The organism is Candidatus Parakkermansia intestinigallinarum, from assembly GCF_944389695.1.
Taxonomy (GTDB): domain Bacteria; phylum Verrucomicrobiota; class Verrucomicrobiia; order Verrucomicrobiales; family Akkermansiaceae; genus Akkermansia; species Akkermansia intestinigallinarum.
The window spans coordinates 1-57,671 of the sequence record NZ_CALXNG010000003.1 but is presented as its reverse complement, the minus strand read 5'-3'; the positions used below and the strand labels follow the sequence as shown (position 1 = coordinate 57,671).

Sequence of the window (57,671 nt, the reverse complement as noted above, 5' to 3'; positions counted from 1 at the left end):
ATCCTCGGGCCCTACGACCTTCACGATTTCTTCCTGTATCATTTCATCAAGTACGGAGCCGAGCCCGACAAAATGCTGGCTCTGGCGAGGCGAGCCTTTGCCGGAGAGTACCCGAAGGAGCTCATCGAGAAAACGCTTCACACCTTCGTGCGCCGCTTCTTCACCCAGCAATTCAAGCGCAGCTGCATCCCCGACGGGCCGAAAGTGGGCACCATTGCCCTCTCGCCGCGCGGCGATTGGCGCATGCCCAGCGATGCCTGCGGCACCGTCTGGCAGCAGTGGCGTTGAGAACTCCGTTGCTCGGCGCAAATGCAAATCGCTTGCCAAGGGCAGAAAGCTGCGCTACAATATGCTCGCACCCCGCTCTCCCGAGGGCACCGCTGATTCACCAAACCCCGTATCGAAGATGTCACATCCCACGGATCTCTACCGACCCAATGCCGCCATTATTTACCAGCGCTCGGATGGCACGGTACTCGTGTGCGAGCGCGTCAAACCGGCCGGAGCATGGCAGTTTCCGCAGGGCGGTATCAAAAAAGGCGAGGCGCCGGTAGAGGCCGCCTGCCGAGAGGGGATGGAAGAGACGGGCTTTCGCCCCAACGAGTACGACGTAATCGCCGAGCACGGGCCCTACCGCTACGACTACCCGCCCAAGGAGCGCGAGCGCGTGCTGCGAAAGCGCGGTATCCCCTACGCCGGGCAGGAGCAGCACTACTTCCTGTGCCGCATGCTCAACGATCAGGCCGAGCCGTGGCTCGACAACCGAGAGTTCTGCGCCTATCGTTGGATTCAACCGGCGGACTTCGACCTCGACAAACTGCCGAACTTCAAGCGCGGTGTCTACCAAGCGGTGCTCCGCGACTTCTTCGGCCTCTGAGCCCATGGAGCCCGTCGCGCACATCCGCTCGCCGTATCCCGAGAAATTCGGCGTGCCGCGTCAGGGCAACCTCGCCCCGCATGTGCTGAGCGACATCGTCTTGGCGCCCCCTTTTCGCGATGAAGCCTGCGTGCGCGGGTTGGAAGAGTTCTCGCACATCTGGCTCATCTGGGGCTTTGATCGCAACGGGAGCGAGTGGCATCCCACCGTGCGCCCGCCCCGGCTGGGCGGCAACGAGCGCTTGGGCGTCTTTGCCACCCGTTCCCCCTTTCGGCCGAACGGGCTCGGCCTCTCGGTCGTGAAGCTCGAAGCCGTACTGCCCGGCCCGGTGCTGCGCGTCTCCGGCGCCGACCTCGTCGACGGCAGCCCGATTTACGACATCAAACCCTACGTGCCCTACGCCGACGCCATCCCCGACGCCGCCGCAGGCTTTACCCGGCGCGAACGCCCGACCCTCCGCGTCGACCTGCCCGAAGAGCTCCTGCCGCCCGGGCTTCCGCCCCATTGGCGCGAGGGACTGGCGGAGACCCTGGCCCAAGACCCGCGCCCTGCCTACCAGCGCGACCCCGAGCGCGTCTACCACCTCCTGTTCGAGCCCTGTGAAGTGCACTTCAGCGTCGACGACGGCATCGCGCACGTCCATGCCGTCGAGCCCCTGAGCCGATGACGCCCGAACACGAACCACCCGCCGGCATGCGCACCTCCTCTCGCACCCCCTCTCATGGCTGATTCCGCACCATTCCCCCGTCTGCGCGCCGCCTTTGCCCAAAACTTTGCCGAGGGGCTGGAGCGCGGCGCTGCTCTCTGCGTGCAGCAAAACGGGCGAGAAGGCCTGCACCTCTGCGGCGGAGAAGCCCGCGAAGGCAAAGCGTGGACGCCCGAGACCCTCGTGCCCGTCTACTCGGCCACGAAAGCGGCCTCGGCCGCCTGCCTGCTGCTGGCTCTCTACGACTGCTGCCGCGGGCCCGAGCTCGAAGTCGGCGAAATCTGGCCGCGCTTTCCCGCGCCGCATCTGAGCATCGCCGAGCTGCTCTCTCACCAGTCCGGGCTTGCCGCTCTCCACCTCAGCGCCGTCATCTTCGACCTCGATGCCTGCCGCTACGCCATCGAGCACAGCCGACCGCGATGGGGCCCGCCCGTGCACGGCTACCACCCGCACACCATCGGCCCGATGATCGACATCCTCTTGCTCGAGCTGACCGGCAAGAGACTCGGCGCCTTCTGGGAAGAGCGCGTGCGGGCTCCGCTGGGGCTCGACTTCTACATCGGCCTGCCCGTCAGCGAACGCACCCGCGTCGCCGAGCTGCGGGCGCCGCGCCTGCACAGCGGCATGCCGCACGGCCCCTTCTACGACGCCTACTTTGACCCGAGCTCCGAAGTCTACGCCGCCTTCCACAGCATCACCGGGCTCAGCAGCGCCCGAGAGATGAACAGCCCGGCCGCGTGGGAGTGCGCCTCACCCGCCAAAGGCGGCGTCGCATCGGCTCGCGGCTTGGCGTCTTTTTACCAAGCCCTGCTCGGGCAGCTGCCCGGCAGCCCCTTTCCGCCCGAGATACTCGAACAGATGAGCGAGCCGCAGAGCAGGGGCCTCGACCGCATCCTCATGCGCCCGACGAGCTTCACCTGCGGCTGCATGTGCGAACCGGCCGAACTCTTCGGCGAAGGCGGCTTCGGGCACGCCGGAGCCGGGGGCTGCCACGCCTTCTGCGAACCGAGCTGCGGTTGCTCCTTCGCCTACGTCATGAACGCCATGGAGATGGGCATCCTGCCGGGAAGGCGTGTTCAGCGCCTCATCGACGCCCTGCTCGAAGATCGCCGCTGCGGCGACGCTTGAAACAGCCGCACCTTGACGCCGCAGCGCGGCGCCTCGATCTCCCCCTTGCGGAAGACCTGCCCCCTTGCGGAGAGCCTGTAGGTCCTGCGGAGCGCCTCCCCCCGTCGGCCTCAGCTGCTCCGGCGGCCGACGATGGGGCAGGGGGTAGCCGTCACCCCTCAGCGCTCGTTGAGGAAGCGCACAATACCCTCGCCGATAGCCTGCGCGTAGCGCTTCGCATTCTCCTCTTTGCTGAGGAAGCGCGCGTGCTCGGGATTCGAGAGGAAAGCCACCTCCGTAATGACCGCCGGCACATACGACTCATTGCAGGCATTGAGCCAGTCGCCGCCGCCCTTGCGGCCATCATCCCGCAGAATCACGCCGCACTTCTCCCCGCGGTTCGGCATCCCCTTATCGAGAATGCGCTCATTCATCACATCGGCCATCGTCTCGGCCATCTCCATCCCCTCCTCATTGCAGTAAAACGCACCCTTCGTCCAGACCATCCAGTCGTCCGAATGACTGTTGTGGTGGAGGAACACCACACAAGCCGGCTTGCGGTAGAGCGCATAGTTCACACTGAGCATACCGACAGCCATGCGATTCGGGTGTTGTGCCGAGCGATAAATACCGCCCACCTCGGGCGAATTCACCTGATGCACGCCTGCCTTGCGCCCAGCCTCGGCGAGCTGAGGATCCGTCGGAGCGGCGCCTCGGTTGCAGATGAGGCAAGTGTAGCCCGCCTCCTCGACAACCCGCTTCACCTCACCGGCGTAGCGATACCAGAACTCGCACTCCTCAATATTGCCGTAGCGCCCGTCGGGAGTCCGCGCCCCCTGACCGCCGCGTTCGGGGTGATAATAATGCCCGATATCCAGCACCACCGTGCGAGACTCGCGCACCTCGGCGCGCATGCGCCATGCCGTGCAGCCCGTCAACCCCGCCGAGAACAACAAGCCGGCCAAAAACCAAATCAGAAAACGCTTTGCAGAAAACATACGGTAAATCAGGTTAAAATCAGGTTAAAATCGAATCCGAAAGAGCAGGCAGCGGAACATCTCAGACAGAACCATCAGAGCAACACCTGCTGCCCGCCGGCAGGCATGGCGCCCAGCTTGCGGTAAGCCGCAGGCAGCGCCTCGCGGCCGCGCGGCGTGCGCTTGATGTAGCCCTGCATGATGAGAAAGGGCTCGTGCACATCCTCGATAGTCGACTCATCCTCACCGGTGGCAACCGCCAGCGACGACAGCCCCACGGGACCGCCGTCAAACTTGTAAATCATCGTCTCAAGCAGGCGCTTATCCATCTCATCCAGCCCGTCATCATCAATATCGAGCATACCGAGAGCCGCCAGAGCCACCTCGTCAGTGATGCGGCCGTCCGCCCTCACCTGCGCGTAATCGCGCACCCAGCGCAACAGCGCATTAGCCACGCGGGGCGTGCCGCGCGAGCGCCTGGCAATCGCCAGAGCCCCCTCGGCAGAGATCTCAATATCGAGCAGCCCCGCCGAGCGCTGCAGAATCAGGCAGAGCTCGTCCGCCGAATAATAATCGAGACGATTCACCAAGCCGAATCGCGAGCGCAAAGGCCCCGTCAGCATCCCGGCGCGCGTCGTTGCCCCCACCAGCGTGAACTTCGGCAAATTGAGCTGAATCGAGCGAGCATTCGGCCCCTGATCAATGATGATATCGAGGCGGAAATCCTCCATCGCGGGGTAGAGATACTCCTCAATAGCGGGGTGAAGGCGATGGATTTCATCGATGAAAAGCACGTCGCCGCGCTCCACATTCGTCAGAATCCCCGCCAAATCGCCCGCCTTCTCAATCTGCGGCCCCGACGTCGTGTGCAGCTTGTGACCGACGGCATTGGCAATAATATTGGCCAGCGTCGTCTTGCCGAGCCCGGGAGGCCCGCTCAGCAGCACATGGTCGAGCACGTCACCGCGAATCTTAGCCGCCTCCACCATCAGCATCAGGCGCTCCTTCACCTTCTCCTGCCCGCAGAACTCGCTGAAAGCCGGCGGGCGAAGCGAGAGATCGAAGCTTGAGACCGGCGTCTCAGCCATGCGCGTGTAGAGGGACTCAGCCATGCGGGCACTTTACCACAGAGCCGCAGCGGCGTCAAGGTGAGGATTTGCCATGACAACGGCGGGCATCACGGCTCGCATCCGAAAAAAGCGGAGCCGCTTCTCGCACGCCTCCGCCGCGAAACAGGGGCGAGAAAAATTGCAAATAAATCTTGAAAAAAGTTGTCGTACGTGATATGGCGCTTGCGTCATGAAAGGGCAAATTCGCAGCATCCTGATGATTTTTTCCTTCGTCGTCGGAGGGCTTTTTTATGAATCCCTCTCGCGGCTCTACTGGCTGCAGCCCATCGGCATCGGCCTGATGCTCAGCGTCACCTTCATCGGTGTTGAGATTCGCAAACTCAAACCCACGTGGATGCACATCCTCATCTTCCTGTGCATACAGGCCATCGGCATCGGCTCCTGGTTCATTGCCCGCAGCCTCGGCTATCCCGTGTTGGCGGAAGCGCTCTATTACTGCGGCGCGGCACCCATTGCCGCAGCCAGCCCCATGATCGTCGGCATCATCGGCGGCGATATCGAATTCAGCGCGACGGCCATGCTGCTCAGTCAAGTGGTGTTTGCCGTCCTCACCCCCTTTGTGCTGCCCTGTGTCGTGCATGATCCCGGCCTCACCTACGCCGTGCTGGCGACCCTCGTCGGCAAGCAGCTCATCTACATCATGGTCGTCCCGGCCGTCGTTGCCTGCATCATTCGCCTCATCTACCCGCCCAGCAAACTCTGGGCGCCCCGCCTGCGCGACTTCTCTCTGGGAATTTGGATCTGGAACCTCACCCTCATCGCCGCCATCAGCACCAAGCGCATGTTGCAGATGCACTACTCTTGGCACGACGTCTGGCCCATGGCCCTTGCGGCAGCTCTCATCTGCGCCTTCGGCTTCATCGCCGGCTACTGGCTGGGCTATCCGAAGCTCAAGCGCGAGTGCTCGCAGGCCCTCGGGCAGAAAAACACCATCCTCACCCTCTACATCGCCAACCAGCCCTTCGCGACACCTCTGGCCTCAGTCGCCCCGGCCTGCTACGTCTTTTTTCACAACGTGGCCAACGCCATTCAGATGGCTCTGGCCGTGCGTGAAAAAAATCGTTTGCTGTCCCGCAGCGGCGGTGAAGCCGATTCCGTGAGGAACGGCGGCGAAGCCCATCCCGCCTGAAGCCGAGCAGGGGCGCCCGACGCAGAGAAGAGGGGCGCCCGGAACGGCAAGCGGAGAGTCGGAAGCCGGGCAGAATGCGCCTGAAGTGAGCCGTGTTCGGCTGAAACCGAGCCGTGTTTGCCCGGAGCCGAGCCGGGTGCGGCTGAAGCCGAGCCGGGTGCGCGGGGCTCGCGCGGGCTGAAAACGAAGACGGAGAGAGCAGGGGGCTGCCGTTCGGGTTCTGTAAGCCGGATTCTGTCCACCCTCTAGGGCTGTGTGGCCATTTTTCTCACGCCGCGCTCCCGGAGGAGCCCGGCGCGCCCTGCCGAAGCAGGGTGCAACTAATACCCGGGGATACAGCGGGCGGGCTACCCTTCCCCTGTTTGTCTTGCATCGCGCGGGGTTTTCCGTGCCTCCCTCGTTACCTCGGGAGCGGTGGGCTCTTACCCCACCTTTTCACCCTTACCCTTGCGGGCGGTTTGTTTTCTGTGGCACTTTCCGGCCGCCCGGCCTCGCGACCGGACGTCTCCTGCTTTCGCAGGACGCGCTGCCCTGTGATGTCCGGACTTTCCTCTACCGAGCACCTGAGCACCCGACAGCGACCACCCGAACCCGAACGGCACAGCGAGACTACACGCAAAACGTGCCGAATGCAAGTCCAAAGTGCGGAAACGCTCGTCCTATCGCATCAGTACCTGATGCCCCGCTTGGCCAAATCCGCCCTCAGACCGCAGTGGGGCGACGTGCGCAGAGCCTCGCGCACACTCTTGGTCACCAAACTGTAGTGAACCGTCGTCTCGCCGTTGCAGGCCCCCGACGGCACGGCAAGCTCCCCGCGATCATCGAGGCTCACCCATCCGTTGCCGAGGTAGTAGCCGAGCACCTTGTCACTGCCGTAGCGGGCAGCTTGCAGGCAGGCCTTGACGCGATAGGGCTTCGTGGCGAGCTTCGGATTGACTGATTCGAGGCGTCGCACGAGCGAGAGATCGTCCTCGGCCACGGCTGCATTCCAATCCAATTCCGCGCGATTTTTCGATTCCCAGAGCTTCGAGACCGGGAAACGGCGGTTGTTGAGAAAGACCGACAGCTCCGTGACGCGACCGCCGGGGCAGGCGGCCTGAACTTCCAGTGCGTACTCGATCGTGCGATTCTCGATATAGGCCTCGCGGTAGCAACTGCGGCTCGTGTAGGTCGTTTCTCGGCAGTCCTCGTGCTCCTCCGTCTCTTCGTAGTATTCGGCAGGGTGGTAGACCTCGACGAGCTCGCGGTCATATTGGTTCCAGCAGAGGCGCGAATCTTCGGAATCGGGGCGGCTCATCATGGCCTCTATGAGTTCGGCGCGGCTGCGCCCCATCATCACCTGAGCATTGTTTTCAAGCGTGCTGATGCCCGAACAGGCTGCAGCGAGCAGTGCCGTCGCGAGGAGAAGCACCGGTTGCAGGAAGTTCATGTTTACCATGCGGCACATTGTGCCAAAGAGTCCCCGTGCCGCCAAGCCTGAAATGAACGTATGACACAGGCGTGCGGGCCCACCGGACGTCAAGCGCCGGCGGAGTCTTCCCCCGGCTCAGGACTGCGGCGCCGCCGGGGGAACGGCAGCCGCAGCTTCCTCTTCGACCTCCACGGCTTCGTCCTCAGCGGCGGCGGGCACGGCGTCAAGCTCCGCGGCTTCGTCGACAGCCGGGGCAGCGGGCTCCTCCTCGACCTCTACGGCTTCGTCCTCAGCGGCGGCGGGCACGTCCTCGACCTCCGCGGCTTCGTCGTCTCCGGCGTTCATGGCGCTGTCATCAGCTTCGTCTCCGACGATGACGGGAAACCCGTCCGTCTCCTCCGTCCGTCCACCGGGCTCCGCCTCGGGGGCGCTGAGCTTGACATCGGCAAAACTCTCGCCGAAGATGCGTCCGAAGTCCTCGCTGTTGATGAAATCCGCCAAGGCCTGCGAGTCGAAGCAAGCGTTTCGCTGCAGAAACAGCAGCGTCGGCACCACGGCCTCATGAAGCTCCCTTGCCGTTGCGGCATCCGTCCCCCAGCATTCGGGCCAGGCCGCATCCGCCTCGGCCATCAGAGCAACAAAGTTGTCGGCACGAGCCGCGAGCGTCATTCCTGCGGCATCGGCCATGCGGCCGTTCGTTACCGAGGCCAGCAAATCGAGCATGCGGAGCATCTCCTGCCGCGTTGCGCTCCCGCTGTACCGCTGCGGCAGCTCGCCGTCCGCGGGAACCACCGTCAGCTCGCCGGCAGCAACCGGGAAATACGGCTCGGGATTGAGGTAATCCATCGTCCCCGCCACCGGGTCGATCAGCAGAACCTGCGCCATCTCGGAGACGTGGCTCGCCGCCCAGAACGAGGGTTGAATCTCCGCCCTGAGCCGCAGCGCGACAACGTACTTGACGTGCGTCTTGCCGTCGGGCATCCTCACGCGGTGTGTGCCGAGGATGCTCACGGAGGATGAGCTGATCACCCGGCAAAGCGAACTCTTGGCATGCAGCAGCGGCGGCGGTGCGGAAATCATGAGCTTGCCGTCCCGAACCCTTGCATCAATCACCCAGACCGCATCCTGCAGCAGCTCGCTGAAGCCTCGGACCCCGTCGGAACTCTCCATGAGCGTGATGCCCGGGCAACGCGCCGTCCCCATGCGGTAGCAGAGCGCACGCTGCCCGGCGGCCGCCGCTTGATCCGGCGCCAAGGCCATCTCGTCGCGCGACAGCGCATCAGCAAGCTGCTTGTCGGCCACCAGCGCCGGGCGCAGAGCCAGAGCCGCAAAGCCGACAGCCCCGAGAGCCAGCACCGCGACGGTGCGCTTATGCCATCGTTTCATGGCGCCATTCTAATGGCAGGGGCGCTCGAAATCAAGACTCGAATCAAAGACTTGAGTTTTCGGCAAAACGGTCTATAATACCGCCCGACATGAGCATTACTTCATACGCGAATCAGTACGTGCTGGATCTGGTCGCCTACCAGCCCGGCAAACCCATCGAAGAAACCGCTCGAGAACTGGGCATGGAGCCCGAACGCATCGTGAAACTGGCCTCGAATGAAAATTCCCTCGGCCCTTCGCCGAAAGCGGTTGACGCCATGGTGCGGGCGGCTTCCGGCGCCCATATCTACCCCGACGGCGCAAGCTTTGAGCTGCGCAGCCGCCTTGCTGCCGACCACGGCGTGAGCTTTGAGCAGACGGTGGTGGGCAGCGGCAGCAGCGAGATTATCGAGCTGCTCTGCCACGCCTTCCTGCACCCCGGCATCGAGTTGATGGCAGCGCGCCACAGCTTCTCCATGTACCCCATCATGTGCAAGCTCTTCGGCGCCAAGTACGTCGAGGTGGAGAACAAGGCGGACTGGTCGCACGACCTCATGGGAATGCTCAAAGCCGTGACTCCGGCCACGCGCCTCATCTTCATCACCAACCCGACCAACCCGCTCGGCACTATGGTGCAGCAGGAGGAGATCGACGCTTTCATGGCGCAGGTGCCCGATCACGTCGTCGTCGCTTTCGACGAGGCTTACATCGACTTTGCCGATACGAAGCCCGACACGATGAAATTTGTGCGCGAGGGCAAGAACGTTGTCGTGATGCGCACCTTCTCGAAGGCCTACGGTCTCGCGGGTGTTCGCGCCGGCTACGCCGTTGCTTCGGCCGCCGTTGCCGACCTGCTCAACAAGGCTCGCACTCCCTTCAACATCAACCTCATTGCTCAGGCCGGAGCCTTGGCCGCCCTCGATGATCAGGAGCACATCGCCCGCTCCGTCGAGATGGTCAAGCGCGGCAGGCAGCAGTATTACGACGCCTTCAAGGCTTGGGGGCTCGACTACATCCCCAGTCAGGGTAACTTCATCTTGGTGAAGGTCGGCCGCGGCCGCGAGGTCTTTGACAAAGCGCTGGCTCAGGGCGTCATTCTGCGTCAGATGGACGGCTACGGCCTGCCCGAATACATCCGCATCACCGTCGGGACGCAGAAGGAGAATGCCCGTTGCCTCGAGGTGCTTGCAGGCATCCTCGGCAAGTAAGCGAGGGAATCGCGACGTCTTTCCCGTTCTTTTCAGCGGGTGCAGCCCTAGTCGGCGGCACCCGCTTTGCGTTGCACGGGGGGAAAGCGACCCGCGCGTCTTCCCGTCCGTCGCGCGGAAGGCTCGCGCCCGTTGTGAAAAGGCTTCCGGCGTCGGCGGGGGAAGGGGAGCGGTGTGGGGAAAAGGGCCGGAGCGAGGGGGAAAAGCGTCCGATTGTCGGCGGGGAAGGGCTCGAGGATGGCGGAGATGAGCCCGAGAGAGGCGGAGAGGCGGAGAGGCGCATGACGCTTCTCGGGCGGGGCAGCATGCGCGCAGCCCCGCCCGCTGCTTGCGGATCCCGCGCGGCCGTGGCATGCTGCACATCGGCAAGAGCGCCGGAGACGGCAATTGCGGCAGCACCGCAACCCGTCGTTCCGCGCCGCGCGGCCAGACCCCCGGCGGGCAATCTGAACAGCCGATTTGCCGCAAACTCAACAGATATCAAAACACACGGAAAAACATGGCTGACATCGAAAGCGCCTACCAAATCAAATACTCCGAGAAGTGGGGCAGCTACCTCCAGCAGGAAGCCTCGCGCCTCGACAAATACGTCACCGTTGAAACCGGCCTCTCCGGCAAGATGGTGGCCTTCGACCAGTACGGACTCCTCAGTTTCACGGAGAAGACCTCGCGCATGGGGAGCACTCAGCTGGACGAAGCTCCCACCAAGCGCCGCGTCATCTTCCCGCACATCTACACCAAAGCCGTCGGCTTTGATGAGTTTGACGCGAAGAAGCTGGCCAACATCGACTTGCCCGTCAGCAAGACCATCGAAAGCCTGCGCGCTGCCGCCGGTCGCACGATGGACAAGGTGATGATTGATGCCTTCCTCGGCACCAACTACACGGGAGAAAACGGCACGACCTCCGTGACCTTCCCGACGACTCAGACCATCGCCGAAGACTACTCGGACACCGGAGTCGAGGCGGACAGCAATCTCACGGTGGCCAAGCTCCGCAAGGCTCTGGCCATGCTCCACGCCAACGAAGCATGGAGCGAGGAGCGCCGCGCCTACGGTGACGAGCTCGTCCTGGCCTGCACGAGCAGCCAGATCGACTCCCTGCTCAAGGAGCCCGAGGTCTCGAGCTACGACTACAACACCGTGCGTGCGTTGGCCGAGGGCAAGATCGACAGCTTCCTGGGCTTCCGCATCATCCGCACCGAGCAGCTGCCCGTCAGCTCGAAGGTGCGTTCGTGCCTGGCCTGGGTCAAGAGCAAGGCTCAGTTCGGCATCTGGGACGACTTCAAGGTCAAACTCAGCATTCGCGATGACCTCGATGAAGCCCTCCAGATTCGCGCCAAGTTCGCCTGCGGCGCGACGCGTTTGCAGGAGGAAGCCTTCGTGAAGATTCTCTGCACGGAGCCCTGATCACAACTCAACACAACTCGGATAAATAACAGCGGTTGATTGAACGGCGGCGCTTCTGCATGCGGCAGGAGCGCCGCTTTCGATGACAAACATTTTACATCCTGCAAGACGAATCTATCTTGCAACGTTGCCGATGCGTGCTAGAATAGCATCGTGAACTCAAAATTATTACTCATTCCGGCTCTCGTCATCGCTTTGAGCTCCTGCTCATGGCATCGGCATGGGCACCATCCCGGCCCGCCCCCTCATTCGAACTATCGCTCTTACGACTCGTACAAGAACGAGGTGAAGGCGCGCAAGAAGTACGAAAAGGACAAATGGAAGGCTCGCAAGCAGTACGAGAAAGATATGCGCGACGCACGCCGCGACTATTATCGGCATCACTGATGCCTTCCGCTGAAACCGTCAGCCCCGGGCTTCCCAAGCCCGGGGCTTTTTGTTGAAAGCCGAGCGCGGGAAGCTGCGGGAAAGAACCGCGGCCTCGCGCTCGGCATCGCGCGCGCCGGATACGGCGGCGAGGCTGCGCGCGGCGCTCGCGAGGTCGGCAGCTTGTGCGGCAGGCTTGAGTTATCCGTTCGCTTGTGGTAGACTGGGCCCGTGCACTACCGTTGTATCCTGTTATCCGTCCTGCTCCCCGTCCTCGGCCTGAGCTCCTGCAGTCCCTTCGGCGAGGCTCGCAGCAGTTCGCCTGAGGCCCTCCGCCCCGCTTTGCCCGGAGGCTGGTGTTACGTCGATACCGTGGCTCCGTCCGTGCGTGTCGACTTGAAGTATGCCGGCAGCGACAACTTCGTCGGCCGCCCCATCGACGGCTACACGGGGCGGCGCGCCGTGCTGAGGCGCGAGGCGGCTGAGGGGCTGGCTCGCGTTTCGAAACAACTGGCCGACGAGGGTCTCGGCTTGCTCATCTGGGACGCCTACCGCCCCAAGCGCGCCCTGCGGGACTTCCGCGCGTGGTCGGCAAGCCCTGACGATCGTCAGAAAGCCGAGTTTTACCCGCATCTCAGCAAGGAGGATATCTACCGCGACCGCTACATCGGGGACAGCTCGGAACATTGCTGGGGCATCGCCGTCGACATCACGCTCGTCGATCTGAAAACCGGGCGCCCCCTCGACATGGGCGGCCGCCACGATCTGCTCGACCCGAGTTCCGCCACCGACTGCGAGACCATCTCGCCGCAGCAGCGGCAAAATCGGCACAAGCTGCGCGATGCCATGGCCGCCGGCGGCTTCCGCAACTACAGCAAAGAGTGGTGGCACTACTACCACTACCCCCTCCCGAAGCCGCTCCTCGAGTATGACTTCCCGCTCGATGATGACATGCAGTCACCCTGAGCGGAAAATGTGACATGCTGCGGGCATCTTGCTTGAAATCGTCCCGCTTTCGGGGTACAATACCCTTGCGTCTATGTTTACATCCTTATCTGACATGGCTATGATGGCTGCCTCGGAGGGCAGTGAGGCTTGGACGGCCGCCCAGCTCTTTGACAAGGGCGGGTGGCTCATGTGGGTGCTGCTCATGCTCTCGCTGGTGATGGTGGTCGTTGTTTTCGTGTGCTTCTGGACGACGCGTCAGGGAGCCGTGCTGCCCCGCCGCATGGTGGAAGCCGTCGACTCCTGCATTGTGCGCAAGGATTACCCGAGTATTCTGGCGCTCTGCGAGAAGGAAAGCTCCAGTTTCTCGCAGACCGTGTGCGCCGTCATTCGCTTCATGCAGCGCAACCCCAAAGCCGGGATGGACGAAGTGCGGGAGGTCGCCTCAGCTGAGGCTTCCCGCCAGGTCAGCATCCTCACGCGCCAGATCAGCTGGCTCTCGGATATCGGCTCCATCGCACCGATGATCGGTCTGCTCGGTACCGTCTGGGGCATGATGAAAACCTTCAAGGAACTCGCCGACGGCAACTTTGAGGGCGCGAAGCACATGGGCATGGCCAGCGGTATTTACGAGGCCATGATCACGACGGCGGGCGGCTTGGTGCTGGCGATTCCCTCGATGATGGCCTACGTGTTCTTCCGCAGTCGCATTCAGAAGCACACGGCCAACATGGAGGTGGCGCTCACGCATGTGCTCTCGATGATTTCCGAAATTCGGTACCGCGACGAGCATCCCGCTCTTCAGCGCTCGCGCGCTCAGGGTGCGGAAGTGTTGGTTGACGATGAGGATTGACGGATGCGGATGGACGGATGCGGATGGACGGATGCGGTTTGATGTGACACGCTCATGAAGATTCAGACGAAAATTCCGGCTCAGATCGGTTTTCAGCTCGCTCCGATGCTGGACATCGTCTTTTTGTTGCTGATTTTCTTTGTGGTGACGCAGAAGATTATCCTCACGGAGCAGGATCTCAACGTCAAGGTTCCCACGGCGCCCTCGTCGGAGGACGAAGTCACGCGCGCCATTGACGAGATCATCATCAACGTGCGCGAGGAGGACGGCAAGCTGATCGTCACGGTGGACGGCACGACCTTTACCCTCGACCAACTCCGCCAGAGACTGAGAAAGATCGTGAGCAACAACGAAGACGTCCCGGTGCGCATCCGCGGCGATGCCAAGACTTCATGGCAGGGTATTGCCGATGTGATTGCCGCCTGCACCGACGTCGGCGTCTACAACATCTCCTTTTCATCGCGCCTGCCCAAGGGGGAGGGGGCGGCTCCCTGAGCTGCCCGACCGCCGTGAGGTGCGCCCTGTTACTCGCCATTCCCGATGCAGCGAACAAAAGGCTCTGATTATGAATAAAACACTCTTGTTGCTCCTGGCCTGTTCATGCGCCGCTCCTCTCGTTGCGGCGCAGTCGCGCGACGCGCTCACCCCGCAGGCGGAAAACGATTCTCTCGCCATTGCGGAGCAGTTGTATGCTCAGGCTCGCTCCGCCTCGACCAGCCCGGACGCCAAGCCCCAGTTGTATCGGCGGGCGGCCGAGTTGTTCTCCGACTTCATCAGGCGTTATCCCCGCTCGGCTCAACGCACGCGCGCCCTCTATTACCAAGCCATGTGTTACGAGGCGCTTCGCGAGCAGCAGAGCTCGCTGAGCTTGCTGAAGAAACTCGCCGACTCCTGTGCCGGCTCGGGCAAGCGCGATGACTACGCTGCCTCGGCCGCGTACCGCTACGCCTCGCTCGCGAGCCAGCAGAAGCGGTGGAGTGAGGCGGAGCGCTACTACGATCTGGCCATCGAGCTTTCCGCGCGTCCGGCTCTCAGTCAGGACGCCGCTTACCGCTTGGGGCGGGCACAGATGATGCAGGGAAAGTATGCCCAAGCGGAAAAAAGCTTCACGGGGTTGATCGCGCAGCCGGCCGGCTTGCGCTCGGAGATTTACCAGTCCGCGCTCTACCTGCTCTCGCAGGTGAAGGTGTCGCAGGGAGAGCCTCGCGCCGCTTACGGCCATCTTGTCACCCTGTTGTCCCTTCGGGATCTCAACCCGAAGCTTGAGGGCCCGGCAACACTGCAGGCCGCTCGACTGGCCTCGCAGTTGAATTTGCCCGACGAATCGCAGCGCTACTACGACCGCCTCAGCAGAATGCCCAGCATGGGTGAATACGCCGGTGAGGCTCAGCTGCAGTATCTGACCATGCTGCTGCGCAACAAGGAGTATCGCAAAATTGCCGAGATCGGGCGCGTCGCTCTGCCCGAGATCAGCAATAAGGAAAAAAGCGCCCTGCGCTACATGATCATCGGCCAGGCATACATGGAGCTCAAGGACTATGCCAACGCGGCTGAGGCCTTCAGAAACGCCTGCGAAGACCAGCCCGAGGGCGTTCGCGGTGCCGACGCCATGTACCGACTCATCCTCTGCACGCTCCAGTGCAGCGGTGCGGACTTCCTCAAACTGGCCGCCGCTTACCTACAGCGCTTTGCCGTGCCGGGCAGCGAAACGGCGGATCTTCCCTGTACCAACCTCGTTCGCATGATGTATGCGGATAGGCTCATGACGTCGGACGTGAGCGAAGCCGCTCGTCAATTTGACGCCATCAACATTCAGCGTCTCCCCAAATCCGTACAGGCCAACGCCTACTACAGAAAGGCGTGGACGGCCATGCAGGGCTCGGATTACGATCCCCTGCCGTCTTTGGACGAGTTCGTCAAGAGCTTCCCGCAGGATGAGCGCATGCCCGAAGTGCTCGCCATGAGGGGTATTGCCCTTGCCGGCCAAAAGAAGGCGGATGAGGCTCTCAAGGATTTCGACCGCGTCATCAAAGAGTACCCGAACTCGGCGGCCGTGGCGACTTGCCTGCAGCAGGCCGCGCAGGTCTGCGCTGCCAACAATCGCAGCGCGCGCATGAAGGATTATTACCAAGCGCTCGTCAACCTCAAACAGACGGTGACTCCTCAGGCTCTGGCCGAAGCCAACTACGCGATTGCCGGCTACTACGTGAAGGAGGAGCCCGCTCAGGCCGTCCCCTACTACGAGGAAGCCGCCCGTCAGGATCCCCGAAACTACGAGGAGCTCTCGCGCTATTACTTGGTCATCTGCCACTTCCGCTTGCAGCAGTACGACGAGCTCAGGCAGAGTCTCGACGAGCTTGAGCACAAATTCCCCGAGCGCTACAAGGCCGTGCCGGCCGCCGTGTTCCGCTGGTGCGGTTGGATGTGCTACCAGAAGGGTGACCACGCGTCTTCCGCCAAATACCTCACGGGTGCCGTCGAGCGATCCCCGAAAGAGAGCTACACCACGGACAAGGGAGAGACGGCGGAGCGCCCCAAGGTCGACGGCCTCGTTTGGAAGACGCTCGCGCGGGCCTACCTCGAGCTGGGCGAGTATCAGAAAGGCTACGAGGCCTCCGAGCGCTACCTCGAGCAGGTGACGCAGCCCTATCCCCGCGCCGAGGGCATGCGCGACGCGGCTCTGCTGCTGGTCGGGCTCGGCCGCACGCAGGAAGCCCGTCAGCTCTGCGCTGACGCCATCAAGCTCGGCATCGACGGGCCCATCAAGTCATCCGTTTTCCTGGCGCTGGGCGATTCCTACTACGCCGAGAAGAACTACCGCGAAGCTGCGGCGCACTACGGCCGCACCGCCAACATCGTCAGCGATAAAGACCTCAAACCGCTCTCCCTCTACAAAATCGTCTGCGCCCTCAAGAAAGACGGCAAGGACGGCGAGGCTCTCCAGTACGAAGAAAACCTTCGCAAGGAATTCCCCAACTGGACCCCGCCCGAGCGCGTGCGCCGCATGATGGAAGAATCGTCCGAGTAACGCTCCATGTCGTCGGATTCGTCAGATAACCGCCGCAAGAGCTGGCTGGGCATCCTGAGCCCGAGCCGGCGCTGGTTGCGCGTTCTTCTGGCGCTCATCGGGCTGCTCCTGCTGGCGTTTCTGGGCGTTCTCGGCTACTACGCCATGCGGGCTCAGCACTATGATCTGGGGGCCGTCGGTCACAGACCCTCGCCCGGCATGCTCTTTGACTCACGGAATCGACCGATCTCGAAACTCGATGCCGGTGAGGTGGATTACGTGCCGTGGGAACAATTCCCGCGGTATCTCGTCGATGCCTTTGTGGCGCGAGAGGACGAAAAATTCTTCAGCCACAGCGGCGTCGTTCTCAGTTCCGTCGTTCGCTCCATGCTTCGGAACATCCTCTCGATGCGCTACGAGCAGGGGGCGTCCACCATCACGATGCAGTTGACCCGCAACGTCTACGAGCTTCAGGGCAAGTCGATGGATCGCAAGCTGCTCGAGGCCGCCCTTGCGCAGCGCATCGAGCGCCACTACGACAAACAGACCATCTTCGCCCAGTACCTCAATCGCATCTACTACGGGCAAGACTGCTACGGCATCGGTGCTGCCGCCCGCCATTACTTCAACAAAGAGGTCTCGGCACTCAATCTGAGCGAATGCGCGACTCTGGCCGGGCTGGTGCGAGCTCCCTCGCTCTGCAATCCGGAGACCAGTATCGAGAATGCCACGGACGTTCGGAACGAAACGCTTGCTCGCATGCTCGAGCTGGAGATGATCAGTCAGCAAGAGTACGATGCCGTGCTGGCTACTCCGATCAAGCTGAACATCAACCGCACCAAGCTCGTCGCCTCATACATCTCGATGGAGTCGCAGCATGAGATGGAAACCCTGCGCGACGAGCTCAAAGATGCCGGCGGCGGACTTTCCGTCGTCACGTCCATCGACTTGGAAATGCAGCGCTATGCGGAAGAAGCCTGCGAGATGGCCTTGGCTGCGGTGGAGAATCCCGGGCGCTTTCCCGCTCCTTGGCGCGCTCAGTACGAGACGGAGCAGCAGGCGGATGCCGCGGCTGAGGACTTCGGCAAACTCCGGCGCCCCGATTCACTCAAGCCGCGCGGTTCCTCAAACAATCTCACCGATCTGCTTCAATGTTGCGTCCTGGTGATCGATTCGCGCAGCGGGCATAAGGGCGAGCTGATTACCGTCACCTGCGGGCGAAGCGCTCTTGACGAGCGCAACCGCTGGGACGCCGAGATTCTGCCGGGGCGAGCCTGGGCTCCTCTGGTCTATTGCACGGCCTGTCTGCCGGGCGGCGAAGAACGGCATATCGTGGCGAGAGACGCGCGTGTGACAGGCCGACGAATCGGCTATGATGTCGTGCGCTCCTTTGTCGAAGAGCTCAAGATCTCCGAATCGTTCCCGGATCGCGAGCACGCGGATGATCTCTACGAAGGTCTCTTCCCGATGCCCCGGCGCAACCTTGCACGCCTGCTCTACAGCATCCTGAATCAGGGGAAGGGATATGAGCTTCACTGCATCCGCAGCGTGTGGAGCCGAGGCGGACGCTGCCTGCACTCCAACCGCGACGCCGCAGCAGCCGAGTACATTCGGCGCGAGAGCGCCGTCTCCGTGGCCGCTCTGCCCCCCTTCACGAGCCCCGATGGCCGAATCACGGAGCTGAGCGTCACGCTGCCCGACGGGTACGGTCAGTGGAGTATGGTGAGCAATGAGCGCGGCGTTTGCGTCTTTGTTTGGATGGGCTTTGACGACCCCCGCCAACCGGCGGCACAAGACAATAAGATACAGCCCTTGCTCCGACAGGCCTCGCAGAATTTGGCCCGCGAGCTGCACGGCGAAGCGCGCCGCATCCTCCGCGAGCAGATGGCCCGCGAAAAAGAAAAAGAGGAGCAAGCCTCCGCGCAAGAGTCATGATGACACTCAGAGAGCAGCAACTGGCAGAGAGAGAGCAGCAACTGGCTGCGGCCGAAGCCGCCGCCCGACGAGCCGGAGCCTTCCTCCGCGAAGCCTTCCACGGCAACAAAACCGTCGATGAATCCCTCGCGCACGACATCAAGCTGCGGCTCGATAAAGAGACGCAGGCGCTCATCGTCACGGAACTCAGCGCCGCCTATCCCGGCATCGCCGTTCTGGGGGAGGAGGGGAACAGCGGACCGTCCGATGCCGAAGAGCGCTGGATCATCGACCCGATCGACGGCACGGTCAACTACTTCTACGGCCTGCCCCTCTTCTGCGTTTGCATTGCCCTCGAGAGCCGCGGCAAAACGGTGCTCGGCTGCGTCTACGACCCCATGCAGGACGAATGTTACACGGCTTTGGCCGGGCAGCAGGCCCTTTGCAACGGGCAGCCCATTCACGTATCGTCGCGTCGTGCGATGTCTGAAGCCGTCATCTTTGCCGGCCACGGCACGCACGACGGATCGGGCGAAGCCGGCATCCGCCGCTTCGCCTACCTGTCCTCTCGCGTACGCAAGATGCGCATCTTGGGATCGGCCGCGCTCTCGCTCTGCTACATCGCCGCCGGGCGCATGGACGCCTACGTCGAAAGCCGCATCTCGCTCTGGGATTTTGCAGCCGCCCGCGTGATTCTCGAAGCCGCCGGCGGTGTGCTGGAGTTCGCTCCGTCTGCTCCCGGAGCCACATCCGGCGCCGTCGTCGCGTGGAACGGCTTGTTGCCGCTGCGCGAGACCTTGGCCGAATGCAGTCTCTCCGCCGCACCCGCCGCACCCGTCTCCCCGACCGAACCATGAACGCCCCCCGAAAGCCCCGCTCGAAGACCCCGGAGTCGAAAACTTCCGCCCCTGCCCACATCGGCAATACTCGCTTTCTGGCTTGGCAGAGCCTGCTGCGCTGGCAGCGCGGCGGTATCTTTGCCGAGACGCTCGTCGTCCGCGAGGGCGCCGCTTTGAGCCGCGCCGACCGCAGCTTGCTTCAGGCCATCCTCTACGGCTGCCTGCGGCATCTCAGCTGGCTCAACCACCTTTGCTCGCGGCTCCGCCCGGGCAAGCTGGAGAATGAGTGGCGGGCGCTGCTGCTGGTGGGGCTCTGCCAGCTCTTCGTGCTGCGCCAAGCCGAGCATGCGGCCGTGGGCGAAACGGTAGCGCTGGCTCCCAAGCGCGTGCGCGGCCTTGTCAACGCCGTGTTGCGCGAGGCTTTGCGGCGCCGAGCCGAGCTGATGGCCGAGCGCGAGCAACTGCCCCTTGCGCTGCGCTACTCCGTGCCCGAGTGGCTGGCGGAGCGCTGGGTGCAGCGCTTCGGCGAAGCTGAGACGCGTCGATTGCTCGAGTGGAACAACCTCGAGCCCAAGCTCTACGCCCGCCTCAACCCGCTCCGCCCCATGACCCCGCCCGCCCAATGGCAGCAGCTGCCCGGAGAGAGAGACTGGTACCAAATCGTCGGCGAGCTCCCGCGAGAAGCACTCGCCCAAGGGCAGCTCTACATTGCCGACCCCTCGACGCGGCACTGCATCCGCCTGCTGGCTCCGGCCCCGGGCGAACGCCTGTTGGATGCCTGCGCCGCCCCCGGCGGCAAATCCGTCGCCATGATTAGCGCCACCGGCGGGAATCTGCATCTGCTCGCTACGGACCTGCACGAGCATCGCCTCGCTCGGCTGCATGAAAATCTCATGCGAGCCGGCGGCCGCGACGTGGCGGTGGCGCAGCACGACTGGTCGCAGGCCTGCCCGGCCGAATGGCGCGGGCAGTTCGACGGCGTGCTGCTGGACGTGCCCTGCTCGAACACGGGCGTGCTGCGTCGGCGCGTCGACGCGCGGTGGAGACTCCGCGAGAGCGAAATCGAGCGTCTGTCCGCTCTACAGCGGCAAATCCTGCGTGCTGCGGCGGACGCCGTGCGCCCTGGGGGGCGCCTCGTCTACTCCACCTGCTCGATCGAGCGCGAGGAGGATCGCGACGCCGTTGACGCCTTCCTGCGCGAACGAGCTGACTTTGAGTTCGTTGAAGACTACTTGGCCCTGCCGCACCTCGAACGCGCCGACGGCGCCTACGCTGCGCTGCTGCGGCGACGCAGCGAATGAGGCGGAGAAATTGCGGCAGCCGCTCAAAAAAAGCTCGCGTTTCAGAACACAATCGGTATAATCAGAAGAGCACGGTAGACAATATAGACACGATATGATCACAAAGCAATTCACTGTTCTGAACAAGCTCGGAATTCACGCCCGCCCCGCCGCACAGTTTGTCCGTGTGGCCGGTAAGTTCCAATCGGATGTCACCGTGGAGAAGGACGACGAGGCTGTTGACGGCAAGAGCATCATGGGTCTGATGATGCTGGCCGTGGGCTGCGGAGCGGTGATTTCCGTGACGGTGGAGGGCCCGGACGAAGAAGAAACAATCAAGGCTCTTCAGGAGTTGGTTGAAAGCAAATTCGGCGAGGCCTGAAGTCGGCCCTCGCTGCCCCCTTTGTCATGAGTTCTGAAACGCCGGAGCGCCGTCTCAAGGGTCAGCCCGTATCTCCCGGCATTGCCGCAGGCACCATGGTCATGGATGCCCGCGGGCTCAACTCGCCCGTAACGCGCCGGATTTTGCCCACGGAGCTGGAGCAGGAGTGGGCGCGTTTCGAAAGCGCCATCGCCCGTACCGAGGAGGAGCTTCGGCTGCTCAAGGAGCGCGTGGAGCGCCTCTCGGGCGCGACCGAGGCCGCTATCTTTGACGCCCACCTCCTCTTCCTGCGCGACCGCACCATCCTCTCTCAGCTGCGTCGCGAGATGCCCAAGCGGCTTCAAAACATCGAAGCCGTCTACTACGCGGTCGTGCAGAACTTCGTCGAGGTGATGCGGCAGGTGGACGACCCCTACCTGCGTTCGCGCGCCGCCGATGTGCAGGACGTGCTCAAGCGCGTGCTGCACAACATGGAGCCGGCCAAATCCCAGCCCTGCAGCGCGGCAACGGACGGCCCGGCCATTCTCGCCGCCTACGATCTTGCTCCCAGTGATACGGCCGATCTCGACCAGCGCAACGTCCTCGGTTTTGTGACGGAGGTCGGCAGCTCGGTCTCTCACACGGCCATTCTCGCCCGCTCTCTGGGCCTGCCGGCCGTGGTGGCGGTGCCCCGGCTCATCCTCGACTGCCGCGTCGGCCAGCCCGTGATTCTCGACGGCTACAATGGCCTGCTCATCATCAACCCGACGGATGAGACGCGCGAGTATTACCGCGCCCTGCAGGTGGAGAAAGAGAAGGCCTACCAGAGCCTTGTCGATATGCGCGACCTGCCGGCCGAGACGCTCGACGGCCACCGCATCCGCTTGGCTGCCAACGTCGAATATTCCCACGAGTACAGTGCGCTCAAGCGCTTCGGCGCCGAGGGCGTGGGGCTCTACCGCTCCGAGTTCTTCCTGCTGGGCAACGGCAGCAGCCTGCCCGGCGAGGAGGAGCAGTATGAGCACTACCGCCTGCTGGCGGAGAGTTGTGCGCCGCATGAGGTGATCATTCGCACCCTCGATTCGGGCGGAGACAAGCTTCCCTTTGAGGAGCAGTCGGAGAAGGAGGACAATCCCTTTCTCGGCTGGCGCGGCATTCGCGTCTCTCTCAGCCGCCTCGATATGTTCAAGGAGCAGCTGCGCGCCATCCTGCGAGCCTCGGCGCACGGCAAGGTTGGCGTGATGTTCCCGATGATTTCGGGCATCACCGAGGTGCGCGATACCCTCGAGCTGCTGGAGCAGTGCCGTGCGGAACTGCGCGAGCGCGGTCAGGCCTTCGACGAGCACATGCGCGTGGGCATCATGATCGAGGTGCCCAGCGCGGCCGTGATGGCCGATGTGCTGGCCCGCCATGTCGATTTCTTCTCCATCGGAACCAACGACCTGACGCAGTACACCATTGCGGTCGATCGCGTGAACGCCCGCGTAGCCGGGATGTTCCGGCCGACGCACCCCGGTGTTGTGCGCCTCATGTCCCAGACGATGCGTGCCGGTATCCCGACGGCCGTATGCGGAGAGATGGGGGGCGATATTACGCTTGTCCCTCTGCTGATCGGCATGGGGGCTCATGAGCTTTCGGTGAGCATGCACCTCTTGCCGCTGGTGCGCTATGCCATTCGCCACCTGCGCTACAGCGACTGCCTCGAGATCGCGCAGAAGGCCTTGCAGGCCGAAGACAGCTACACCATCCGAAAGCTCTCGAAGGATCTCGCCAAGAAATCCTACCCGGCTCTCTTCGATTGACGTTGCCGGAGCGCACTGCGGGGCAGGGGCGGCATCGCGCTCTGTCGGTCTCCTCTTCCTCCGCAGAGCTCATCCTCAGAGCCTAGGCCCGTCGCGGCGCATGTTGCGGAGGCGACGCGTTTTTCGTGAGTGGCGCGTTTTTCGGGGGAGGCGCGTTTTTCGGGGGAGGCGGCGCGTTTTTTCGGAGGCTCGCGCTGCGCCATGCGGCATAGGTGTCTCTCCGAGCCTCGGACTGCCGGTGTGTCGGCGGCGAGGGCTGCGCCGGAAACTCCTCGGCTGCGCCGCCCCTGCGGCCGGAGAAAGAAGACCCTTAACCGACGCCGCCGGATTCAGTCGGCGAGCTTGGTGAGTAGCTGCCGGTGGGCAGCCTGCCCGACGGCGACGGGATCCTCGGCGCTGCCTCGCTGCGTGATGCGAATCGGTTGCCCCTCGGGGGTGAAATAGAGAGCGCGGAGCACAAGCGTGCCGCTGACCAGAGCGGCGTAGCCGCCCACAGGCACCGAGCAGTCCGCCTTCAGCGCGTCGAGGAAAGCTCGCTCCGCCGCGACGCAGCAGGACGTTTCGGCGTGATTGGCCGGGGCGACGAGCGCGCGCGTCTCCTCGTCACCGCGCCTGATTTCAAGAGCCACCGCCCCCTGACCGAGCGCCGGCATGAAGGCGTCGGGCGAGAGGTCGACGGCGCAGAAGTGCTGCCCTTCAAACTCGATATCGGGGCCGGTGAAACCCAGACGGTTGAGCCCGGCTCGCGCCAGCAGCGTGGCCGTCATCTCCCTGCTTTCCGCCAGCTTGCACAGCCTCGTGTGCACATTGCCGCGGATGGGCAGGCAGCGCGCCGACCCTCCCCAGTACGCATCAACGAAGCAGGCGCGGCGCACGCTCCCCGTGCCGATGACGGGGCGTCGGGCATCGGCGCCCGGCTTGATGACGAGCGTATCGGCGATATCCTCGCGCGGCAGAATGGCGGCGATTTCGAAGGCGGGGTCAAGTTGGCCGGGCATGTCTTTGAGGCTGTGAACCGCGCAGTCAATCTCCCCCGCGGCCAAAGCCTCTTCAATGGCGGCGATGAACACGCCCTTGTCTCCGGTGTTGGTGGCAGCATTGACGCAGTTGAGCGGGATGTCGGTACGCGCGTCGCCGGCCGTGTGAATGATGCGCAGCTCGTGGCGGAGGCCGGGGCAGCTGCGCTGCACGGCTTCGAGGGCGAGAGCTGTCTGAGCCAAGGCGAGCTCGCTGCCGCGAGTACCGATGATGAGATGCTGCTTCATGGGGATGATTCTATAGGATTACGCCGCGCATGCAAGCCAATTCTACGCGGCAGCGCGTTGCCGCCTGCGCTTCTGCCGCCGGGCAAAAAGAACGCAGAGCTCGTAGAGCAGATACATGGGCAGAGCCATGAGAAACATCGTGCCCGGATCCGGCGACGGTGCCAGCAGCAGCGCGGCGGCGAAACAGGCGACAAAAGCCGTCGCTCGCGTGCGCTTCATCAGGTCGTAGGTCAGAATGTTGAGCTTAATCAGCGGCAACACCAGCACGGGAAGCTCGAAAATGGCGCCGAAGGTCAGCACCAGCTTCGCCGCAAACGAGAGATAGTAGCCGATGCGCCAGTCGTTCTGAATGCCCATCTGCGCCCCGTAGTTGTAGAAGAAGCCCAGCACGCGCGGCAAGACTGCCAAGTAGGCGAAGGCGCATCCCGCGATGAAGAGCAGGCAGCCCCAAGCCACGCAGCGATAGAGCAAACGCCTTTCGTTCGGCTTTAGCCCGGGGATGATAAAGCCCAGAAGCAGGCGAAGCTGCACCGGAAAGGAGAGAATCAGCCCCGCGAAAAAGGCCAAATTGACCGAGAGCATGAAGGCTTCGGCCGGTTGAAAAGCTCCCATGAGCCGTATCTGCTCGTCTTGCTGCGCGGGGCGCAGCAGGGCACCCGACGCGTGCAGGGAGAGCGCGAGAGTCAGCTCGTCGGCTTGCTGAGGCTGCGCCAGCACGTCTCGCAGGTAGTCCGTCTGCTCCGCCTCGGGCAGCAGGGCGGCGGCCCGCAGCAGAGCTACGCAACGCGCGGCTTCCCGCACGCGCGCCGACTGCCGAGCGAGCAGCGCGTCGCGAGCCTCGGGAGAGAGCGCGGGCAGAACCTCGGCCAGCCTCTTGGCCGCCAACCAGTCATGCAGCGGCATTCCCTCGGGCAGAGCCTCCCGCTCTTGTTGCAGGCGAATTTGCTCGACGGGGCGGCTGAGAAAGTGCATGATTTGCGGCGTCAGGAAGAAGCAGAGAAGCATCGCCGCGAGCAACACGCCGAGCATGCGCAGCAGGGTGCGGCGAAGCTCCTCCAAGTGGTCGAGCAGCGGCCGCGGCTCATCGCCCGCCGCCCGCCGAGCCTGCAGCGCCTCGCGCGCGCGGAACATGGAGCGCAGCAGCATCATGGCGCATAGATGTCGATGCCGACGCGCCGCAGCAGATCAAGCGAAACGGCACAGGGATCGGGCGCGACCCAGTGCCCGGGCTCCAGCTCGACTGGCGTCAGATCCATACCGTAGGTCGCTTCGAGATAGGGGTGATTGATGCGCCTGCCGAAAGCGCTGCCCGGCGGCGGATCAATGGGCGAGGGGACGTCGCCCGGCAGCACGGGGACATGCCGGCGGCGGAAGGGATCGGGCAGGGGAATGGCCGAAATCAGCGCACGGGTATAGGCGTGCAGAGGGTTGCGGTAGACCACCGATGCCGGGCCGCCTTCGACAATCTTGCCGAGGTACATCACGGCCACGTTGTCACAGACATGCTTGACGACGGAGAGATCATGCGAGATGAAGAGATAGGCGAGCCCCAGCTCACGCTGCAGCATCATGAGCAGATTGAGCACCTGCGACGCGACGGAGACATCGAGCGAGCTGACGGGTTCATCGAGAATGAGCAACTTCGGCCCCGTCGCCAAGGCTCGCGCAATGCCGATGCGCTGCCGCTGACCGCCCGAGAACTCGTGCGGGAACTTCTCTGCGGCGCTGCGCGGAAGGCTGACGAGATCCAGCAGCGTTTCGACCCGCCTCCGGCGCTCCTGCTTCGTGCCTATCCCCTGAAGTTCGAGGGGCTCGGCAATGATGTGCCGCACATCCATGCGCGGGTTGAGCGAATCAGCCGGATCCTGAAAAACCATCTGCACGTTGCGCCTGAGGTTCCCGAGCCTCCACTGCGGGCGGCATGTGATATCGGTGCCCATGAGCCGGATGTAACCGCCGGTCGGCTCGCAGAGACGGACGATGCAGCGCCCGATCGTGCTTTTGCCGCAGCCGCTCTCCCCGACCAACCCGAGCGTCTCGCCGGCGGCAATGCTGAACGAGACGCCGTCGACCGCCTTGAGCGTACCGCCTTGGCGCGAGAAAAGCCCCCGCTGCACGGGAAAGTGCATCGAGAGATTGCAGACTTCGAGAATAGGTTGCGGTTGAGTGCTCAAGCTTGGCTTACTCTAGCACGCCGGCAGGCTCTTGGCAAGTGCGGATTGAGGGCGGAGCTCAAAGCCCCTCGCGAAGCGTGAGCCTCGCGGGGGGCTTAGAACTCGGGGAAGAGGGGGGAGGGGGAAAAGGAGGGAAAGGCGGGCAGCGATGCCTCACTGCCAGTCTACGCGATTTTCGTCCTTCCAGATCTTCTCCAATCCGTAAAACTCGCGAGTCTCGTCAGCCATCACGTGAATCATCACGTCGACATAGTCGAGGACGGACCAGAGCGCGTTGGGCGTGCGCTCGGCATAGACGGGCTCGATGCCGTACTGCTCGCCCACTTCCTTGTCCACATCGCGCAGAACCGCGCGCAGGTGGGGCACGGAGGTGGCCGTGCAGACAATGGCGAAATCGGTGAGCGACGACTGGCCGCGCAGGTCGTAGACGGCAATGTCCGTGGCTTTGGCATCGTCGGCCGCGCGGGCGCAGGCAAGTGCTAATTCCTTACTGTTCATGGTGTTATTCGGTCTCGCTTGTGGTGGTGGCATGCGGTGTGACGCTTCCTCTGCCGCATCTTCGGTTCTGCGTCCTCGTCAACGTGATGGCCGCATCTCCGATCTTGAGGTTCTCGTCAACGCGCATCTCTGTCGGCTGGGCGGGCAGCGTCGCTGCTCTCGTCCTCGCGCTCCTTCTCCTCGTCGCGGTAGGGCGGGGGCTCGTCGTCAGGCGTTTGCAGATCCGTCGGCGCATCGAGATCCTCGGGGATGGGGGGAGGAAGTTCGCGCACGGGCGGGTCGCTCATTTCACCGGTTTCCAGCAGCTCGGCAATCTGCTTGCCGCTGAGCGTCTCGAACTCGATGAGCTTGTCGGCGATGAGCAGAAGGCGCTCCTTGTTGTCCGTGAGAATGTCCAGAGCGCGTCGGTAGTTCTCCTTGACGATGCGCTGAATCTCCTCGTCGATAATCTGAGCCGTGTGCTCGGAGAAATTGCGCGTCGTCTGCGAAAGATCTCGCGCGAGGAAAACCTCTCCGTGATTCGTGCCGTACTCGATGGGGCCGAGGCGGTCGCTCATGCCGTAGACGCACACCATCTTGCGGGCAATGTCCGTCGCTTGGTGAATATCCATGCGTGCTCCGCCCGAGACATCGCCGAAGACAACCTCCTCGGCGCAGCGCCCGCCCATCGCCATGACGATGTAGTCGAGCAGCTCATTCTTGTACTCGCTGTGCTTGTCCTCCTCCGGCAGCATCATCGTAACGCCCAGCGCCGGGCCGCGCGGAATGATGGTGACCTTGTGCAGCGGCAGGCTCTTGGCGAGCTCCGTCTTGAGCAGGCAGATCGCGTGCCCGGCCTCGTGAACGGCCGTGTTGAACTTCTCTTTGTCCGAAATCTCCAGCGAACGGCGCTCTCGCCCCCAGCGCACCTTCTCCCGAGCCTCCTCCAGATCCGCCTGAGAGACCACGGCAGCGTTCTTGCGCGCGGCAATGAGAGCCGCTTCGTTGACCAGATTGGCCAGTTCGGCACCCGAGAAGCCGGTGGTTGCCCGGGCAATGGGGCCGAGGTCGGCCTTCGGATCGAGCTTGATCTTGCGGGCATGGACGCGCAGGATCTGCTCGCGGCCGGCGGCATCCGGCAGGTTGACGGTCACCTGGCGGTCGAAGCGGCCCGGGCGCAGCAGAGCGGGGTCGAGCACGTCGACGCGGTTGGTCGCGGCGATGACGATGACATTCTCGTTGGCGGAGAAGCCGTCCATTTCAACCAGCAGAGCGTTGAGCGTTTGCTCGCGCTCATCGTGCCCGCCGCCCACGCCGTGGCCTCGGTGGCGGCCCACGGCGTCAATCTCGTCGATGAAGATGAGGCAGGGCGCGTGTTTCTTGGCCTCGGCAAACATGTCGCGCACGCGGCTGGCGCCCACGCCCACGAACATCTCAACAAAGTCCGAGCCCGAAATGGTGTAAAAAGCCACACCGGCCTCGCCGGCAATCGCGCGCGCCAGCAGGGTTTTGCCCGTACCGGGCGGCCCCACCATCAGCACACCCTTCGGAATGGTGCCGCCGAGGTTGCGGAACTTGCGCGGGTTGCGGAGGAACTCGACAAGCTCCCAGACCTCCTCCTTCGCCTCGGAGATGCCCGCCACATCCTTGAAGGTCACCTTGTTGCGCGAGGGATCCACGAGGCGGGCCCGGCTGCTGGCAAACTTGCGTGCCCCGGCAGGGCCTCCGCCCTGCATGCGGAAGAGGAAGAAGAGCAGCAGCAGCACGATGAAGATGGAGAAGACGTTGAGCAGGATGGAGCCCCAGGTGTTGTTGTCCACCCGATAGCTGGCCTGATTGCCGAGCATGTCGCGCACTTGGTCGCCTTGGAAGCTGCGGTTGAACTCAACCATCACGGGCTCGACATCCTTCTTGGTGGCCTTGACGTCCGTTTCAAGCCTGTAGTTGCCGATGATGTACCACTTGTCGCCGTCGCGGACGAGACGCGTGTTTTCATTCGCATTCCGGCTGTTGAGCACGAGGCGTCCCTCCTCCCCCAGCTTGGTCAGGTCGCGGATGGACCAAAGCCTGTCCGTTCCGGCCGCCGGAGCGTAAGGAGCCGCTAAATCCCCGCCCTCGGTGATGCCGTAGCGGTTGCAAAGCTGGCGCATCTCTTCATTGTCGGTGACCGGGATGTAAAAAGCGCGCGCGGCACTGGTCGGTTGCTGGCGGTATTTGTAGGCCGTGATGCTCGCCTCGCTCGACGTGTCACTCATCGTGACCTCGATGGGGAACTCCTTGGGGTTGTTCGTGACGATGGCACCGCTGCGGAAGTCGTGGCGGAACTCGTCGAGCGTCAGACGTTTGGCCGAGCTGCCGCCGTCAAACGAGAAGGCCAGAACGAGAATGCCCGCGATGACGGCAATGAGAATCCACATGCCCCAGTTGCTCTGGGGCGCTGACGGTTTGACCGGAGGAGGGGTACCGTTGTCTTTCTGATTCGGATCAGGCATGAGTTTGTCGTGTTGGCGGGGATTCTAGCGCAGATGTGCGCTCTTGTGAATAAGTTTTCGAGACATACAGGCCGAAAAGGTGGTGCCGGGGCGATTTTCGCGTCTGCTGACGGCGATTTCGCGTCGTTCACCGCGATTCGGGAGCCCGGGAGACGGCCTGACCGCGCCCGGTGCAGCTGCGGATGCCGTGTTGCGGGAGGGGGCGTCAGAGCAGGTGCCCCATGCGGTCGCGCTTGGTCTCCATATAGTGGCGGTTGTCGTCATTGGGCGGGATGCTGATGGGAACCTGCTCCACGATGTCGAGCCCGTGCCCCGCCAGACCGACGATTTTGCGCGGATTGTTCGTCAGCAGCCGCAGGTGGCGCACCCCCAAATCACGCAGAATCTGGGCGCCGACGCCATAGTCGCGCAGGTCGGCGGGGAAACCGAGCTTGATGTTGGCATCCACCGTATCATAGCCCTGCTCCTGAAGCTTGTAGGCGTGCAGCTTGGCGGCAAGCCCGATGCCGCGCCCTTCCTGGCGCAGGTAGAGAATGACGCCGCCCTCCTGCGCGACGCGGCGCATGGCGGCATGCAGCTGGCTGCCGCAATCGCAGCGTCGGCTGCCGAAGACATCGCCGGTCAGGCATTCGCTGTGCACGCGGCAGAGGACGGGTTTGTCCGAGTCGATTTCGCCGTGCACGAGGGCGAGATGCGTCTTGCCGTCCACCTTGGAGTGGTAGGCGTGGCAGATGAACTCACCGAACTCGGTGGGCAATTTAACCGTTTCCTCGCGCTCGACGAGTTTTTCCGTGTGCTGGCGGTGTTCGATGATTTGAGCCAGCGAGCAGGCCTTGAGGCCGTACTGCTTCTGGAAGCTGCCCAGCTCGCCGAGGCGAGCCATGGTGCCGTCCTCCTTCATGATCTCGCAGCAGACGCCCACGGGTTCCATGCCCGCGATGCGCAGCAGATCGACGGTCGCCTCGGTGTGTCCGGCGCGGCGCAGCACGCCGCCCTTGCGCGCCTTGAGCGGGAAGCAGTGGCCCGGTTGCACGAAATCGTCAATCCTCGCCTTCGGGTCGGCGAGCTTCATCGTGGTGATCGATCTTTCAAAGGCGCTGATGCCCGTCGTGGTGCCCTCTTTGGCATCGACGCTGACGGTGAAGGCCGTGTGGAGCTTCTCCGTATTGTGCTGCGCCTGCATCGGCAGCCCGAGTGATTCGACGCGCTCGGGAGCCATGGGCACGCAGATGAGGCCGCGGGCGTGCGTGGCCATGAAGTTGATGTTCTGCGGCGTGGCAAACTGCCCGGCGCAGATGAGATCCGCCTCGTTCTCTCGGCTGGGATCATCGGTGACGAGGATGAGCTTGCCGAGCCGGAGGTCTTCAACGACCTCCGCGAGCGGGGAGTAGACGATGGGGTCGACGCCGTCGGCCACCGGAACGGAGCCTTGCGGCGCCAAGCTGCTCAAGTCGCATCCTGACGGCGTGCAGCAGGGCTGCGCCGCCACATCGCGGCACGCCGGCAACTCGGGCTCTCGGTGCGAGCCGCAGAGGCAGTCGCCTTCGCCGCTGACGGAGGCATCGCATTGTTGGATGAAGTCGTTGATGTCAAAGACGCCGTTCTTGGAATGAAACTCGACGGGATTCATGCGTTGATGCGTGGAGTGGAGGAAGGAGGGATGCGCTGATTCCGGCCGCGCGGGCCGCGGCGGAATCAGCAGTGTGTATTGATGTTATTTGCTCATTTTTGCCCACGAGTCGCGCAGCCCCACCGAGCGGTTAAAGACGGGGTGCTCGGGGCTGTGGTCGTAGCGGTCGGCCACGAAGTAGCCCGTGCGCTCGAATTGGCAGAGGAACTCGTTGGGTGCGGCCGCCAAGGCGGGCTCGACGACGGCATCGCGTATCACGGTGAGCGAGTCGGCATTGAGCGAGGCGAGGAAGCCCTCGGGGTTGGCATCGGGAGCCTCATCCTTGAAGAGGCGGTCGTAGAGGCGCACCTCGGCGCGAACGCCGTACTTGGCCGACACCCAGTGAATGGCGCCCTTGCACTTGATGCCCTCGGGCGGGTTCGAGCCGATGGTGCCGGGGATGATTTCCGCGCGCAGCTCGGTGACTTCGCCGTCGGCATTGCAGTCGTACTCCTTGGCAATGATGCAGTAGCCGCCGCGAAGGCGCACGCAGGCCCCGGGAGAGAGGCGCTTGTACTTCTTGGGCGGATCGATCATGAAGTCGTCCTTGTCAATCCAGACCTCGCGGGTGAGCGTGATGCTGCGGTTGCCCAGTTCGGGCTTCTCCGGGTTGATGACGACTTCGACTTCCTCCTCGAAGTCCTCGGGCAGATTGGTGAGCACGAGCTTGAGGGGGTGCAGGACGGCCATGCGGCGCTCGGCATTCGTGTTGAGTTCATTGCGGACGGCATTCTCAAGCCTGGCCACGTCGGTGTTGCCGTTGAACTTGGTGATGCCGACGCCCTCGCAGAAGTCGACGATGGCGCGGGCGGGGTAGCCGCGGCGGCGCATGCCGCAGATCGTCGGCATGCGCGGGTCGTCCCAGCCGGCGACGTAACCCTCTTCGACCATCTGGCGCAGCTTGCGCTTGCTCATGACCGTGTAGGTGATGTTGAGGCGCGAGAACTCGCGCTGCTTCGGCCGTGCCGGCACCGGGCAGTTCTCGATGACCCAGTCGTAGAGCGGACGGTGATTTTCAAACTCGAGCGTGCAGAGCGAGTGCGTAATGTGCTCCCATGCGTCCTCCAGCGGGTGGGCAAAGTCGTACATCGGGTAGATGCACCACGTGTCGCCCGTGTTGTGGTGGCGGTCGTAGGAGATGCGGTAGATGACCGGGTCGCGCATGTTCATGTTGCTGCTGGCCATGTCGATTTTGGCGCGCAGCACGGCCGCGCCGGCCTCGTACTTGCCGGCCTTCATCGCCTCGAAGAGCGCGAGATTCTCCTCGGGCGCGGTGTCGCGGTAGGGCGAGGCCGTGCCGGGGGTGCGCAGATCACCTCGCTGTAGGCGCATGGTTTCGCGATCCTGAAGATCGACGTAGGCGAGTCCCTTCTTGATCAGCGCGACGGCGCAGTCGTAATAAAAGTCAAAGATGTTCGAGGCCCAGTAGAGATGCTCGCCCCAATCAAAGCCCAGCCAGTGGATGTCTTCCTGAATCGAGTTGACGAACTCGATGTCTTCCTTGCAGGGGTTGGTGTCGTCAAAGCGCAGGTGGCATACGGCGCCGAGGTGGGCATACTCCTTCGCGATGCCGAAGTCAAGACAGATGGCTTTCGCGTGGCCGATGTGCAGATAGCCGTTGGGTTCGGGCGGAAAGCGCGTGATGGGCACGGTGCAATGCCCCTCTGCCAAGTCCTTGGCGACGATTTCGCGTATGAAGTCTAGTTTCTCCTCGTTTGCCATGCGCAGCATTGTACTCTCCTTGCGCTGACAAATCAAGCTCAATCACGGGGAATGACACGCCGCAGGTTCAGCAGAGCGCGCCGCCGGGAAGGCGGCAAACCGGACTCCGCGCCCCCTCAGATGTCGCGGAGGCGCGACAGGCGTTCCTTGAGGGCGATGACGGCGGGGTGGGCGAGGATGCGGCCGATGGCCGTGGCCGGAATCGGGTGCTCGGGAGCGCAGACGGTCAGCGGGGAGGGCAGCTTGGCGATGATCGCCTCCTCCGTGGGGCGCAGCGTGCCGACGTAGTCGCCGTCGAGCTGGTAGGCCAACTTGGATTCGGCGCTGATGACTCCCTCCTGCAGCTGGCAGAACTGCGTGGCCTGACTGGTGTTGCGGTTCGTGCCGCCGAGCTGCATCATGCTCGAGATAATCTCAATGACAATGCCCATGCTCTCCTGCTGAATCATGACGGCATCGAGCAGGCCGTCGTCGCAGGCGGCATCGGCAAAGAGGCGCGCCTCGCCGCCGTAGCGTTTGCCGTTGCCCAGAATGAGCTGCGTGCCGATGATTTCTTCGCCGCCGGGCAGGGCGAGGGTGATGACGGCGTGGTGCTCGGTGGCGACTCGCAGCGCGGTGATGAGGTGCGAAGCCGCGCCCAGAAAGCGCTTCATGTTGGGCGTGATGAGCTCGACGACGCGGGCGTCGGGGCCGAAGCCCGCCATTTGCAGAAAGGGCTCGCCGTTGACGGTGAAAATGTCGACCTTTTTGCGCGTCTGCCCCATGATGGCCTCGAGCGCGATATCGAAGCGACGACTGCCGATGCCCAGCTCGCGGGCAAAGACGTTCATGGTGCCGCTGGGTAGGATGCCCAGTGCCGTCGGCGTGTCGAGCAGCCCGCGTGCAACCGTCTTGAGGGTTCCGTCCCCGCCGGCGGCCGCGACAACGGGTTCGCCGCGCTCCGCGAGGTCGAGAGCCTGCCGGCTCATCTGTTCGGGCGAATCCGAGCTGATGAGCCGAAAGTAGCCCTCGTGCGCACTGAGCCACTTGCGAAGCCCCGAGCGAAAGAGGCTGCCGGCGCGCGTGTTGAGAAGCAGCGGCACCGGGTGCTCGGGCAGGGGGGGCATGGCTCCTCCCGCAACCTCGAATGCCGGGTTCGCCTCCTCCCCGGGCCGAGATGCCTCCTCCCCGAGGCGAGTGGTCTCTTCGCCGAGCCGGGGGGGCTCTTCGCTGGGCAGAGCTTTGTTCATGCGGATGCGGCGTCCTGCTCCTCTCGCCTTCTCAGCAGATGAGATAGAGGGCCGGAAGGATGAAGAGGGAGAGCGATACGGTGAAGGAGGGAGAGTCGATGAGGTCGAAGATGCCGCCGATACCCGGCAGCAGCGAGCCGCTGTCCTTGACGCCGAGCCCGCGCTTGATCAACGAGCCGGCGAGGTCGCCGAAGACGGCCACCACGAAGATGACGGCCGAGAAGAGCGTGAGGAAGAGCGTATCCGCCGAAGCCAAAATCCCATGCCCCAGAAGGACGCCGAGAGCCGTCGTGATGATGAAGGAGCCGATGATGCCCTCCCAGCTCTTCTTCGGCGAGACGGCGGGGCTGAATCGCGCGGTGATGAACTTGCCGCCGAAGAGCACGCCCGTAACGTAGGCCCAGATGTCGCTCATCTTCGTAACGAGGACGATCCAGAGCAGGAAGTGACACTCTTCGTGACAGCCCTTGAAACAGAACCAGAAGGCGAAGCAGAGAAGCCAGACGGGATAGACGAAGGCGAGTATCGTTTCCGCCGCGCCGGCAAGGGCAAGCTGCCCGCTCTTGCCTTTGTAATCCATGGCGAGGATCTGGCGTGCGAAGGCCAGAATGCTGTAGAGCGCCAGCCCGCCCCCGCCGAGCATGACGGCGGACAGAAGCCCGGCTCCCTGAAGCTGCGGGCTGCAAATAACTCCCTGCGTGATGAGCAGCAGCAGCCAGGGGTAGACGAGGCCGCCGACGAGCACCAGCGGGCGGTCTGCCGCACGCCCCTTGAGCATGCGGTACCACTCGATCGTTGTCAGGTTGCAGAAGAGGGCGATGAGGATGCCGTAGCCGAGCGGTTCATCCCAAGCGACGGCGCCGCCGAGGATGGACAGCAGGATGACGGTGCTGAAGGTTCGCTCCCAAAAGGTCTTGGTTTTCGGGGTCATGGTTATGTTGGTGGGGTGACTTGCGCGGAACGCGAGCTCCGTGCTCGGCGCTTAAACCTGCGCTGCGAGCATGAAGGTGAGAGGAGTGGGGTGTCGGGCAGAGAGGCGGCGGAGCCGAAACGGCTCCGCCGCCGAGAGTGTGGCTGATGAATCAGTGTCCGCCTTGGCAGAGCAGGCAGCCCCAGCCGGCGCGGATGTCGGCGAAGAAGTCATTGCCCTTGTCATCCACGAGGATGTAGGCGGGGAAGTCCTTCACCGTGATTTTCCAGATGGCCTCCATGCCGAGCTCGGGGTACTCGAGGCACTCGATGGAGGTGATGCAGTTCTTGGCGAGGTCTGCCGCGACGCCGCCGATCGAGCCGAGGTAGAAACCGCCGAACTTCTTGCAGGCATCGGTGACGCACTGAGCGCGGTTGCCCTTCGCAATCATGATCATGCTGCCGCCGTGGCTCTGGAAGAGCTCGACGTAGGGATCCATGCGACCGGCCGTCGTCGGGCCGAAGGAGCCGGAGGGATAGCCTGCGGGAGTCTTGGCGGGGCCGGCGTAGTAGATGGGGTGATCCTTGATGTACTGCGGCAGATCCTTGCCGGCGTCCAGCAGCTCCTTGAGCTTGGCGTGAGCAATGTCGCGACCCACGATAATCGTGCCGGTGAGCGAGAGGCGCGTCTTGACCGGGTATTGGCTGAGATCCGCCAGCACCTCCTTCATCGGGCGATCGAGATTGATGGGCACACCGGCGCTCTTCGTCTCGCGCAGCTCGGCCGGGATGTACTTGCCGGGGTCATACTCCAGCTCTTCGATGAAAATACCCTCGGGCGTGATCTTCGCCTTGGCGTTGCGATCCGCCGAGCAGGAGACGCCCAAAGCCACCGGGCAGGAAGCCCCGTGGCGCGGCAGGCGCACCACGCGCACGTCGAGCGCGAACCACTTGCCGCCGAACTGGGCGCCCAGCCCGAGCTTTTCGGCCTCTTTCTTGAGCTCGTTTTCGAGCTCGATGTCGCGGAAGGCCCGGCCGTGCTCGTTGCCGCCGGTGGGCAGGCTGTCGTAATACTTCGTCGAAGCCAGCTTCACCGTCTTGAGGCAGAGCTCTGCGCTCGTGCCGCCGATGACGAAGGCCACGTGGTAGGGCGGGCAGGCCGCCGTGCCGAGCGTGCTCATCTTCTGCACGAGGAAATTCTTGAGCGTCTTGGGATTGAGCAGAGCCTTCGTCTCCTGATAGAGGTAGGTCTTGTTGGCGGAACCGCCGCCCTTGGCGATGAAGAGGAAGCTGTACTCCATGCCGTGATCGGTGGCAAAGAGGTCAATCTGAGCGGGCAGGTTCGTGCCCGTGTTGATCTCCTTGTACATGTCGAGCGCGACATTCTGCGAGTAGCGCAGGTTATTCTTCGTGTAGCAGTCGTAGGCTCCGCGAGAAATGTACTCCGCATCGTTGAAGCCCGTCCAGACCTGCTGGCCCTTCTTGCCGACGCAAATGGCCGTGCCCGTGTCTTGGCAGAGGGGCAGTACGCCCATGGCAGCCACCTCGGCGTTGCGCAGCATCGTCAGCGCGACGCTCTTGTCGTTCTCCGAGGCTTCGGGATCACTCAGGATGCCCTTAACCATCTCAAGATGCTCGGGGCGCAGGTAGAAGGAGACGTCGTGCCAAGCCGTCTCAGCCAGCAGGCGAAGCCCCTCGGGCTCGACCTTGAGTATGGGCTTGCCTTCAAACTCGCCGATGCTGACGTAGTCTTTCGTGAGCAGGCGATACTTGGTGGTATCTTCCCCCATGGGGAACATTTCCTGATAGACAAAGGGAGGTGTTGCCATAACGACCTTATTTGTACCACCGCCGCCGCCGAAAAGCGAGCACAAAATACGACCCGCCTCGGCAAGACAAGGAAGGGAGCAGCAGACACCCTGCTGCTCCCTTCCGAAATAGGGGGCGCGAAACGCCGAGCCGCCTAGCCGCCGCTGCAATCCGAACGCGGAGACGCGAACGCGGCGACGGCGCTCGGTGCGTCAGGCTTCGGGCGCGACGGCTGCGCGCATGATGGACTCGGCCAGCGGCTGGTCGAGCGGCAGCACGCCGGGCAGAGTCATCGCGTTGCCGTTCTCGTCGTGGCAGGCCGCGTGCGCCATAGCGGTGTAGTCCGCGTCAGCCGGAATGCCGAGCTCCTGCATGGTCTGCGGCAGACCGATCGCGCGGTACCACGAGCGCAGGCGGGCGATACCCTCGCGGATAACGCTCTCCGTATCGCGGTTGGCGGCAACACCCATCACATTGACGGCCCACTGAGCGAAGATACCCGGGTTGGCGTGCCAGACAGCCTCCATGTAGGGCGGCACCACAACGGCCAGACCGCCGCCGTGCGGCACATCGTAGACGGCACTCAACTCGTGCTCGAGCCTGTGGCAGGCCCAGCTCTGCTCGCGACCGATGCCCAGCAAATCGTTGTGCGCGATCGTGCCGCTGAGCGCGAGCTGCCCCCAGGCGTTGACATCCTTCGGGTTGTCGCGCAGCACGAGAGCCTGCTGCATGATGGTGCGCATCGTCGCCTCGCTGAGAGTGTCCGAGAGCTGCGTATCCGTCGTGTTGCTGAAGTAGCGCTCGAAGATGTGGCAAAGCATATCGCAGGCTCCGTAGGCCATCTGAGCCGGCGGAAGCGTGAGGAAGAGCTCGGGATCGACGATGCTCAGCACGGGGCGCAGCAGCTGGTGCTCGGCGGCGAGCTTGCGGCTGGTCTCTTCGTTGGTGATAACTGTGTTGGGGCTGTTCTCGCTGCCGGCTGCCGGGAGCGTCAGAATCGTAGCGACGGGCAGGGGGGTAAAGTCGACGGCGAGACCCTGCGTGTAGTAATCCCAGACATCGCGGGGAGCAGGCACACCCAGAGCAATGGCCTTGGCCGAGTCAATGACACTGCCGCCGCCGACGGCCAGCACGAGGTCGACCCCCTCAGCCCGGCAAAGCTCGATACCCTTGCGGGCCAGAGACAGGCTGGGGTTGGGCTTGACGCCGCCCAGCTCGACGAAATCGACGCCGGCAGCCTTCAGCGAGTCGACGACGCAGTCATAGAGACCCGTGCGGCGAACGCTGCCGCCGCCGTAGTGCAGCAACACCTTGCGAGCCAGAGGCTTGACGAGTTCTCCGATGCGGGTGCGCTGGCCGGGGCCGTAGACGTAGTGAGTGCGGTTGAAGTAATCAAAGTTGAGCATACAAGCATGCTAGCCCCAAATCGCCGCGTTGGCAAGCTTGAAGAGCGGGAAAAGAGCCGCATGTCTCACTTTTCGCTCATCCGCGAATGAAGCGGCGGGCCTGATAGCAGTAGTTGGCACCGCTCCAAAGCGTGAGAAGGAGGCTGATCCAGAGGAAGGCGGCGCGCAGACCCTCACCGATGCTGCCGAAGAGAAGCTCGGGAAGCGGGAAAAACAGGTTGGCACCGTAGGCGAGCAGCAGAAGGCAGTCGATACAGTAGGCAAGCTGGAAACCCGTCTTCCACTTTCCGCACCAGTCGGCCGCCATCACGTAACCCTGAGCAACGGCCAGCTGCCGGATACCGGTAACGAGAAACTCGCGGAAAATAATCACAATCGTCACCCAGAAGGGGCAGAGATGCACCCCCGTCAGGTAAATGTAGGCCGCGCTGACCAGAATCTTGTCCGCCAAGGGGTCGATGAGCTTGCCGAAGTTCGTCACCTGATTGAGCTTGCGGGCCAGATAACCGTCGAAGAAGTCGGAAACGGCGCCGATGACGAAAGCCCAGAATGCAATGCAGCGCGCAAGACTCAGCGGCACCAGAATCCCGGCGCTCTCCTCGCTGATTTCAGCGACGAGTGAAGGATGGGCAGCGTCCCACGCCAGAGCGCAGGTAAAGACGATAACGCAGAAGATGCGCGTCAGAGTGATGCAATTGGGCAGGTTGAACATACCGTTACGCGGGTATATTAGGTGATAACGGATTGAATGGCAAGTCCAAATTCTTCCCAATGCGCGCAGGGCTTTCACGCGCGCACTCGCGAGCTCACGGCGTCAGGATAAAACACGGCCGCGGATCAACGCAGCCGTCGAACCACCGGGAGCTCACGAAGAGCCTTCGGGTGTTCAAGGGGGGGGCAATGGTGTTCAAGGTGTTCAAGGTGTTCAGGGTGTTCAGGGTGTTCAGGGTGTTCAGGGTGTTCAGGGTGTTCGAGCTGTTCAAGGTGTTCAGGGTGTTCAGGGTGTTCAGGGTGTTCGAGCTGTTCAAGGTGTTCAGGGTGTTCCGCTGCGCTGCGGTCGCGCCGAGGCGGCTCGACGCCTCCCCGGACACCGCCGACCGCGGCAGAGTGCCTCTCGTTCGTCTCCCCCGCAAAGCTCTCCGCGGCGCTTGCTCCGGCATGCTCCGGCAAAACAGCTTGACAAATGGCTCGCGTATTGGTAAGGGGAGTATCTGCCTCCGTCATGAAACTACGCTCTCTTTCCGTCATCCTTCTCCTGCAGGCTCTGCCGAGCCTCGTTTACGCCGCCTCGACAGACAGCTCCCTCGGCTCTGTGATCCTGCCCGATGCTCAGGGATCCCTGCGCTTTGTCGCCGCGGGGGTCAATGTTGCCGATATCTCATCCTCCGACCGCTTTTACGACAACGGCAAGGGCTATTACTGGCAGGAAGAGTCGCTCTATGAGAAGGCCATGGAGGAATACCGAAAGGCGGGAGATTGGAGCTTCCTCGGCGATCTGACGTCTCGCGTGCCGGAGTCGGCCAACGAGAACGGCGAGTTTTACGTCAACCTGACGAATGACGGGGACTCCTGCTGGTACAACGCCGGCAGCAATGTCCTCCAATACTGGCAGAGCTACTACGGCGTCTTCTACCGAGGCGTCGGGGACAACGGCACGGACAACGCGCTGCCTTACGGCCATACCTATGCGGAGCACTACCTCGAGGCCCTAGCGGGTACGCAGTCGTTGCAGGTGGACATGCTCTTTTACGACAACTGGGTCGACGACGGCGGCAACACCGAGATGAGCGCTTCTTGGTATCTGGCCGGAGATACGTCCTTCCCCGAGCTTAACGACAATGCCGCCTCGGCCGGTTTCTTCCGTGATTACTTCGCTGCGACGGCTCCCTGCGTGATGGAGTTCCGGGATGAGGGCTTCAGCATGAGTGAGCTGCGGGATTTGCTCATCGACGGGTTAGGCTTGACGGCAAATGCCGACGGCTCGTTCACGCAGAGCGAGGTCGGCCGGATCATCGACTTCGGCATCAGCAGCGACGCGGGTGGCCACGCCATCACCTGCTACGGGGCTGAGTTCGACGCCGCCGGAAATGTGACCTCCGTGCTGATCGCCAATTCGGACGATACGGTTTACGGCACCGAGCGCCTGTACCTGAAGAGCGAGAACGGTCGCGTCTACCTCTACTCCGATGAAGCCTGCGAGCAACGTTGGGATTACGCCGATGAAGAAGACTGGTATGTTGACCTGATCGGCTACATCAATACCCCGGATTCCCTCAGGCGCATGTATGCTCAGTACACCGACGCGCAGAATCCCCTCGTCTGGAACGGCAGCAACGGCAGCTGGGACGCCGACGCCCCGGCGGCTGACCCCGACCTTTTGCCCACCGAGGCCACCGGCTGGGATGTCTACGTCACCGAAGGCGCCTTCACCGACTACTACCACTCGTGGTATGATGCATCCCGCCCTCTCGAATTCGGCGACTGCGGGCTGGGCGGAGAGATCGAGGTGAAAGGCAACATCACAGCCGGAGCCCTCAGCTTCAACAGCGACGCCTACCGCTACAGCCTCCGCGGCGAGGGTGACAATACCGTCACCGCCGCCTCGCTGAACATCACGGGCAAGGGCGGCGTGACCCTGAGTGCCGTGAACCTCAGCGTCTCCGAGGCTACCATCAGCGCAGGATCCCTGACGCTCGGCAGCGGTGCGGCCCTCACGGGGGGCGAGCTCTGCGTCACCGGCGGCTCCTCTCTCGTGTTCGACGGCGGCAGCTTGGGTAGTTCGGAGGCTCTCTTCGGCTCGGGCAGTCTCCTTGCGGTTTCCGGCAACGGCGGCAGCTTCACCGGCAACTCGCTCACCCTGGGGCAGGGCGCCACCCTCACGATGGACTTGAGCAGCGGTGCCGGGCAGACGGAAGCCCTGCTGAGCGTCAGCGGGCAGATGAACCTCACCGGCAGCGTCTTCCTGATGCTCGGCGAGCAGCCGGAGGAAGGCGCCGTCTACTGTCTGATGGACTTCACGGGCGGCACCGCCCCCTCGAACTGGCAGAGCATGTTCACCGGCTACACCGGCACGCTGGAACTGTCGGACAACGTGCTCTACCTCATCAACAACGAAGACGTCCTCTATTGGAAAGGCGGCAACGGCACTTGGGAAACACCCTCGTGGTCTTCATCGCAGGGCGGTGCGGACAGCTTGGAGTTCCGCGACGGCGCCTTCGTCTGCCTGATCGGCGCATCGACAAGCGAAGCCATCGAAATACAAGAGACGCACCAAGTGCGGGGCATGTCCTTTGACGGCCGGTACGTCCTCTACACCCTCTCCGACGTCTCGCTGGAAGGTCTCAGCAAACTTGAACTCAAGGAGAACGCAGCGGTGGAGCTGGGGGTGGAGACCGACATGTCCCAAGCCACCGTCAGCCTGGCTGCCGGCAGCGAACTCGTCCTGTATTCCTCTGCCGAGATGCGCCTTCTGAAAAACGAGGGCAGCCTCGTGCTCCAGAGCGGAGACCTGAGTCTCCGCGAAGCCACGCAGAGCAGCGGCTCCATCACCCTTTCCGACGGCTCCATCACCTTGGGCGGCGCTGCGAACAGCCTTGGCGCTCTGAATGTCTCCGGGGAGCTCCGCGCGTCCGGCACCCTGCGTTTGACCGACGCCGCGGGAGTCTCCTCCGTCGGAAGCGTCTCCGCGGCAGACCTGAGCATCGCCGCTGAGGCGGGGCACCGGCTCAGGCTGGGCTCAGACTCCTCCCTGAGGGACGTTCAGGGCGGCGCATGGGAGCTCGGAGGCCGCTTGGAGCTGGTCGCATCCTCCTCCGTTGATGAGCTGGACTTCGGCACTCAGGGAAGCCTCAGCCTGGGCAGCGGAGCCTCCGTCAGCGTCTCGGGTGAAGTCCGCGGTACCGGTTCCGTCATCATCGCGCAGCCTCACGAGGCGGCAACCCCGTACCTCTCCGCCGGCTCCGTCAGCACCGGCTGCCTCATAGACTTCCGCGGGGTGCAAGACAGCTCGATTCTCAGTGAGCTCACCTCCGGACAAAAGCTTGTGCTGGCCACCGTCAGCGGAGATAACGCAGGCAGCTACAGCTTTGACGGGAAGACGGAAACGCAGATCGGCGATTACCATTACAGCTTGGTGCAGCAGAATCGGCAAGTCTACATCCTTCCCCACCTCGACATAAACGAGTGGGTCGGGCAGAGCGGCGCCTCTTGGATGACCGCTGACGCGTGGACCTCCGCCGCATCCCCCGACCGTGACACGAAGCTCTCCTTCCAAGGTGCGGGCGACGCCCTCGTCACGCTCGGAGAGGCCCGCGCGGACGAGGTCATCGTCGAGTACAACCTCGACGATAAGCCGGAGGGCTACACCTGGGAGGACGGAAGCCTCAGCGCCGCATCGCTCCGCGTGCGCAGCGGCAGCGTCACTCTGGCTGACACGGCATCGGCAACCCTGCAGAGCACGCAGGTGAGCGGCGACGGGCAACTCATCATTCTGGGCCGACTGGAGACCGCCGAGATGCAGGCCACCGCCGTCACCCTCGACGGCGCAGGCTCCCTGACGCTCGGCGGCGGCTCATCCGTGCAGCAGCTGCTGGCCGGCGCGAACAGCGTCGGCACAACGCTCGCCGTTTCCGGGGGCTCGATTTCGATCGGTACGGCCGCGGTGGACGGCGTGAGCGTTGCAGACGGCGCGACGTTGCGGGCGACCTCGCTGACCCTCACGGGCAGCAACAGCGCCGTCACCGGTGCGGTGCAGGCCGATGAGCTCACCGTGGCGCTTGCCGGCTGCTCGCTCGGAACGCTGATGGTCGATTCGCTGATCTTCTCGGACATCGGAACAGCGGGGGCAGGGGATGCCGCGCTGACGGTCTCCTCCCTCACCTCGCTGACGCCGGAGGAGGACGTCCGGCTGAACTTCAGCAGCCTCAACGTCAGCGAGGACGGCGTGTACACCCTCCTCTCCTGCACCTCGGCTCCGAGCTCCGGCTTCGTCCTGACGGAGGCGGCCAAGCAGTATCTCTCCTCGCTGCGCTTCAGCGCCGAGCTCGTCGTGGACGGCAACTCGGTGGCGCTGGAACTCGACACCTTGGGCGCCATGGTGTGGAGAACGAACATGGCGGCGGATGAAACGGGCGTCTACACCGTTCCGCTTGGCGGCGCCGATATGTATCAGGGGCTTGTGCCGATTCAGTACGTCGTTGTCAACGGAGACAAGACGCTTGACTACACGCAGGCGGATCCGGGCTCGGCCTCGGTGCCTTCGCTCGGTGCGGTGGTGCGCAATATGAGCGGCATCGCCGGCAAGACGCTGAGTTTCGTCGGCAACGGCATCGAGGTGGATCGCGTCACCTTCGTCAATGATGCGGAAGATGTCGCCGCGGGCGCTCACGGCATTGCCGGAGAGAAAATCACGCTGCAGGTGGGCGCAACGGCAGAGGAATTCGCCGGGATGCGCGCGAGCGGCATTCTGACGGACGAAGACGGCTCCGAGAACCGCGCGCTGACGGTCGGCGGCGTCGAGCTCAGCTCGGCGGCCCTCGTGATTCGCGATGAGGACGGGGTGAAGTTCACCACGGGCGTGCTCAACGGCGATGCGGACTCGTCCATCGCCGGCGAAATTCACATCAACGGCGCGGGCGGTTTCTTCAGCGGCAAGGCAGATACCCTTGCGGGAGGAGCCGACATTGTGCTGGAGAGCGGAGCCGAACAGAGCTTCGCCCGCGGCGAAGGCCTGCGGATATCCGGCAGTGCCGGCTCCGCCACCCTTGCCGGGAACACCCTCGGCGCGTTGGAAACCACCGGCGCCGACATCCGCCTCACACCCTCGGGCAGTACCACCGCCCCGAGCCCGGTTGCACTTGAGGAGCGCTCCTCCATGCAGGGCGGCACCCTCACGGCGACGGTGGACGCAGACAGAGCGTTTGGCGGCGAGGGGGCTGAAAGCGCCATCTTCAGCGGGGCGTCCATTGCCCTGCAGGGCACGCACTTGGTGCTCAACTCCGCCGCGAGCGCGGGAACGATGGTGGCCGACGTCGACCTCAGCCGGACGGACGGTTTCGTCATCACGCAGCTGCACGAGCAGGGGCAAGGCAGCGCCGCCGGAGTCTCCGTCAGCTTCGCTTCCGGTCTGCTCCATAAATACTTCGGCAACGCGACGGTGCAGGGCAATCAGGTGCTCGCCTCGCGCAACGCGAGTTATTACGCGAATGCCGCCGCCGTCTCGCCCAACGGCGGGGCCGGCCTTGCCTTGGCGGATGCGGCTCTCATGGCCTTCAACCCGCAGGCTGGCGCCAACAGCGCGTCGCTGCCCGATCTGGCCGCTCTGCTCAACAGCTTGGATGCCTCCATCGCCGCGGGGGACCGCGCAGGTGCCGATCGCCTCGGCGCGACCTTCGCGGGTGCCGAGGCTGCGGGCATGGGCATGGCCTTCGCTCATGGTATGGAGCGCCAGCTGCGCGCCATCCGCAACCGAACAACGACGATGGGCGCAGATGACGAATACGTGAACCCGGATATGCCCTACTTCAACGCATGGATCAACGCCGAGGGCGATTATCGGCGGGTGAATCGCGACGGCACGGCCCCGGGCTACACCCTCAGCAGCTGGGGCGGCACGCTGGGGGCGGATGCGGACATCTCGCCGCAGCTCACGGCAGGTCTGGCCTTCACGGCCATGTACGGCGACTACCGGGCGGTGAGCAACGGCGTGGCGCAGGGAGATCTCGACAGCTACTATGTGACGCTCTTCGGGCGCTACGGCGGCCGTTCCGCTTGGGTGCACACCCTCGTGGCCTCGGTGGGCGTGGCCGACGCCTCGCTGAAGCGCACGGTGACGCACGCCAACGGCAGCTACACGGCGGAGGGGGATACGACGGGCATGGGATTCGGCCTGCTCTATGAGCTCGGCTACACGATTGCTCTGAATGAAGAGGCGACGACTTGCCTGCAACCGGTGCTCAACCTGAGCTACGTGCACACGGCGCTGGACGGCTACCGCGAGAGCGGGAGCGATGCCGCGCTGAACTTCGGCAACCGGAAGATGGATTCGTTCACGGTGGGGTTGGGCGCACGCCTGCAGACGCAGGTGGGCGAGACGGTCTACAACCGCACGTCGATGTTTGAGTCGCGCGCGCTGCTGAAGTTCACGACGGGCGACCGCCATAGCTCCATGCATACGGCACTCGCGAGCCTGCCGGAGATGCAGGCGCGAGTGAAGTCGGAAGAGCAGGGAGCGATCGGCGCGGAACTCGGCGCCGGCCTGTCGGTACCGCTGGGAGCCCAATCGGGCACGCTCTTCTTCGATGCGTCGCTCGAAGCCTACAGCGGCTACACGAACGTGAACGCGACCGTGGGCTGGCGCATCCACTTCTGACGCCCCCGAGCCCCCGAGCCTCTGAGCCATCGCGGCCTGAGACATGCGCGGCCCTGCCGGAGTGACTTCGGCAGGGCCGCTTGCCGTCGGGTGAAGACCCTTGTTTCGGACATCCCTTGCTCCGTCGGCCAAAGGAGAGGCGATGCGGGGCGCCCGACCGACGGGGCAGGGCGCATCAACTCGCGCCAAAACGCCGCGCAGACTCCGCCGTCAACTGCTTTGCCTCAACAGACGGCGCGCCCCCCTTTCGTCGGGTGTCGACATCGCATCGGCCTGCGGCATCCCTCTGTCAGTGCCGACTGCGGCGGCTGTCGAAGTGCGGCTCGTCTTTCTTGCGGTGGCGCAGAATGTCGCGCACCGGGCGTCGCGGAAGCCGGAGTTGGCCCTTCTTGCCTCCGCCCTTGAGATTGTCATCCAGACCGAGACTCCAGTGCAGATTGTCCAGCGGGCCCTCGATCACAATGTCAAACATGAAGTTCGAGAGGACGGTGACGGGCGAGAGCAGAATGGTCGGAATGCTGTTCACCTTGGGCCAGAGATTGCCCTTGAGCGTCATGGCGTCCATATCAATATCGAGCTGCAGCGCGACGTTGAGGTTGCATCCTATAGCTTTGGCGCTTCGGGTGATGACGTGCCCGTTGATCATGTCGAAGCGCGTGTAAGCTTCCGTCAGGCTGTATTTGATGAAGTGATTGGCGAAGGGAATGCGGGTGGCAGTGTCTCCGATGCCGTCAATGACGTCGCTCGTCCTGCTCACGGCTCCCGAAATCCCGCGCAGCACCGAGGCGGAGAAGGACCCTGCGTGCAATTTTTCACTCACCGAATCAACGTATTCCGGGAAGTTCGTCAGCACTTCGCTGATCGGAAGGAAGATTTGCAGCTTCATCAGATCGCCGCTCACCGCTTGCAGATAACCGTAGCCCTGCAGAGAACGCAGCTCGGGGCTCGCCGCTTGGAAGCGGAACTCGCCGCTGCAAAGAGCAAAATTCTGATCGCTGTCGAGCGATTTGGCAATCAGACTCAGATCCATGCTCTCGGCCTTGAGGTAGCCGTCCAGCGTGCTGCGCGGCCCCGTGATGCCGATGCGCACGATACCGTCGAGCACACCGCCCCAGCTGCCGGCATTCAAATGATCGAGCGTAACGTAGTCGTCACTGAGATGCACGATGCCCGAGAAATTCTCCAGCGGTACGTCGATGCCGATGTTGTAGCTGACGGGGGTGTCCGCCTTGCAGCTGATAGCGCCCGTCATCGGCACAACACTCGAAGAATCAATGGGAATGAGGCAATAATCCGTCGAGACGTTGATGGGGCGCGGAATGCTCAGGTCCTTCAGATACTCGAAGAGATCCGCATAAAACATCCCCAGCGAGTAGGCCGGGTAGATTTTGCCGGACGCCTTGACAATCTCAAGCGTGCCGGCCTCGAGGTCGATCGAGACCCGGTCGCCGCGGAACACCGTCTCGCCGACTCCCTTCTTAAAGCCGTTGCGCCGAATCCACGGTCGGTTGTCGTAAACGATGACGGGGCGCGTGATGTCGATGCGCGTCACGTCCGGAATCTTCGCGCCCGCTGCATCGCACCGATCCACGCCGACGTCGGCCTTGACGTGGCAGCTCATGCTCTTGACGCTGACGAAGGGATCGGGGCCCAGATCGGTGCGCAGCCACTGATCGCCCGTGAAACGCCCCATCTGATCGCTGGGCAGGCGGTAGGCGCAGAGCTGGTAGCCGATGTTGTCGAAGGTGACATCGCCGTCGAAGCAGAGCTTGAGCCCTTCGCCGTAATCAACGTCCAGCACGATATTGTCGATGAGCGTCGAACTTTGATCGCCCACCTTGAAATCGCAGATGACGGAGTGGGCATCCATGTTGTCGATGAGTCGGTCAATGACATCGAGCCTCATCGTGCTGCGCCCCGTCAGGTGAAGCTTCTCGGTCGGGCATCCGCTGATTTGTGCACTGAAGCTACCGCTCTCATGATCGAGCTGAAGCTTCGCTCGGCAGAACAAATCGTCCGACCCCTCCGGCGTATCCGCCTGCACCTCCAGCTGAATGCCGACCGTCTCGCTCATACCCTGCTGAGCCTTGACGGCGCTGCATCGCCGCACCAGCTCCGGAATGCTCAGCGAGAGTTGGCCCCGGCGAATGCACCCGCTTTCCAAATCGGCGAAAAGCTGCCCCGTGAAGCGCAGATCGTTCGGAAGATCCACGCCGTGCACCTCAGCCTTGAAGGCCGCAAAGAGAGGGGCGAAACTCGCCAGCGGCAAATCAGCACGGATGTCATCGATCGCCAGACTCCGGCCGGGATCCACATCATAGCTGAAAGCGAGGCGGCCCTCGCGCGGCGCGGGATCCGAGGCGGCGGCATCGGCGTCTGCGTCGGCCGCGGTCTGCGCGGTCTGCGCGGTCGCTGCCTCCGGCGAAAGCCCATCGAGCGGAGCCCCTGCAAGCTCGGGCGCCTCCTCCTCGGCCGCCTGCTCCCCGGCAGGCGCAGCAGAGGTCGGCTCCTTCTGTAACAGCGTCAGCTCCACCTTGCCTCGGGTGGCCGTCCCTTCGGGCAGAACCGACAGCGTCGCGCTGCAAGCCGGCGAGTTCATGTAGCTGACACTTTCACAGGTCGCATCAAAGAGAGAATCCAGCGTGTATTGGCGCGAGCGCTCCTCACTGAGCAACGCCCCCAGATTGCGCATCGCAATATCCGTCTTGCCGCAGAGCAGGTCGCGGAAGCTGAGACTGTCAAAATGGACACCCGTGTTGCTCTCGCTCACGGCAAGAGTCTTCAGATCCGTGAAGTCGGTCATCACGAAATCTTCCGCTGCAAAGGTGACCGTGACTCCGCGCAGACGGGGAACACCCTCGAGAGCCTCGACCGCCACCTCATCCGCTGCAAAATCACAGGAAAGCGACGCGGCCTTATTCGGCAAATGCTTGCCCTCCGTACTTCCGAGCTCCCGGAGCCTGAAGTTGACCTGCGGGCCGGTGAGAGCCACCGCCTGCTGCAAAATAACCTGATCACTCGAGACGGAGAGCTCAAGATCGTGCAGATAGGGAACGGTGTTGCGCAAGGTGAGCATCTCGCCCTCGCGGAACGAGACCCCGATGTCGGCGCGCAGACGGAAATCGACCGTCTCGCCGAGTTGCAGATTGCTCGGCAGCGCAACGGGACCCTCCGTAAACTCTGAAATCAGCGCAAGCGTCGGCGCAACGGGAACCCGGCCCGAAGCCGTGATATCGCCCTTGCCCTGCGTGGCGTGAGCTTGAAGCGAAAGTTTGCCGCCACCGTAAACGGCATCGAGCCGATCCACGTTGAAATCGCCGTCATTGTACGAGAAAGACAGCTGAAGCTCATCAATGGTGCTCGCTCCGACCTTGAGATTGCGCTGCTCCAGCGTAGCCGTGGCGCGCGCGTGCTCCAGCTCAAAAACATCGTCAAAACTCAGGTCGCCGGAGACGGAAATCTTCGGTGCATCATCCCGCCCGTGATTGAACTTACTCAGCAGAGGCGGCGGATTCTTGAAAACCTTGCGGGCGATCGGAACCAGCGCCGACGTACTGCGCAGTCGGAACGAAAGCTCGTGAGTCGGAATCGAGTACGCCGCACGCAGCGACACGGAAGAATCCGGATCGACCGTCTTGAAGCGCATCGCATTGATCGTGATGACATCCTCCGTCATCTGCGCCTCGACAACCGCCTCGCGAAAATGAAAATCGCGAGTCTCATAAACGGGCACGGACGCATGCACCGTCGCGTCGAGATGCTCGTCCTCAACGCGAACTTCAGCCTTGAACGAAGGCCGATCGAGATCCGTCCATTTTTGCGTGCGAATCAGCGAGCTGATCTCGCGCGCCGCCGGCTGCACGGCCGCAATGAGCTCGTCGAGAGTCTTGCTGAAATCGCTCGGCTCGCTCGGCCCCGAATCAGACTCTTCCGGCTCTGACGCGTCGCTCTCGGCCTCCTTCTTCTCCGCTGCCGTGAACTTCAGCCGGCACTCAATGCTCACGGGAATCTCCTCCGCGCTGAAACGCAAATCACCCTCCGCGCTTTTCCCCTTATCCGAAAAGACAAGATCAGCCTGCAAACTGCGCAGATTGAAAACAGGATCGGGAGCATCGGCAAGCGGCAAAGCCAGACTCCCGTTGACCAGCTGCATGCGCGACGGCACCAGCTCGCCGAAAATCAGCGACGTAAAGCGCAGCGAAACCAGCGCCTTGTCCACATGCGCCAGCGGCTCCGCATCATCCGCGCGGCGGTAGAGACGCAGATCCCGCCCGCGAAGCGCAAAACCCGCACTGGGGCTCAGCCTCAGCGACCCGAGCCGCAGATAAATACCCTGGCGCGCTGCCTCCTCCTCAAGAGAACGCAGCGCCCATGAAGGCAGCCCCACGGTGCACAGCCACACCATGAGGCCGATGAGTAGAAGCAGCGCTATCAGACAAACGGTCGGAATGAAAGAGCTGACCCTTTTAATCGTCAAGCGATACTTCATAGCCCGTGCAAATCAGAGTTCCGGATCTCGCTCCCCGTCTGGAAGCGGAGGCGCCTTGGGCAAATTCTTCTCAATATCATCGAGAAGATTCACGAGCTCGACACCCCTCTGAGCCGAATTATCATGCCTGAAACTCAAGCGCGGCGTACAGCGCAGAATCACGCGACGGCACACGGCATTCTGAATCATCCCCCGATGGCGATTCAGCTTCTCGAGAACCTGAGCCGGAGACATGCGACCCACCACGCCGACCCAGACGCGTCCCTCCTTGAGATCTTCCGTGATTTCCACCTCAAGAATCGAGACAATCGTACCGGGCCATTCAAACTCCTTCTGCACGAAAGAGCCGATTTCCCGCTTCATCAGCTCGTTGACCTTATCGAGTCGGCGTGAGGGCATAGCGTATAGACAGGATTAGAGAGTTTGTTTAATCTTCTCGAGCAAGTAGCACTCGATCACATCGCCTACCTCGTAGTCGTTGTAATCGGCGAGGCGGATACCGCACTCCAGACCGCTCTTGACCTCCTCCACTTCATCTTGGAAGCGGCGAAGAGTCGACATCTTGCCGTCGAACACCACCTGACCGTCGCGCAGAACGCGAGCCTCAGCCGTGCGCAGCATTTTGCCGTCTGATACGTAAGACCCCGCAGCCTTGCCTTTGTTCAATTTAAACACCTGCTTGATCTCCGCATGACCCAAAACAGTTTCGCGCGTCTCGGGCTCGAGCAGACCCAGCATGGCATCCTTCACCTGATCAATCAACTCGTAGACAATCGAGAAAATCTTGACCTGAACGCCCTCCCGCTTAACCGCCTTGACCGCATTGCTCTCAACCTTCACATTGAAGCCGAGAATAACGGCATCGGAAGACGACGCCAGCAGCACGTCGCTTTCGGAAATAGGACCGGCCGCAGCGCCGATGAACTCACATTCAACCTTCTCACTCTCAATATCGAGAATAGCCTTCTTGATCGCCTCAACCGAGCCCTGCACATCGCCCTTGAGGTAGAGCTTCAGCACAGCCTTCTGGTTGCCCTCGCCCATCATCGCGAGAATATCCTCCATGCGCGAACGCTTCGGAGCACTCAAACGCTGCTGGCGCAGCTCCTCCTGGCGCTCCTCCGAGAGCTTGCGGGCGGCGCGCTCATTCTCCATCTCCACCAGCTCATCGCCGACATTCGGCGTCTCCAAGAACCCGGAAACCTCGGCCGGCATACCGGGCGTCACCTTCTTGATCGCCTTGCCCTTGTCATTGAAAAGCGTCTTCACCTTGCCGGAGTAAGGCCCGCAGATGAAAGGCATACCCACCTTGAGCGTACCGCTTTGCACAATCACCGTCGCCGAGCTACCCTTGCCCTGTTCCATGCGAGCCTCGATAATCGAAGCCCGGCAATTCGCGCGGGGATTGGCCTTCAGCTCAAGCACCTCGGCCTGCAGACAAAGCAAATCAAGCAACTCGTCCACACCCTCACCGGTCGCCGCCGAAACATTGACACACTCAACCTCGCCGCCGAAATCCGTCGGCATCAAACCCTCCTCCATCAACTGCGTACGCACGCGAACAGGATCAGCGGCCGGCAAATCACACTTATTCACCGCCACGATAATCGTCTTATTAGCCGCCTTCGCGTGCATAATAGCCTCGCGCGTCTGCGGCATAATACCATCGTTGGCCGCGACAACAAGAACAACAATATCCGTCACGTCAGCACCGCGCGCGCGCATCTCCGTGAAAATGGCATGCCCCGGCGTATCAATAAACGTAATCGTCTTGCCGTCGTGCTCCACCGTGTAGGCGCCAATGTGCTGCGTAATACCGCCGGCCTCGCCCGCCACCACCTTCGTGCGGCGGATGTAGTCAAGCAGAGACGTCTTACCGTGGTCCACGTGCCCCATCACCGTAATAATGGGCGTGCGAATCTTGAGCGCATCCTCGGGCTCCTCCTCAATAGCAACAGCCTCAGGCTCCTTAATCTCCTCGACCGGAGCCTTCACACCGGCACCCTTCTCACGCTTCACGCGCTCAAAGGTAAACCCGTGCTTCTCGCAAAGAGCCGCCACCTGATCACTGTCCAGAACCGTACCGGGATTCGCAAAAACCCCCATCGGCAACAACTCCGCAATCAACTTAAACGGCTTGAGACTCATCAGCTCCGCCAGACTGGCCACGCTGATCGGAGCCTTGATGTTGAGAATCTTGCCCTCGGGCGTCACCGGAGCCGGCGCCTCCATCTTCGGCAGAGGAGCCGGGGCAGGGGCGGGCGCCGGGGATGCAGCCGCAGCCTCCGGCACCTTCTTCTCATGCTTGCGGGGCGTGAGCAAATCCAGCGCCTCCTTCTTGGGAGCCGGCGCCGGAGCGGGCTGAGACACCGCCGCCTCCGAAACCCTGGCAGCAGCCGAATTCTTCTTCGAGGACCCGCTGATCAGATCCAGAACAACACCCTTCTTCTTCTTAATATCTTCGTTAGCCATGGGCACGTGAAAAAGTAAACAAATTAGCAGGCCGCCTTGGCCTTTTCAATAATCGAATGAGCTTCCTGCTCCGAAACACTGAGCGCCTCCACAAGATCCTCCGGCTGCACATAAGCCGCAATACCCTGTACCGTCGTAAAGCCCGCTGCAACCATCGCTGCGGCCAGCTCAGCACTGACACCGAGCTTAGCGGCCAGCTCATCCGTGCCCTCGCGAGCCGCGGCATTCGCCTTCGCCTGCTCATCGTAAGTCTCGACGCGCACCTCCCAGCGATCATTCGGGCTTGAAATAAGGCGACCCGTCAGGCGCACATTCTGCCCCTTGCGGCCCTTCGCCTTAGCCGCATCCTTCTCCGATTCAACCTGCACCGTAACCACGTGCTTCTGCTCATCCACAATCACATTGACCGGATCGACAGGCGAAAGAGACTGCGTCACCATCGACACCTTATCATCCGAATCCTCAATAATATCAACCTTCTCATGATTGAGCTCATTGACCACATTCTTGACGCGCATCCCGCGAATCCCCACGCAGGAACCCACCGGATCGACATTCGGATCATTCGCGCGTACCACAAGCTTCGTCCGATAACCGGCCTCGCGCACCACATTGACAATATCAACCGTGTGCTCGGCAATCTCAATCACCTCGTGCTCAAAGAGACGGCGAACCAGATTCGGGTGACTGCGCGACAGAATCAACTCCGTACCGCGCACCCCGTCGCGCACCTCGACCACATAAAAACGCATCTTGTCACCCGGCGCATAATCCTCACCGGGAATGCGCTGGCGCAGCGGCACAATACCCTCAAACTTCTCCACCTCAACAATCACGTCGCCCTTATCATAGCGGCGCACCGTGCCCGTCACCAACTCACCCGCGCGGTCGCGGAAAGCCTCAGCCAGCATCTCCTGCTCCGCCTTGCGGATGCGCTGCTGCATCGTCTGGCGAGCCGTCTGCACCGCAATGCGGCCGAAATCCTTCGGCGTAATATTCACCGCGAAACTATCCCCCGCCTGCACCTCTCGGCCGCGCTTCGCCGCCGCCGCCTGAGCCGTACTGAGCTTAATCTCATTGAACGGATCGCGAAGCTCATCATCGGGCACCACCGTCATCGTCGCGACAATCTTGACAACACCCTTCTGCGTATTGATATCGGCACGCAGATTGCGGATGCGATCCGCCCCTGCAACCATCTTGGAGTAAGCAGTAAGGAACGAAGCCTCGAGCGCCTGAATCACGCGTTCGCGCGTCAGGTCTTTCTCACGGACGTAAAAGTCGATCAGGGCAGTAATATCTGTCGTTGGCATAGCGGCTGTGGTAATGATTGTTGATGAGTGCGCTATAAAAAAAGAGCGGGTGAACCACCCGCCCCAATCCTACAGCAGACCGGAACTTGTACGCACGCATTATAACGCAACCGCAAAGCATGTCAAGCAAATTGCCGCAGTATGTCACAGAGCGTAAAACACAAAATCCAAGCGGCCCCCCGGCCAAAGCCTCAGCCCAACCGGCGCCTGAGCCCTCCGCGCAGACCAAACCTCGGCCCCATCCATCCATCACCATCGCACGGAACCCCGCCGCACAAGCCGTGCCCGCCCGTGCCCCTACCCGGCAACACCGCAAACTCAAGACAGCTTATAAACAAACAACGACCCGCGCATGCGCGGAGTGCGTAAGAAACCCGGCACGCGGACATTCACCGATGCGGCAGCAAACGGCGCAACGGCCCGAGAAACATCTCGCGCTCCTCCCGCTTGAGATAAAAACGAAACAGCACCAGCGCACAAACCACCCCATACACCCCCGCCGCCAGCAGAAAATCCGTCCAGTTCGATATCGTCCATACCTCAGCCAACACCCAACCCAGAGCCAACAGCCCCAGCCACGGCAGCACCGCCGGAACGTAAGTCTCCATCCAATAGCGGCGCATCCCCAAGCCCGCCCTGCGGCTGTAGTACCGATTAATCATAATTCCCTGACCCACAAAAAGAGACAGCCCCGTGCCGATAAACATCCCGAGTGCCCCCCAGTAGAGAGTCAAAACAACCCCTAAAACCACACAAAGAAGAGACGTATAAAAAAGAATAATCGCACGCCCCTTGTGAATATTCATCGCCTGCAGAATAGACAAACCCACATTCTGCGTCAGCGGCACCATCAGCGGCAGCAGCACACAGAGCGCCCCCAGCCACACCACCGTCACCCCCTCGCCAATCGAACTCCCCACCCAAAGCGTCAAAAACTGATAGCCTAGAACCGTGAAACCAAGCATCATCATAGTCAGCGGCAGCATCTGCAAACGCCCCGCCTTAATCATCACGCGCGTCAACTCCCTCTTGTCCGTCTCCAGCGCCACCATCTGCATCAGCTTCGGCGAGAGAACCCCGGAAATCGAAACAGAAGCTGTCATGAAATACGACGCAAAAGACGTCCCCAGCGTAAACAGCGACACCGCCGCCGCCCCCTCGAAGCGCGCCACAATCGGAGCCCCCGCCCGCCAATAGAACAAATCCATCAGCTGATTGAGCAGCACCCAGAACGAAAAGCGGAACATCTCAGCATAAAGCCCCAAATCCGGCCGATGAAACATCACACGCACCCCCAGAAACCTGAACGAATACACCAAACCCGCCACCAACTGAACGATACCCACCGCCACCGACATCACCGTCAGCCCGATCGCCTTGTACCCCATAGTTAACAGCAGAACCGTCAACCCCATATTCAGCAGAGACGCCGTCAGCCCCATCACCCCCGGCACAAGAAAGCGCATGTAAGCCCCCGGAATACAACCCAGCGGCCGCAGCGGGAACGACAGCACCATATTGCTCAGCGTCAGCAAAAACAGCACCTGAAGAATGCCATGCTGCTCCCCTGTCAAATTCGGAAAAATACGATCCAGATAGAAGAAACACACCAAACCCGCCACCAACGTCACCAGACCCAGCAAACTGAAAAGCATCATCGCCTGACCGAGGAAATGCGCCTGCCGCTCATACTCTTTGCGCGCTCGGAACGCCGTCACATACTTGTAAACCGTCGAACCCAATCCCAGATCCGTCAGCGCCAGCCATGCAATCACACTCCCGCTCAGAGAAAAGAGACCGAACTCCTCAATCCCCAGCTTGTGAATCGTAAAAGGCGTCAGGAAAAACGACGTCGCCAAGCGAATCGCCGTCGACGTATAATTAATGACAACACCGGCCTTCAGCTCATTCATAAAACATGAAAAACATCAAAACATCCGCCTCAGCCGACGCATCCCTCGCAGAAGCAAAGCATCGCGGCGCAGCGCCAGCGGACCCACCAACAGCGTCCCCACAAAGCGCCGACGCAGGCGAGCCAAGCTCATCCGCCGCGCCGCCTTCAGCGCCCGCGCGCGATACGGATGCACCCTGCGTTGCCCCTTGTCATGCAGCATATCCTGCCCGTCATACACCTCGCGGAAAGGCACCCGACGGCACACCAGCACATCCGCCACCGCCGCCATCGCCGCCTCACCCGCCGGAGAATTCACCAAAAGCGCCGCCACACCCTCGCGAATCGGCCAATCCGGATGCAAACGCTGCACCCCCCAAAAATCCCCCACCGTCACATCCCCCTGGCGCGGTAGCCCCGCATAGCGGCAATCATAGCAGCAGCGGTTCAGCGCCACATCCGACACAAAAAGCTGCATAAAATCCGCATCACCATGCGGCTGCGTCTCGCGACTCCCATCCGTGAAGTGCGTCGTCAAATTGTAGCGCAGCCAGCCCTCATCCTTATCGCGGAACGACACCCGGCGCACCACCTTGCCCGAGCGCTCCTCCGCCTCAGCCACAAACTTCTGCCACAGCAAACGACTCGGCACCCCGTGGCACACCACATCCACCGTCAGCAGCAAATCGTAGCGCCTCCCCAGATAACTCCGTAGCGCATGCACCTGGCAAGGCACCCCCACAAACAGCACACGTCGCCCCCGCTTCAGTTCGGCCTTCACCTCGCGAAACGACATCCCCGGCACCGCCGGCACATACTTCGAACCGCGCATCCGAGCCACCTCCTCCATCGACTCCGCCTTCGCGAACACCGCTGTTACCTTATCGCGCCACACCACCCCGAACACACAGCCCCCCTGCGCCAGCACCCACTCCGCCAGCGCCGTAAACACCCCACCACTCGAACTTGCCATATGAACCTCGCGATCGCGATGCCAAGCCCCGAACGTCGGCACCGAATCGCGCAACTCATCCTGCACCTTCGGCCGCTCCTGCAGAGCCGGGCACTTCAGCACACAAAGCCCACAGCCCACACAGGCTCCCTCATCCACCTGCGGAATCAGAAAACCCTCCTCACTCCACACCATCGTGATGGCATCATGTCCGCACACATTCGCACACAGCGAGCAGCCCGTGCAATCCTCCGGCGCCACAATATGATCCCTTCTGTTAGGTTTATTTGCGCTCATACGGTGAGGCTTTATCATAAAGGTTACTTCTCAAAAAGTCAAGCCCACGTTGGCGCTCCGCCTCGTGAATTGCAAGCACCCGCTACTAGTCAATCAACAGATGCCGCACGTGCAGTACCTCCTCAAAGCGCCGACAAAAGTAGCTCTAACTAGAATTCTGATCTTTACGACACCTGCCATAGGGGAGTTGTCGTCAAGTAAGCCTTGGGGAGCTCTGACAAGGTCTACCCAGATGTTCATCGTCAAATTTCCTCGAGCGGTGAGCACTCCTCGGAGACCTTGATTGCGTGTCTCGAAGGGTAAATAGATCATATGGTTTTCTGGAAACAGTCAAGATTCATGTATCTGATCATTAAGGAAGTTGTCTCCATCGTCTTCCGGTAAATCTTCCTGGCTTGTCATAGTTGATCACCTTGGCAGGAACACCGACGGCGGTAGCATTTGCTGGTATGTCTTTTGTGACAACCGCACCTGCGCCTATTGTAGCTGAGTCTCCTATTTCCACATCCTCTACGATACACACTCCTGGACCGATATATACGTTGTCTGCAATCTTTGCTGCTGTTCCATAGTTTGTTCCTATATTCAGAAACTGAGATATGTTAACATTGTTGCCTATTATCGTGTTCCTATTGATGACGATGCATAGTCCATGGCCTATGTACAGACCATAGCCGATTTTTGTGGAACATGGGATATGAATATTATAGATTAAGGATGTCATTTTATAGATGATTCTAGATATGAAATAAAATGCTCCCTTGTACTGGCACAACCGTAACCACAAAAGGGGACTTGAAAGAGGACCGCAGAGCAGACGTGCCATAACATACAATAGCGTAACATTTTTTCCTGTCTTACGATAGTAATCGCTCTGTATTAAAGTAAAACAATCTCTATAGCATTCTGGATATGGGATCAGAATAACTTGTCCATTACGTAATTTGGCGGAGCAAGTTTTTTTCTGTAAAATTTCTGTCATCGGAGCAAAGCACGCTTGCGAGTCAGGTTAAGCAGCGTTGGATTCACGGGATTGAGGCGCGGCTGCTGT

At 62.3% G+C, this 57,671-nt stretch carries 42 protein-coding genes and 1 other RNA gene (1 of these 43 running past the window's edge); 18 read left to right on the top strand and 25 right to left on the bottom strand.

Annotated features, from left to right (window positions below):
* The 4 genes from AC6UAL_RS01465 to AC6UAL_RS01450 all read left to right on the top strand — a co-directional run.
* Window positions 1-288: the final stretch of an NAD(+) synthase gene (locus AC6UAL_RS01465; RefSeq protein ID WP_500681575.1), read on the top strand. Its footprint begins 1,650 nt before the window's first position; only the last 288 of its 1,938 coding nucleotides appear in the window; its start codon lies beyond the left edge, outside the window; it ends in the stop codon at window positions 286-288.
* Between the two features lie 118 nt (window positions 289-406).
* Complete coding sequence (locus tag AC6UAL_RS01460; protein ID WP_500681574.1) at window positions 407-877, top strand: NUDIX domain-containing protein; 471 nt, start codon at window positions 407-409, stop codon at window positions 875-877.
* Window positions 878-881: 4 nt separating this feature from the next.
* Window positions 882-1,544 (top strand): tRNA (N6-threonylcarbamoyladenosine(37)-N6)-methyltransferase TrmO, encoded by a 663-nt coding sequence (tsaA, locus tag AC6UAL_RS01455; protein ID WP_500681573.1) that lies wholly within the window; start codon window positions 882-884, stop codon window positions 1,542-1,544.
* A 54-nt stretch (window positions 1,545-1,598) separates the two neighbouring features.
* The gene (locus AC6UAL_RS01450; protein WP_500681572.1) at window positions 1,599-2,711 is read left to right on the top strand and encodes a serine hydrolase domain-containing protein; all 1,113 of its coding nucleotides are present in this window, start codon (window positions 1,599-1,601) and stop codon (window positions 2,709-2,711) included.
* A 158-nt stretch (window positions 2,712-2,869) separates the two neighbouring features.
* Here AC6UAL_RS01450 and AC6UAL_RS01445 read toward each other — a convergent pair whose 3' ends face one another.
* On the bottom strand, window positions 2,870-3,688 hold the full coding sequence (locus tag AC6UAL_RS01445; protein WP_500681571.1) for an N-acetylmuramoyl-L-alanine amidase: 819 nt from the start codon (window positions 3,686-3,688) through the stop codon (window positions 2,870-2,872).
* Window positions 3,689-3,762: 74 nt separating this feature from the next.
* Complete coding sequence (gene ruvB, locus AC6UAL_RS01440) at window positions 3,763-4,779, bottom strand: Holliday junction branch migration DNA helicase RuvB (protein ID WP_500681570.1); 1,017 nt, start codon at window positions 4,777-4,779, stop codon at window positions 3,763-3,765.
* A gap of 187 nt (window positions 4,780-4,966) precedes the next feature.
* On the opposite strand from ruvB, the gene AC6UAL_RS01435 reads away from it, so the two are divergent.
* The gene (locus tag AC6UAL_RS01435) at window positions 4,967-5,926 is read left to right on the top strand and encodes a bile acid:sodium symporter family protein (protein WP_500681569.1); all 960 of its coding nucleotides are present in this window, start codon (window positions 4,967-4,969) and stop codon (window positions 5,924-5,926) included.
* A gap of 207 nt (window positions 5,927-6,133) precedes the next feature.
* Here the strand turns inward: AC6UAL_RS01435 and rnpB are convergent.
* From rnpB to AC6UAL_RS01420, 3 genes are all read right to left on the bottom strand, one after another.
* Window positions 6,134-6,523: RNase P RNA component class A (gene rnpB / locus AC6UAL_RS01430), an RNA gene on the bottom strand.
* Between the two features lie 70 nt (window positions 6,524-6,593).
* Window positions 6,594-7,364 (bottom strand): hypothetical protein, encoded by a 771-nt coding sequence (locus AC6UAL_RS01425; protein WP_500681568.1) that lies wholly within the window; start codon window positions 7,362-7,364, stop codon window positions 6,594-6,596.
* 108 nt (window positions 7,365-7,472) lie between these two features.
* Window positions 7,473-8,723: a thioredoxin domain-containing protein gene (locus AC6UAL_RS01420; RefSeq protein WP_500681567.1), complete on the bottom strand. Its 1,251-nt coding sequence runs from the start codon at window positions 8,721-8,723 to the stop codon at window positions 7,473-7,475.
* 89 nt (window positions 8,724-8,812) lie between these two features.
* Here AC6UAL_RS01420 and hisC point away from each other — a divergent pair, with 89 nt between their 5' ends.
* From hisC to ptsP, 12 genes are all read left to right on the top strand, one after another.
* A complete protein-coding gene (hisC, locus tag AC6UAL_RS01415) occupies window positions 8,813-9,910 on the top strand; it encodes a histidinol-phosphate transaminase (protein WP_500681566.1) in 1,098 nt (365 codons plus the stop codon).
* Window positions 9,911-10,409: 499 nt separating this feature from the next.
* Window positions 10,410-11,318, top strand: a complete 909-nt coding sequence (locus AC6UAL_RS01410; protein WP_500681565.1) for a phage capsid protein — start codon at window positions 10,410-10,412, stop codon at window positions 11,316-11,318.
* 153 nt (window positions 11,319-11,471) lie between these two features.
* Window positions 11,472-11,705, top strand: coding sequence for a hypothetical protein (locus AC6UAL_RS01405; RefSeq protein ID WP_500681564.1), 234 nt, complete (start codon window positions 11,472-11,474; stop codon window positions 11,703-11,705).
* A gap of 210 nt (window positions 11,706-11,915) precedes the next feature.
* Window positions 11,916-12,650: a M15 family metallopeptidase gene (locus AC6UAL_RS01400; RefSeq protein ID WP_500681563.1), complete on the top strand. Its 735-nt coding sequence runs from the start codon at window positions 11,916-11,918 to the stop codon at window positions 12,648-12,650.
* Window positions 12,651-12,723: 73 nt separating this feature from the next.
* Window positions 12,724-13,482: a MotA/TolQ/ExbB proton channel family protein gene (locus tag AC6UAL_RS01395; protein ID WP_500681562.1), complete on the top strand. Its 759-nt coding sequence runs from the start codon at window positions 12,724-12,726 to the stop codon at window positions 13,480-13,482.
* 54 nt (window positions 13,483-13,536) lie between these two features.
* Window positions 13,537-13,977: an ExbD/TolR family protein gene (locus tag AC6UAL_RS01390; RefSeq protein WP_500681561.1), complete on the top strand. Its 441-nt coding sequence runs from the start codon at window positions 13,537-13,539 to the stop codon at window positions 13,975-13,977.
* Between the two features lie 70 nt (window positions 13,978-14,047).
* Entirely contained in the window at window positions 14,048-16,510 is a 2,463-nt protein-coding gene (locus AC6UAL_RS01385) for a tetratricopeptide repeat protein (protein ID WP_500681560.1), read from the top strand.
* Between the two features lie 6 nt (window positions 16,511-16,516).
* Complete coding sequence (locus AC6UAL_RS01380; protein ID WP_500681559.1) at window positions 16,517-18,424, top strand: transglycosylase domain-containing protein; 1,908 nt, start codon at window positions 16,517-16,519, stop codon at window positions 18,422-18,424.
* Entirely contained in the window at window positions 18,421-19,260 is an 840-nt protein-coding gene (locus AC6UAL_RS01375) for an inositol monophosphatase family protein (RefSeq protein ID WP_500681558.1), read from the top strand. Before AC6UAL_RS01380 ends, AC6UAL_RS01375 begins: the two co-directional genes overlap by 4 nt.
* Window positions 19,257-20,543, top strand: a complete 1,287-nt coding sequence (locus AC6UAL_RS01370; protein ID WP_500681557.1) for an RsmB/NOP family class I SAM-dependent RNA methyltransferase — start codon at window positions 19,257-19,259, stop codon at window positions 20,541-20,543. The genes AC6UAL_RS01375 and AC6UAL_RS01370 overlap by 4 nt, the downstream gene beginning before the upstream one ends.
* 94 nt (window positions 20,544-20,637) lie before the next feature.
* Window positions 20,638-20,904 carry an HPr family phosphocarrier protein gene (locus AC6UAL_RS01365; RefSeq protein WP_500681556.1) on the top strand — a complete coding sequence of 89 codons (267 nt, stop codon included), beginning with the start codon at window positions 20,638-20,640 and terminating at the stop codon, window positions 20,902-20,904.
* Window positions 20,905-20,930: 26 nt separating this feature from the next.
* Window positions 20,931-22,685, top strand: a complete 1,755-nt coding sequence (gene ptsP, locus AC6UAL_RS01360) for a phosphoenolpyruvate--protein phosphotransferase (protein WP_500681555.1) — start codon at window positions 20,931-20,933, stop codon at window positions 22,683-22,685.
* A 329-nt stretch (window positions 22,686-23,014) separates the two neighbouring features.
* On the opposite strand, the gene hemC is transcribed toward ptsP, so the two are convergent.
* The 13 genes from hemC to AC6UAL_RS01295 all read right to left on the bottom strand — a co-directional run bounded on the left by hemC (window position 23,015) and on the right by AC6UAL_RS01295 (window position 38,865).
* Entirely contained in the window at window positions 23,015-23,950 is a 936-nt protein-coding gene (gene hemC / locus AC6UAL_RS01355; protein ID WP_500681554.1) for a hydroxymethylbilane synthase, read from the bottom strand.
* 42 nt (window positions 23,951-23,992) lie between these two features.
* Complete coding sequence (gene tatC / locus AC6UAL_RS01350) at window positions 23,993-25,099, bottom strand: twin-arginine translocase subunit TatC (RefSeq protein WP_500681553.1); 1,107 nt, start codon at window positions 25,097-25,099, stop codon at window positions 23,993-23,995.
* Window positions 25,096-26,124, bottom strand: a complete 1,029-nt coding sequence (locus AC6UAL_RS01345; RefSeq protein ID WP_500681552.1) for an ABC transporter ATP-binding protein — start codon at window positions 26,122-26,124, stop codon at window positions 25,096-25,098. The genes tatC and AC6UAL_RS01345 overlap by 4 nt, the downstream gene beginning before the upstream one ends.
* Before the next feature lie 153 nt (window positions 26,125-26,277).
* Window positions 26,278-26,622 (bottom strand): ribosome silencing factor, encoded by a 345-nt coding sequence (rsfS, locus tag AC6UAL_RS01340; protein WP_500681551.1) that lies wholly within the window; start codon window positions 26,620-26,622, stop codon window positions 26,278-26,280.
* A 116-nt stretch (window positions 26,623-26,738) separates the two neighbouring features.
* On the bottom strand, window positions 26,739-29,093 hold the full coding sequence (ftsH, locus tag AC6UAL_RS01335; protein WP_500681550.1) for an ATP-dependent zinc metalloprotease FtsH: 2,355 nt from the start codon (window positions 29,091-29,093) through the stop codon (window positions 26,739-26,741).
* Between the two features lie 205 nt (window positions 29,094-29,298).
* Window positions 29,299-30,723, bottom strand: a complete 1,425-nt coding sequence (locus tag AC6UAL_RS01330) for a bifunctional 3,4-dihydroxy-2-butanone-4-phosphate synthase/GTP cyclohydrolase II (RefSeq protein WP_500681549.1) — start codon at window positions 30,721-30,723, stop codon at window positions 29,299-29,301.
* A gap of 84 nt (window positions 30,724-30,807) precedes the next feature.
* Entirely contained in the window at window positions 30,808-32,484 is a 1,677-nt protein-coding gene (locus AC6UAL_RS01325; RefSeq protein WP_500681548.1) for a glutamine--tRNA ligase/YqeY domain fusion protein, read from the bottom strand.
* 116 nt (window positions 32,485-32,600) lie between these two features.
* A complete protein-coding gene (locus tag AC6UAL_RS01320; RefSeq protein ID WP_500681547.1) occupies window positions 32,601-33,713 on the bottom strand; it encodes a diacylglycerol/lipid kinase family protein in 1,113 nt (370 codons plus the stop codon).
* Window positions 33,714-33,744: 31 nt separating this feature from the next.
* The gene (locus AC6UAL_RS01315; protein ID WP_500681546.1) at window positions 33,745-34,644 is read right to left on the bottom strand and encodes a phosphatidate cytidylyltransferase; all 900 of its coding nucleotides are present in this window, start codon (window positions 34,642-34,644) and stop codon (window positions 33,745-33,747) included.
* Window positions 34,645-34,795: 151 nt separating this feature from the next.
* Entirely contained in the window at window positions 34,796-36,451 is a 1,656-nt protein-coding gene (locus tag AC6UAL_RS01310) for a fumarate hydratase (RefSeq protein WP_500681545.1), read from the bottom strand.
* 192 nt (window positions 36,452-36,643) lie between these two features.
* A complete protein-coding gene (locus tag AC6UAL_RS01305; protein ID WP_500681544.1) occupies window positions 36,644-37,837 on the bottom strand; it encodes an iron-containing alcohol dehydrogenase in 1,194 nt (397 codons plus the stop codon).
* Window positions 37,838-37,913: 76 nt separating this feature from the next.
* On the bottom strand, window positions 37,914-38,549 hold the full coding sequence (pgsA, locus tag AC6UAL_RS01300) for a CDP-diacylglycerol--glycerol-3-phosphate 3-phosphatidyltransferase (RefSeq protein ID WP_500681543.1): 636 nt from the start codon (window positions 38,547-38,549) through the stop codon (window positions 37,914-37,916).
* A 94-nt stretch (window positions 38,550-38,643) separates the two neighbouring features.
* Window positions 38,644-38,865, bottom strand: a complete 222-nt coding sequence (locus AC6UAL_RS01295) for a hypothetical protein (protein WP_500681542.1) — start codon at window positions 38,863-38,865, stop codon at window positions 38,644-38,646.
* 194 nt (window positions 38,866-39,059) lie between these two features.
* On the opposite strand from AC6UAL_RS01295, the gene AC6UAL_RS01290 reads away from it, so the two are divergent.
* Window positions 39,060-45,206: an autotransporter family protein gene (locus AC6UAL_RS01290; protein ID WP_500681541.1), complete on the top strand. Its 6,147-nt coding sequence runs from the start codon at window positions 39,060-39,062 to the stop codon at window positions 45,204-45,206.
* 289 nt (window positions 45,207-45,495) lie between these two features.
* Here AC6UAL_RS01290 and AC6UAL_RS01285 read toward each other — a convergent pair whose 3' ends face one another.
* From AC6UAL_RS01285 to AC6UAL_RS01255, 7 genes are all read right to left on the bottom strand, one after another.
* Complete coding sequence (locus tag AC6UAL_RS01285; RefSeq protein ID WP_500681540.1) at window positions 45,496-49,695, bottom strand: AsmA family protein; 4,200 nt, start codon at window positions 49,693-49,695, stop codon at window positions 45,496-45,498.
* 12 nt (window positions 49,696-49,707) lie between these two features.
* Window positions 49,708-50,094 carry a 30S ribosome-binding factor RbfA gene (gene rbfA, locus AC6UAL_RS01280; RefSeq protein WP_500681539.1) on the bottom strand — a complete coding sequence of 129 codons (387 nt, stop codon included), beginning with the start codon at window positions 50,092-50,094 and terminating at the stop codon, window positions 49,708-49,710.
* Window positions 50,095-50,109: 15 nt separating this feature from the next.
* Window positions 50,110-52,167, bottom strand: coding sequence for a translation initiation factor IF-2 (gene infB, locus AC6UAL_RS01275; RefSeq protein ID WP_500681538.1), 2,058 nt, complete (start codon window positions 52,165-52,167; stop codon window positions 50,110-50,112).
* Window positions 52,168-52,190: 23 nt separating this feature from the next.
* Window positions 52,191-53,480: a transcription termination factor NusA gene (nusA, locus tag AC6UAL_RS01270; protein ID WP_500681537.1), complete on the bottom strand. Its 1,290-nt coding sequence runs from the start codon at window positions 53,478-53,480 to the stop codon at window positions 52,191-52,193.
* 389 nt (window positions 53,481-53,869) lie between these two features.
* Window positions 53,870-55,393, bottom strand: coding sequence for a lipopolysaccharide biosynthesis protein (locus AC6UAL_RS01265; RefSeq protein ID WP_500681536.1), 1,524 nt, complete (start codon window positions 55,391-55,393; stop codon window positions 53,870-53,872).
* 15 nt (window positions 55,394-55,408) lie between these two features.
* Window positions 55,409-56,620 (bottom strand): Coenzyme F420 hydrogenase/dehydrogenase, beta subunit C-terminal domain, encoded by a 1,212-nt coding sequence (locus tag AC6UAL_RS01260; protein WP_500681535.1) that lies wholly within the window; start codon window positions 56,618-56,620, stop codon window positions 55,409-55,411.
* Window positions 56,621-56,972: 352 nt separating this feature from the next.
* Window positions 56,973-57,344 carry a serine O-acetyltransferase gene (locus AC6UAL_RS01255; protein WP_500681534.1) on the bottom strand — a complete coding sequence of 124 codons (372 nt, stop codon included), beginning with the start codon at window positions 57,342-57,344 and terminating at the stop codon, window positions 56,973-56,975.
* Window positions 57,345-57,671 lie beyond the last annotated feature (327 nt).

Bases quoted from the DNA above. Each gene is read 5' to 3' on its own strand.
- AC6UAL_RS01460 (WP_500681574.1), top strand. From the start codon at position 407: ATGTCACATCCCACGGATCTCTACCGACCCAATGCCGCCATTATTTAC.
- tsaA (WP_500681573.1), top strand. From the start codon at position 882: ATGGAGCCCGTCGCGCACATCCGCTCGCCGTATCCCGAGAAATTCGGC.
- AC6UAL_RS01450 (WP_500681572.1), top strand. From the start codon at position 1,599: ATGGCTGATTCCGCACCATTCCCCCGTCTGCGCGCCGCCTTTGCCCAA.
- AC6UAL_RS01445 (WP_500681571.1), bottom strand. From the start codon at position 3,688: ATGTTTTCTGCAAAGCGTTTTCTGATTTGGTTTTTGGCCGGCTTGTTG.
- ruvB (WP_500681570.1), bottom strand. From the start codon at position 4,779: ATGGCTGAGTCCCTCTACACGCGCATGGCTGAGACGCCGGTCTCAAGC.
- AC6UAL_RS01435 (WP_500681569.1), top strand. From the start codon at position 4,967: ATGAAAGGGCAAATTCGCAGCATCCTGATGATTTTTTCCTTCGTCGTC.
- AC6UAL_RS01425 (WP_500681568.1), bottom strand. From the start codon at position 7,364: ATGGTAAACATGAACTTCCTGCAACCGGTGCTTCTCCTCGCGACGGCA.
- AC6UAL_RS01420 (WP_500681567.1), bottom strand. From the start codon at position 8,723: ATGAAACGATGGCATAAGCGCACCGTCGCGGTGCTGGCTCTCGGGGCT.
- hisC (WP_500681566.1), top strand. From the start codon at position 8,813: ATGAGCATTACTTCATACGCGAATCAGTACGTGCTGGATCTGGTCGCC.
- AC6UAL_RS01410 (WP_500681565.1), top strand. From the start codon at position 10,410: ATGGCTGACATCGAAAGCGCCTACCAAATCAAATACTCCGAGAAGTGG.
- AC6UAL_RS01395 (WP_500681562.1), top strand. From the start codon at position 12,724: ATGTTTACATCCTTATCTGACATGGCTATGATGGCTGCCTCGGAGGGC.
- AC6UAL_RS01390 (WP_500681561.1), top strand. From the start codon at position 13,537: ATGAAGATTCAGACGAAAATTCCGGCTCAGATCGGTTTTCAGCTCGCT.
- AC6UAL_RS01385 (WP_500681560.1), top strand. From the start codon at position 14,048: ATGAATAAAACACTCTTGTTGCTCCTGGCCTGTTCATGCGCCGCTCCT.
- AC6UAL_RS01380 (WP_500681559.1), top strand. From the start codon at position 16,517: ATGTCGTCGGATTCGTCAGATAACCGCCGCAAGAGCTGGCTGGGCATC.
- AC6UAL_RS01375 (WP_500681558.1), top strand. From the start codon at position 18,421: ATGATGACACTCAGAGAGCAGCAACTGGCAGAGAGAGAGCAGCAACTG.
- AC6UAL_RS01370 (WP_500681557.1), top strand. From the start codon at position 19,257: ATGAACGCCCCCCGAAAGCCCCGCTCGAAGACCCCGGAGTCGAAAACT.
- AC6UAL_RS01365 (WP_500681556.1), top strand. From the start codon at position 20,638: ATGATCACAAAGCAATTCACTGTTCTGAACAAGCTCGGAATTCACGCC.
- ptsP (WP_500681555.1), top strand. From the start codon at position 20,931: ATGAGTTCTGAAACGCCGGAGCGCCGTCTCAAGGGTCAGCCCGTATCT.
- hemC (WP_500681554.1), bottom strand. From the start codon at position 23,950: ATGAAGCAGCATCTCATCATCGGTACTCGCGGCAGCGAGCTCGCCTTG.
- tatC (WP_500681553.1), bottom strand. From the start codon at position 25,099: ATGATGCTGCTGCGCTCCATGTTCCGCGCGCGCGAGGCGCTGCAGGCT.
- rsfS (WP_500681551.1), bottom strand. From the start codon at position 26,622: ATGAACAGTAAGGAATTAGCACTTGCCTGCGCCCGCGCGGCCGACGAT.
- ftsH (WP_500681550.1), bottom strand. From the start codon at position 29,093: ATGCCTGATCCGAATCAGAAAGACAACGGTACCCCTCCTCCGGTCAAA.
- AC6UAL_RS01330 (WP_500681549.1), bottom strand. From the start codon at position 30,723: ATGAATCCCGTCGAGTTTCATTCCAAGAACGGCGTCTTTGACATCAAC.
- AC6UAL_RS01325 (WP_500681548.1), bottom strand. From the start codon at position 32,484: ATGGCAAACGAGGAGAAACTAGACTTCATACGCGAAATCGTCGCCAAG.
- AC6UAL_RS01320 (WP_500681547.1), bottom strand. From the start codon at position 33,713: ATGAACAAAGCTCTGCCCAGCGAAGAGCCCCCCCGGCTCGGCGAAGAG.
- AC6UAL_RS01315 (WP_500681546.1), bottom strand. From the start codon at position 34,644: ATGACCCCGAAAACCAAGACCTTTTGGGAGCGAACCTTCAGCACCGTC.
- AC6UAL_RS01310 (WP_500681545.1), bottom strand. From the start codon at position 36,451: ATGGCAACACCTCCCTTTGTCTATCAGGAAATGTTCCCCATGGGGGAA.
- AC6UAL_RS01305 (WP_500681544.1), bottom strand. From the start codon at position 37,837: ATGCTCAACTTTGATTACTTCAACCGCACTCACTACGTCTACGGCCCC.
- pgsA (WP_500681543.1), bottom strand. From the start codon at position 38,549: ATGTTCAACCTGCCCAATTGCATCACTCTGACGCGCATCTTCTGCGTT.
- AC6UAL_RS01290 (WP_500681541.1), top strand. From the start codon at position 39,060: ATGAAACTACGCTCTCTTTCCGTCATCCTTCTCCTGCAGGCTCTGCCG.
- AC6UAL_RS01285 (WP_500681540.1), bottom strand. From the start codon at position 49,695: ATGAAGTATCGCTTGACGATTAAAAGGGTCAGCTCTTTCATTCCGACC.
- rbfA (WP_500681539.1), bottom strand. From the start codon at position 50,094: ATGCCCTCACGCCGACTCGATAAGGTCAACGAGCTGATGAAGCGGGAA.
- infB (WP_500681538.1), bottom strand. From the start codon at position 52,167: ATGGCTAACGAAGATATTAAGAAGAAGAAGGGTGTTGTTCTGGATCTG.
- nusA (WP_500681537.1), bottom strand. From the start codon at position 53,480: ATGCCAACGACAGATATTACTGCCCTGATCGACTTTTACGTCCGTGAG.
- AC6UAL_RS01265 (WP_500681536.1), bottom strand. From the start codon at position 55,393: ATGAATGAGCTGAAGGCCGGTGTTGTCATTAATTATACGTCGACGGCG.
- AC6UAL_RS01260 (WP_500681535.1), bottom strand. From the start codon at position 56,620: ATGAGCGCAAATAAACCTAACAGAAGGGATCATATTGTGGCGCCGGAG.
- AC6UAL_RS01255 (WP_500681534.1), bottom strand. From the start codon at position 57,344: ATGACATCCTTAATCTATAATATTCATATCCCATGTTCCACAAAAATC.